General features: G+C 51.0%; 53 protein-coding genes (1 of these 53 running past the window's edge). 18 read left to right on the top strand and 35 right to left on the bottom strand.

Annotated features, from left to right (window positions below; genetic code table 11):
• Both glyA and SU32_RS06660 read right to left on the bottom strand, forming a co-directional pair.
• Positions 1-1,009: the 5' portion of a serine hydroxymethyltransferase gene (gene glyA / locus SU32_RS06665; protein ID WP_053998579.1), read on the bottom strand. Its footprint begins 308 nt before the window's first position; the window shows 1,009 of its 1,317 coding nt (coding positions 1-1,009); its start codon is at positions 1,007-1,009; its stop codon lies off the left edge, out of view.
• A 158-nt stretch (positions 1,010-1,167) separates the two neighbouring features.
• Positions 1,168-2,442, bottom strand: a complete 1,275-nt coding sequence (locus tag SU32_RS06660; protein ID WP_053998578.1) for a L,D-transpeptidase family protein — start codon at positions 2,440-2,442, stop codon at positions 1,168-1,170.
• A 130-nt stretch (positions 2,443-2,572) separates the two neighbouring features.
• Here SU32_RS06660 and SU32_RS06655 point away from each other — a divergent pair, with 130 nt between their 5' ends.
• Entirely contained in the window at positions 2,573-3,361 is a 789-nt protein-coding gene (locus SU32_RS06655; RefSeq protein WP_082376513.1) for a DUF1295 domain-containing protein, read from the top strand.
• 62 nt (positions 3,362-3,423) lie between these two features.
• Here the strand turns inward: SU32_RS06655 and ldtR are convergent, their stop codons facing one another.
• Positions 3,424-3,936, bottom strand: coding sequence for a transcriptional regulator LdtR (ldtR, locus tag SU32_RS06650; protein WP_053998576.1), 513 nt, complete (start codon positions 3,934-3,936; stop codon positions 3,424-3,426).
• A 136-nt stretch (positions 3,937-4,072) separates the two neighbouring features.
• Complete coding sequence (locus SU32_RS06645) at positions 4,073-4,540, bottom strand: DUF6163 family protein (protein ID WP_053998575.1); 468 nt, start codon at positions 4,538-4,540, stop codon at positions 4,073-4,075.
• Between the two features lie 98 nt (positions 4,541-4,638).
• On the opposite strand from SU32_RS06645, the gene hemB reads away from it, so the two are divergent.
• The 4 genes from hemB to SU32_RS06625 all read left to right on the top strand — a co-directional run bounded on the left by hemB (position 4,639) and on the right by SU32_RS06625 (position 7,892).
• Positions 4,639-5,640: a porphobilinogen synthase gene (hemB, locus tag SU32_RS06640; RefSeq protein ID WP_053998574.1), complete on the top strand. Its 1,002-nt coding sequence runs from the start codon at positions 4,639-4,641 to the stop codon at positions 5,638-5,640.
• A 57-nt stretch (positions 5,641-5,697) separates the two neighbouring features.
• Entirely contained in the window at positions 5,698-6,141 is a 444-nt protein-coding gene (locus tag SU32_RS06635; protein WP_053998573.1) for an RDD family protein, read from the top strand.
• Positions 6,142-6,209: 68 nt separating this feature from the next.
• Positions 6,210-6,962, top strand: a complete 753-nt coding sequence (locus tag SU32_RS06630) for an arginyltransferase (protein ID WP_053998619.1) — start codon at positions 6,210-6,212, stop codon at positions 6,960-6,962.
• 21 nt (positions 6,963-6,983) lie between these two features.
• Positions 6,984-7,892 carry a DMT family transporter gene (locus tag SU32_RS06625; protein ID WP_053998572.1) on the top strand — a complete coding sequence of 303 codons (909 nt, stop codon included), beginning with the start codon at positions 6,984-6,986 and terminating at the stop codon, positions 7,890-7,892.
• Here SU32_RS06625 and SU32_RS06620 read toward each other — a convergent pair.
• From SU32_RS06620 to SU32_RS06610, 3 genes are read right to left on the bottom strand one after another with little or no spacing between them, the layout of a single operon-like run.
• Complete coding sequence (locus SU32_RS06620; protein ID WP_053998571.1) at positions 7,854-8,354, bottom strand: flavin reductase family protein; 501 nt, start codon at positions 8,352-8,354, stop codon at positions 7,854-7,856. The genes SU32_RS06625 and SU32_RS06620 overlap by 39 nt on opposite strands.
• Positions 8,355-8,368: 14 nt before the next feature.
• A complete protein-coding gene (locus SU32_RS06615) occupies positions 8,369-9,274 on the bottom strand; it encodes an aldo/keto reductase (protein ID WP_053998570.1) in 906 nt (301 codons plus the stop codon).
• Positions 9,275-9,298: 24 nt separating this feature from the next.
• Positions 9,299-10,456, bottom strand: coding sequence for an LLM class flavin-dependent oxidoreductase (locus tag SU32_RS06610; protein ID WP_053998569.1), 1,158 nt, complete (start codon positions 10,454-10,456; stop codon positions 9,299-9,301).
• Between the two features lie 145 nt (positions 10,457-10,601).
• Here SU32_RS06610 and SU32_RS06605 point away from each other — a divergent pair, with 145 nt between their 5' ends.
• Complete coding sequence (locus SU32_RS06605) at positions 10,602-11,321, top strand: GntR family transcriptional regulator (protein WP_245625499.1); 720 nt, start codon at positions 10,602-10,604, stop codon at positions 11,319-11,321.
• On the opposite strand, the gene SU32_RS06600 is transcribed toward SU32_RS06605, so the two are convergent.
• The 8 genes from SU32_RS06600 to mscL all read right to left on the bottom strand — a co-directional run bounded on the left by SU32_RS06600 (position 11,300) and on the right by mscL (position 20,006).
• A complete protein-coding gene (locus SU32_RS06600) occupies positions 11,300-12,046 on the bottom strand; it encodes a glutamine amidotransferase-related protein (RefSeq protein ID WP_053998568.1) in 747 nt (248 codons plus the stop codon). The two genes, SU32_RS06605 and SU32_RS06600, sit on opposite strands and share 22 nt — an antisense overlap.
• On the bottom strand, positions 12,019-13,023 hold the full coding sequence (locus SU32_RS06595) for a glycoside hydrolase family 25 protein (RefSeq protein ID WP_053998567.1): 1,005 nt from the start codon (positions 13,021-13,023) through the stop codon (positions 12,019-12,021). The genes SU32_RS06600 and SU32_RS06595 overlap by 28 nt, the downstream gene beginning before the upstream one ends.
• 152 nt (positions 13,024-13,175) lie before the next feature.
• Positions 13,176-13,709 (bottom strand): cytochrome b, encoded by a 534-nt coding sequence (locus SU32_RS06590; protein WP_053998566.1) that lies wholly within the window; start codon positions 13,707-13,709, stop codon positions 13,176-13,178.
• 78 nt (positions 13,710-13,787) lie between these two features.
• Positions 13,788-13,997, bottom strand: coding sequence for a hypothetical protein (locus tag SU32_RS06585; protein WP_144421055.1), 210 nt, complete (start codon positions 13,995-13,997; stop codon positions 13,788-13,790).
• A gap of 11 nt (positions 13,998-14,008) precedes the next feature.
• Complete coding sequence (gene parC, locus SU32_RS06580) at positions 14,009-16,267, bottom strand: DNA topoisomerase IV subunit A (protein ID WP_053998564.1); 2,259 nt, start codon at positions 16,265-16,267, stop codon at positions 14,009-14,011.
• 71 nt (positions 16,268-16,338) lie between these two features.
• Positions 16,339-17,667 (bottom strand): HlyD family type I secretion periplasmic adaptor subunit, encoded by a 1,329-nt coding sequence (locus SU32_RS06575; protein WP_053998563.1) that lies wholly within the window; start codon positions 17,665-17,667, stop codon positions 16,339-16,341.
• Positions 17,664-19,445: a type I secretion system permease/ATPase gene (locus tag SU32_RS06570; RefSeq protein WP_053998562.1), complete on the bottom strand. Its 1,782-nt coding sequence runs from the start codon at positions 19,443-19,445 to the stop codon at positions 17,664-17,666. Before SU32_RS06570 ends, SU32_RS06575 begins: the two co-directional genes overlap by 4 nt.
• A gap of 147 nt (positions 19,446-19,592) precedes the next feature.
• A complete protein-coding gene (gene mscL, locus SU32_RS06565; protein WP_053998617.1) occupies positions 19,593-20,006 on the bottom strand; it encodes a large conductance mechanosensitive channel protein MscL in 414 nt (137 codons plus the stop codon).
• Between the two features lie 199 nt (positions 20,007-20,205).
• Here mscL and SU32_RS06560 point away from each other — a divergent pair, with 199 nt between their 5' ends.
• Positions 20,206-23,709, top strand: coding sequence for a hybrid sensor histidine kinase/response regulator (locus tag SU32_RS06560; protein WP_053998561.1), 3,504 nt, complete (start codon positions 20,206-20,208; stop codon positions 23,707-23,709).
• Positions 23,710-23,712: 3 nt separating this feature from the next.
• On the opposite strand, the gene SU32_RS06555 is transcribed toward SU32_RS06560, so the two are convergent.
• The 6 genes from SU32_RS06555 to SU32_RS06530 form a co-directional block, all read right to left on the bottom strand.
• Entirely contained in the window at positions 23,713-24,402 is a 690-nt protein-coding gene (locus tag SU32_RS06555) for a response regulator transcription factor (protein ID WP_053998560.1), read from the bottom strand.
• Between the two features lie 96 nt (positions 24,403-24,498).
• The gene (locus SU32_RS06550) at positions 24,499-24,801 is read right to left on the bottom strand and encodes a hypothetical protein (RefSeq protein ID WP_053998559.1); all 303 of its coding nucleotides are present in this window, start codon (positions 24,799-24,801) and stop codon (positions 24,499-24,501) included.
• Positions 24,802-24,867: 66 nt separating this feature from the next.
• On the bottom strand, positions 24,868-25,359 hold the full coding sequence (locus SU32_RS06545; protein WP_053998558.1) for a transglycosylase SLT domain-containing protein: 492 nt from the start codon (positions 25,357-25,359) through the stop codon (positions 24,868-24,870).
• 148 nt (positions 25,360-25,507) lie between these two features.
• Complete coding sequence (locus SU32_RS06540) at positions 25,508-26,266, bottom strand: N-acetylmuramoyl-L-alanine amidase (protein ID WP_053998557.1); 759 nt, start codon at positions 26,264-26,266, stop codon at positions 25,508-25,510.
• Complete coding sequence (locus tag SU32_RS06535; protein WP_053998556.1) at positions 26,263-26,976, bottom strand: J domain-containing protein; 714 nt, start codon at positions 26,974-26,976, stop codon at positions 26,263-26,265. Before SU32_RS06535 ends, SU32_RS06540 begins: the two co-directional genes overlap by 4 nt.
• Before the next feature lie 133 nt (positions 26,977-27,109).
• A complete protein-coding gene (locus SU32_RS06530) occupies positions 27,110-27,652 on the bottom strand; it encodes an Rv0909 family putative TA system antitoxin (RefSeq protein WP_144421053.1) in 543 nt (180 codons plus the stop codon).
• Between the two features lie 162 nt (positions 27,653-27,814).
• Here SU32_RS06530 and SU32_RS06525 point away from each other — a divergent pair, with 162 nt between their 5' ends.
• Complete coding sequence (locus tag SU32_RS06525) at positions 27,815-31,462, top strand: hydantoinase B/oxoprolinase family protein (RefSeq protein WP_053998554.1); 3,648 nt, start codon at positions 27,815-27,817, stop codon at positions 31,460-31,462.
• 56 nt (positions 31,463-31,518) lie between these two features.
• Complete coding sequence (locus SU32_RS06520) at positions 31,519-31,977, top strand: lytic transglycosylase domain-containing protein (protein ID WP_053998553.1); 459 nt, start codon at positions 31,519-31,521, stop codon at positions 31,975-31,977.
• Here SU32_RS06520 and SU32_RS06515 read toward each other — a convergent pair.
• Genes SU32_RS06515 through SU32_RS06505 form a run of 3 tightly spaced genes read right to left on the bottom strand, consistent with a single transcriptional unit; the run spans position 31,974 to position 34,345 of the window.
• A complete protein-coding gene (locus SU32_RS06515) occupies positions 31,974-32,522 on the bottom strand; it encodes a thioredoxin family protein (protein WP_053998552.1) in 549 nt (182 codons plus the stop codon). The genes SU32_RS06520 and SU32_RS06515 overlap by 4 nt on opposite strands.
• Positions 32,522-32,962: a VOC family protein gene (locus SU32_RS06510; protein WP_053998551.1), complete on the bottom strand. Its 441-nt coding sequence runs from the start codon at positions 32,960-32,962 to the stop codon at positions 32,522-32,524. The genes SU32_RS06515 and SU32_RS06510 overlap by 1 nt, the downstream gene beginning before the upstream one ends.
• A 9-nt stretch (positions 32,963-32,971) precedes the next feature.
• Positions 32,972-34,345, bottom strand: a complete 1,374-nt coding sequence (locus SU32_RS06505) for a serine hydrolase domain-containing protein (protein WP_053998550.1) — start codon at positions 34,343-34,345, stop codon at positions 32,972-32,974.
• A 220-nt stretch (positions 34,346-34,565) separates the two neighbouring features.
• On the opposite strand from SU32_RS06505, the gene SU32_RS06500 reads away from it, so the two are divergent.
• Both SU32_RS06500 and SU32_RS06495 read left to right on the top strand, forming a co-directional pair.
• On the top strand, positions 34,566-35,327 hold the full coding sequence (locus tag SU32_RS06500; RefSeq protein WP_425394263.1) for a glycoside hydrolase family 25 protein: 762 nt from the start codon (positions 34,566-34,568) through the stop codon (positions 35,325-35,327).
• A gap of 30 nt (positions 35,328-35,357) precedes the next feature.
• Positions 35,358-36,533 carry a lytic murein transglycosylase gene (locus SU32_RS06495; RefSeq protein WP_053998548.1) on the top strand — a complete coding sequence of 392 codons (1,176 nt, stop codon included), beginning with the start codon at positions 35,358-35,360 and terminating at the stop codon, positions 36,531-36,533.
• A 36-nt stretch (positions 36,534-36,569) separates the two neighbouring features.
• Here SU32_RS06495 and SU32_RS06490 read toward each other — a convergent pair whose 3' ends face one another.
• From SU32_RS06490 to SU32_RS06470, 5 genes are all read right to left on the bottom strand, one after another.
• Entirely contained in the window at positions 36,570-37,148 is a 579-nt protein-coding gene (locus SU32_RS06490) for a glyoxalase superfamily protein (protein ID WP_053998547.1), read from the bottom strand.
• A gap of 200 nt (positions 37,149-37,348) precedes the next feature.
• A complete protein-coding gene (locus SU32_RS06485) occupies positions 37,349-38,569 on the bottom strand; it encodes an alanine racemase (protein ID WP_053998546.1) in 1,221 nt (406 codons plus the stop codon).
• 192 nt (positions 38,570-38,761) lie between these two features.
• Positions 38,762-39,349, bottom strand: a complete 588-nt coding sequence (locus SU32_RS06480; protein WP_053998545.1) for an FMN-dependent NADH-azoreductase — start codon at positions 39,347-39,349, stop codon at positions 38,762-38,764.
• A gap of 93 nt (positions 39,350-39,442) precedes the next feature.
• Positions 39,443-40,357 carry a methylenetetrahydrofolate reductase [NAD(P)H] gene (gene metF / locus SU32_RS06475; RefSeq protein ID WP_053998544.1) on the bottom strand — a complete coding sequence of 305 codons (915 nt, stop codon included), beginning with the start codon at positions 40,355-40,357 and terminating at the stop codon, positions 39,443-39,445.
• A complete protein-coding gene (locus tag SU32_RS06470; protein WP_053998543.1) occupies positions 40,357-41,352 on the bottom strand; it encodes an ArsR/SmtB family transcription factor in 996 nt (331 codons plus the stop codon). Before SU32_RS06470 ends, metF begins: the two co-directional genes overlap by 1 nt.
• 92 nt (positions 41,353-41,444) lie before the next feature.
• Between SU32_RS06470 and SU32_RS06465 the strand changes: the two genes are divergently transcribed.
• Complete coding sequence (locus tag SU32_RS06465) at positions 41,445-41,831, top strand: DUF2293 domain-containing protein (RefSeq protein WP_211097699.1); 387 nt, start codon at positions 41,445-41,447, stop codon at positions 41,829-41,831.
• Positions 41,832-41,834: 3 nt separating this feature from the next.
• On the opposite strand, the gene SU32_RS06460 is transcribed toward SU32_RS06465, so the two are convergent.
• Entirely contained in the window at positions 41,835-42,515 is a 681-nt protein-coding gene (locus SU32_RS06460) for an SDR family oxidoreductase (protein ID WP_053998542.1), read from the bottom strand.
• Positions 42,516-42,574: 59 nt separating this feature from the next.
• Positions 42,575-43,447, bottom strand: coding sequence for an alpha/beta hydrolase (locus tag SU32_RS06455; RefSeq protein ID WP_053998541.1), 873 nt, complete (start codon positions 43,445-43,447; stop codon positions 42,575-42,577).
• A gap of 123 nt (positions 43,448-43,570) precedes the next feature.
• Here SU32_RS06455 and SU32_RS06450 point away from each other — a divergent pair, with 123 nt between their 5' ends.
• Positions 43,571-44,236, top strand: a complete 666-nt coding sequence (locus SU32_RS06450) for an RluA family pseudouridine synthase (protein WP_245625498.1) — start codon at positions 43,571-43,573, stop codon at positions 44,234-44,236.
• 127 nt (positions 44,237-44,363) lie between these two features.
• On the top strand, positions 44,364-45,536 hold the full coding sequence (locus tag SU32_RS06445; RefSeq protein WP_053998540.1) for a hypothetical protein: 1,173 nt from the start codon (positions 44,364-44,366) through the stop codon (positions 45,534-45,536).
• A 235-nt stretch (positions 45,537-45,771) separates the two neighbouring features.
• On the opposite strand, the gene aspS is transcribed toward SU32_RS06445, so the two are convergent.
• Positions 45,772-47,571 carry an aspartate--tRNA ligase gene (gene aspS / locus SU32_RS06440; RefSeq protein ID WP_053998539.1) on the bottom strand — a complete coding sequence of 600 codons (1,800 nt, stop codon included), beginning with the start codon at positions 47,569-47,571 and terminating at the stop codon, positions 45,772-45,774.
• Positions 47,572-48,088: 517 nt separating this feature from the next.
• On the opposite strand from aspS, the gene SU32_RS06435 reads away from it, so the two are divergent.
• The 4 genes from SU32_RS06435 to rnd all read left to right on the top strand — a co-directional run bounded on the left by SU32_RS06435 (position 48,089) and on the right by rnd (position 53,052).
• The gene (locus SU32_RS06435) at positions 48,089-48,376 is read left to right on the top strand and encodes a GIY-YIG nuclease family protein (RefSeq protein ID WP_053998538.1); all 288 of its coding nucleotides are present in this window, start codon (positions 48,089-48,091) and stop codon (positions 48,374-48,376) included.
• A 503-nt stretch (positions 48,377-48,879) separates the two neighbouring features.
• Positions 48,880-49,737 carry a hypothetical protein gene (locus SU32_RS06430; RefSeq protein WP_053998537.1) on the top strand — a complete coding sequence of 286 codons (858 nt, stop codon included), beginning with the start codon at positions 48,880-48,882 and terminating at the stop codon, positions 49,735-49,737.
• 892 nt (positions 49,738-50,629) lie between these two features.
• Positions 50,630-51,886: an MFS transporter gene (locus SU32_RS06420; RefSeq protein WP_053998535.1), complete on the top strand. Its 1,257-nt coding sequence runs from the start codon at positions 50,630-50,632 to the stop codon at positions 51,884-51,886.
• A 5-nt stretch (positions 51,887-51,891) separates the two neighbouring features.
• A complete protein-coding gene (gene rnd, locus SU32_RS06415) occupies positions 51,892-53,052 on the top strand; it encodes a ribonuclease D (RefSeq protein WP_053998534.1) in 1,161 nt (386 codons plus the stop codon).
• On the opposite strand, the gene ppx is transcribed toward rnd, so the two are convergent.
• The 3 genes from ppx to SU32_RS06400 form a co-directional block, all read right to left on the bottom strand.
• Complete coding sequence (ppx, locus tag SU32_RS06410) at positions 53,053-54,573, bottom strand: exopolyphosphatase (RefSeq protein ID WP_053998533.1); 1,521 nt, start codon at positions 54,571-54,573, stop codon at positions 53,053-53,055.
• A gap of 18 nt (positions 54,574-54,591) precedes the next feature.
• Positions 54,592-56,802: an RNA degradosome polyphosphate kinase gene (locus SU32_RS06405; protein WP_053998532.1), complete on the bottom strand. Its 2,211-nt coding sequence runs from the start codon at positions 56,800-56,802 to the stop codon at positions 54,592-54,594.
• A 103-nt stretch (positions 56,803-56,905) separates the two neighbouring features.
• Complete coding sequence (locus SU32_RS06400; protein WP_053998531.1) at positions 56,906-57,586, bottom strand: HdaA/DnaA family protein; 681 nt, start codon at positions 57,584-57,586, stop codon at positions 56,906-56,908.
• Positions 57,587-57,671 lie beyond the last annotated feature (85 nt).

Below are 57,671 nucleotides of genomic sequence, written 5' to 3'. Positions count from 1 at the left end.
TCGGGCGCAAATCAACCAGCATCAAATGGGTGTCCGTACCGCCGGAAACAATGTCCATGCCGCCTTCAACAAGGGTTTGTGCCAGTATTTTCGCATTCTCGGCAACAGCGCTCATATAGGTTTTAAATTCCGGACGAAGCGCTTCACCAAATGCAACAGCCTTACCGGCGATCACATGCATCAAAGGACCGCCCTGAATACCGGGGAAGACAGCGGAATTGATTTTCTTGGCGATTGCCTCGTCATTGGTCAGCACAAGGCCGCCGCGCGGGCCGCGCAGGGTTTTATGTGTTGTCGATGTGGCAACATGGGCATGCGGGAACGGGCTCGGGTGAAGACCGGCAGCAACAAGTCCAGCGATATGGGCCATATCAACCCATAAAATTGCGTCAACAGAATCAGCGATTTCGCGGAAACGCTTGAAGTCGATCACGCGTGAATAGGCTGAACCACCGGCCACGATGATCTGCGGTTTGTGTTCTTTTGCCATTGCCTCGACCTGATCATAATCAATCAGACCAGTTGAGATATCCAGACCATATTGAACAGCGTTGAACCACTTGCCGGACTGGTTTGGCCGTGCGCCGTGCGTGAGGTGACCGCCGGCATCAAGGCTCATACCCAGCAATGTGTCGCCCGGTTTTGCCAACGCCATAAAGACAGCTTGGTTTGCCTGACTGCCGGAATTGGGCTGAACATTGGCAAACTCACAGCCGAACAATTCGCACACACGTTCGATTGCAAGGTTCTCGGCAATATCGACATATTGGCAACCGCCATAATAGCGGCGGCCTGAATAGCCTTCCGCGTATTTGTTGGTCATGATTGAGCCCTGTGCTTCGATCACTGCGCGCGAGGCAATGTTTTCAGAAGCAATCAACTCGATTTCATGGCGCTGACGTCCCAACTCCTTGCGGATAGCGCCAAAGACAGCCGGATCGCGGTCGCTCAAGGTTTCATTGAAGAAATCGTTGGAAAACTGTGTCAGAGTAGCACTATCAGTCGACATAAACGGTCACCTTTCATGATTTAGAAGATGAAGCTCTTCCCATGCGGTCGCTCTAACAGATGATTGCCACTATGTCATCGCTATAATCGACGTCAAAACGGCGCATCCAAAACATTGAATACGCCGTCAGGAATTTCTTGCAGATTTGGGTTTGAAACTTAAAGCGCCGTAGCGGCAGTTTCCAACTCGCCTACACCATCACGGTTATAAATATCGTCACGGAAATGAACCACACGGTCACCGGTCGACCATGCGCTGATATAGACGAAATAGACCGGCACAGGCGTTGTCATTTGAATTGGTGTGCTTTCGCCGGACTTGATAATCTGCTCGATCTGTCCGCGCGTATAGCCGGAGTCAGATGACAACAGCCAGGTAGACAGCTCACGAATATCCTGTATTCGCACGCAGCCGGACGATTCAAAACGCAAGAACTTGCCGAACAGGCTTTGCTGCGGCGTGTCGTGCATATAGACGGCATGCGGATTATGGAAGTTGATCTTGGTGGATGACATCGCGTTGATTTTGCCCGGATCCTGACGGAAACGCAGCGCAACGGCTTCATCAGTAGACCAGTTCACAGTTTCAGGTGCCACTTCCTGACCGCTGCCGTCAAACAGACGGATTTTGTTGCGTGTCAGATAAGTCGGGTCTTTTCGCATTAAAGGAATGATGTCTTTGCGGATAATCGACTTTGGTGCTGTCCAATACGGGTTCAGAATAACTTCATGAATCTTGGACGAGAGAACCGGTGTTTCGCGGTCAACACGGCCAACGATTGTTTTATGGCGGCGTTCTACGCGGCCATTGCGCACTGCTTCCAGTTCAGTGCCGGGAATATTGACCATGACAAAGCGATCGCCAAGGAATCCGGACATTGAACGCAAACGCACAAGGTTTGTTTCCAACTGACCAAGGCGGGTGCGTGCATCAATATTGAGCGCAGCCAGCGTGTAATTGCCCATAACGCCATCAGCAACCATGCCGTGGCGCGCCTGAAAGCGCTTCAGCCCTGCATCAAGGAATGAATCAAATGTGGTGCTTTCGCCGGAATTGCGGGCCATATCGCCGGAAATGATAAGGCGCTGGCGCAATTGCCGCACAGAATTATCACGAACACCTACCTTTAAACGCTGGGTAGCATTGACGAGCGGCCATCCACCATTCGAAACGATACCGCGATAATTGTCGATCGCAGCTTCCACATAAGAAACTGTCGGTGGACTCAAGATCGGCAGGCGGCTGTCTACAGCGGCCCTGTTACTGGAACCGGCGGAATCAAACTGATCATCCCAATTGCCCCGCTGTGGCGATTGTAAAATGTCACCAATTGACGACTGCGCCTTTGCCATAGATGGCAAAAATGCCGCCGTGCCTAACGCTGCTGCAGATTTTAAAACGTTGCGGCGATTGCTTTTAATAAATCCGGTCATTGGTTTCCCGCGTAGTGGATACAAATAAGATTGCGAAACTATAATATGTAGTGCTTCGTAACATCGTCAACTTAACAAAGCGCAAACCATAATAACAATCGCGCGACCACCAGAAGGTAATCCCGGATTTATGTACATCGCTCTCGCATTGACGTTTATGGTCACGTTAACTTGTTTCACCGGAATATGGCTAATCAATGTCATGACACAAGATGCAGGGGTTATTGACTATTATTGGGGGCCAGGTTTTGCGGTTATTGGCGGGATCAACCTTTACCTGCTTGGAACAGGCTCGTTTTACGAATGGGTTTTGTTTGGGGCCGTTATATTATGGGCGCTGAGATTGGCCGGTTATCTGGTAAACCGTCACCACGGCACTCTTGAAGAGGATGGACGCTATCAGATGATGCGCAAAAACGGTGGCCGCGGCTTCTGGTGGAAAAGCCTGTTTACTGTTTTTCTTTTGCAAACCGTTCTGCTCTGGCTAATTGCAGCCCCTCTTCATGTCGCATTCGGGACCGATTTTGCGACGATGCCTGTATTGTTCTGGTTAGGCATAGTGATATTTCTGGCCGGCTTTATATATGAATGGGTGTCGGATTTTCAGTTGATCACGGGCAAAGCAAACGCGGGTCACAGCGCAAAATCTCTTGCACTGGTCAAAAACGGCCTATGGAAGCTTTCGCGGCATCCGAACTATTTTGGCGAAATCGTTCTGTGGTGGGGCATATCGCTTGCAGCTTTTGCACTTTCCGGCTCATTCATCAGCTTCGCCGGCCCTGCTCTTTTGACGTTCGTTATGATTACAGTATCGATACCGCTTACAGAAAAACATCTGGAGCGCAGCCGACCTGCCTATTCAGCCTATAAAAAGACGACGCCAATGCTTTTGCCGTTTAATAAACAAGGCAAGAAATAACATTCCAAACAAAAAAAGCGCCGCATGAATATGCGACGCTCTATCTGACCTCTTACAAAAACTTAGAGGCGGTACATGACTGTGTCGTTCCAGAAACGGTCCAAACGCTGCATTGTGCGGTTCATCGCCTCAAATTCGGCATCCCCGATACCGCCGACGGTTTCAATTGATGCAACATGGCGATCATAAAGCGCTGAAACAGATTTTGCGACTGCAATGCCCGCATCTGTCAGGCTGATGCGCACTGAACGGCGGTCTGAACGTGAACGCTCGTGATTGATAAAGCCAAGTTCAACCAGTTTCTTGATGTTATAAGAAACGTTCGAACCCAGATAATATCCGCGCGAACGCAGTTCACCGGCCGTGAGTTCACCATCACCAATGTTAAACAAAAGAATTGCCTGAACAGCGTTGATATCATTGCGGCCCTGACGGTCAAATTCGTCTTTCACAACCTCCTGAAGGCGGTGATGCAGACGCTCGACCAACTGCAATGATTCAAGATAGAGTTTACTGGTGGATGATTGATTTGTTGACGAGTGGGATTCCCCCACTGTTTTAACTTCGTTTAACATTGTAGCCTCACTGTATATTTGCCGATGTTTTCTCGGCTTGTGAGTTCAACCTATCGAAGACGTATAAAATTCGAATTAAAAGCCAGCGTTAACAAGCTCTTACACTGTCCCAATCTATTTTTTGCTTAACAAGCTCTTACAGGTGTTCAATTCCGATACGCTGCATACGGCGTCTTTCAGTAAACAAACCAATAGATAAAACCAGCAGGAAAGCGATCGCGATGCTGTGGGTAATCAGTGTCATCGGCCGTGGCTCGAACAGATCTGTCCACACGCCATAGGCCATCAGCTCCAGCCCCATAGAGAACAGCCACAACACAACACCCCATGATTGTGTCATCCAGAGACCAAGCCCGGCTGCGGGCAAAATCACCGCCAAAACAGTCTTGAGCATGCGCCAATGGGTATCCAGATTATCGAACCGCAATTCGCCGTTCTGTGTAATCCCTGTAAGCTGCGCCCAGTTGAGCAGTGCGGCGGCAAGGCACAGCGCTGCCATGACGCGCAGAAACCATATATATAATGACGCAATAAATGTGCGCTGCGTACCATTGCTATGTATCGTGTCGAGCATCGCGTCAAACCAGAGATCAAGAGGCATCATTACCCCTCTTTATAATTTGCTATCCCAGCTCTTGGCTAAATGCAAAGTCCCGTGATACGTCCAGCACGAGTTATTCATAGGCAAAATGGAATAAATTGATGCGCAATATTGATGACATTGTTCAAGGGCGCCGGTTACGACGCATGCGCAAAGCCGAATGGTCACGCAATCTCGTGCGCGAAAACCAGATCACTGTGAATGATTTGATCTGGCCTATTTTCCTTGTTGAAGGTGAAAACCAGGCGCAGCCGATCGATGCGATGCCGGGCGTTTCGCGCCTGAGTGTGGATATGGCTGTCGAGGCGGCCAAAAAGGCGCATGACCTTGGCATTACGCTGATTGCGCCTTTTGCCAATATACCGCTCGAGAAAAAAGATATTACCGGCTCGCATATTCTTGATGAAGACAATGTCATCATGCGCGCAATCACAGCCATCAAGAGCGCCGTTCCGCAAATCGGCTTGATGACCGACAGCGCCCTTGACCCGTTTACCAACCATGGACATGACGGTGTTCTACGCGACGGCGTCATTATCAATGATGAAACTGTCGACATTATCGCCCGCGCCTCTGTTTTGCAGGCGCAGGCGGGTGCAGACATTATTGCGCCATCAGATATGATGGACGGAAGGATCGGCGCCATTCGTGATGCGCTTGATTCGGCCAATCAATCCGACGTTGCGATCATGTCCTATGCCACCAAATTTGCTTCTGCCTATTACGGCCCATACCGCGAAGCGATTGGCACATCCGGCCTATTAAAGGGCGACAAGAAGACCTACTATATAGATCCGGCCAACTCAGACGAAGCCATCCGCGAAACCGAACAGGATATTGCAGAGGGTGCCGACATGATCATGGTCAAGCCCGGCATGCCCTATCTGGATATATGCCGGCGTCTGAAAGACACATTTCAAATGCCGACATTTGCCTATCAGGTATCAGGCGAATATTCGATGATTGAAGCTGCCGCCGCAAATGGCTGGATCGACGGCGAGCGCGTTATGATGGAAAGCCTGCTGGCCTTCAAACGTGCCGGCTGCGATGGCGTATTGACATATTTCGCACCAAGAATAGCCGAGAATCTGGCAAGGAATTGAAATTCCTCCGCTTTGTCCCCATGTGCATCCTATACACAAATCGAGGATGAATATTTTATGAGCACCGATATTGAAAAGCAGAACTGGCTCCTTTTGGACGGTGTGCGCACACGGCGGATATTTGCCTTTGTTATCGATTATGCGATGATTTTGATCCTGATCGCTGTGGCTGTTCCTCTTATTGCCGTTCTTGGTGTTGCGACTTTGGGTGCCGCATGGCTGCTCTATCCTATTTTGGGCATGTTGGTCGCCGGTATCTACATCGCGTGGACCGTTGGCGGTGAGAAACAGGCAACATGGGGCATGCAGATGATGAGCATCAAGCTGTCGCGCTATGACGGCCAGCGGATCGATTCAATGACGGCCATTGTTCATGCGGTGCTTTTCTGGGCAACAACGGCTATTTTTATGCCGCTCTTGCTGGCGCCATTGCTGCTGGAAGACAAACGCACTTTGCACGACCTTGCGCTGGGAACACGGGTCATTCGCTCGGACAGATAGCAAAAAGTGACACCTTGACGTTTTTCGATTTGTGACCAATTTTACCCTGACAAGCTTTCCGGGTGATGATGACACAGCACGATACAAAGACACCGCAGTTTTTCTTAACATCGCCGTCCCGCTGCCCTTACCTTGAGGACCAGATGGAGCGGAAGGTTTTCACGCATCTTGTCGGTGAAAAAGCATCGGAAATGAACGAGCTTTTAACCCAGGGCGGTTTCCGGCGCAGTCAGAATATAGCCTATCGTCCGGCATGTGAATCCTGCCGCAGCTGTATCTCCATCCGCATCATGGCTGACGAATTCAAGCCGACAAAAAGTATGCGGCGCATTATCAACGCCAATCAGGATCTTATCGGTGTCGAGCACAATGCAGAGCCGACATCCGAGCAATTCTCGCTCTTTCGCGCCTATTTGGATTCACGGCATCGTGACGGTGGCATGTCGGACATGACAGCGCTGGACTATGCGATGATGGTGGAAGATACGCATGTGAACACCAAAGTCATCGAATACCGTCGGCGCGGTCCCGACAGTTTTATAACCGGCCAAGGTGAAGGTCCGCTCGTGGGCGTTTCCTTATGTGACCGGATGAGCGACGGTTATTCCATGGTCTATTCATTCTTTGATCCTGACTCGGAATTTAAGTCTCTGGGCACATGGATAATTCTGGATCATATCAGCCGCGCCAATGCCCAAGGTCTGCCATTTGTTTATCTTGGTTATTGGGTCGCCGACTCACCAAAAATGGAATACAAGTCGCGCTTTAAGCCGCAACAGCACTTGACCCCGAATGGATGGGAGCTTTACCGCGGTAAATAAACCAAGTGGATAAAGCGCATTATGACACCCTATCAAAAAGGTCTGCTGATTACCGGCTTCGGCGGTATGGTGTTGACCATCGACATTCCCCTTATCAGGCTCGGCGGCGGCGATGAGTGGTCGGCGCAGTTCACCCGCTCCGGGCTGGGTCTGGCAGTCGCGCTGCTGTGTTGGATTTTCTTAAGTCTTCGCAAAGGAAAAAGCGTTTCGCTTCTGCCGGGACGCGCAGGAATAATCGTAGCAGGCTGTTATGGTTTGAGCGCGATTGCTTTTGTCGCCGCCGTGTTCAATACGACCACCGCCAATCTCGTCTTTATTCTGACATCAACCACCATATTCTCGGCCTTGCTTGGTTGGGTGCTTTTGCGCGAAAGACCCAAACCGGCAACGCTGATTACCATGGCGATTATGGTTTTCGCGGTGTTTCTGATCGTTTCGGAAAGCATTCAAAGCGGCAATTATTTTGGTGATTTGTGCGCTGTTGCCGCCTCATTCGGCCTGTCTTTGGGCATCGTATTTGCGCGCATGAGCGGCAAGGATATGGGTTTTGCGCCGATGATCGGCGGTATATTACCGACTATTCTGGCTGCTGGTATCCTGCTGTCAAAAGGCGGTGTTTCGGCATTTCATCTTGACGCCCCGTGGTGGACAATCGCCAATGGCGTGATCATTATTCCCATTGCCTTCTGGTGCCTTGCCACAGGACCGAAATATCTTTCAGGTCCGGAAGTTGCGATGTTCTATCTTTTGGAAACTGTTCTGGCACCCATCTGGGTGTGGATGATCTTTTTGGAAGTGCCGACTCGAAACACGCTCATCGGCGGAACAATTTTGATCTGCGCGCTGATCGGTCACTCGCTCTGGCAATTACGCAGCGAGAGAAAAAAGCGTTTAGCCCAGCGTAACGAACTTGCCGCCGATGTAAGTTAGCGGCATTTTTTCACCTGATGCAAAGGCGCGCACGCGTCCGATAAGAATGTCATGGTCCCCTGCACTCACAATCTGGTTGATATCGCAGTCAAACCACGCGCTTGCTTCAGGTAAAATCAAGCGCCCGCTTTCAAGACGGCGCACTTCCACCTCTGCAAAACGATCAGCATGGGCACCTTTAGTGAAACGCATTGCGGCATCGGCCTGCTCTGCTGCCAGAATATTGACCGTATAACCTTTTGCATTTGCAAACGCATCATGGCTGGATGATGCTTTGCGTATCGACCAGAGCACCATTGCCGGATCAAGCGATACCGTGTTGAAGGAATTGCAGGTCATGCCGTAGTCCTGACCCTCAAAATGGGTCGTCACAACGGTTACGCCGGTCGCAAAACAGCCCATCGCTTTTTTAAGCTGATTGGCGTTGAGCGCATCGAGATTTATATTGGCATCGGCATTCATTAGAGAAATCTCCTTCACGGCACTTCATGGCCTTCGGCCAGTGTCCACAGTTCAAACCATGTTTCCCGGTCGATTTTTACGTTCATCGCATCAGATATTTTCGCGATACGGTCGATATTATTGGTGCCCATGACCGGCATTATTTGTGCTGGATGCGCAAGCAGCCATGCAACCGCCACCGCATCGGCAGCGACATTTTGCTCAGCGGCAATTTCTTTCAGGCGTGGCAGGACGCGCTTTGCCGCTTCATCGGACGCATCGAACAGTCGTCCGCCAGCCAGAGACGACCATGCCATAATTGGCATAGCAGCCTGCTGTGCTTTGGCAATCTGGCCATTAGTAAATGGCGCATGTTCCAGAATGTTGATTTCGATTTGGTTGGTCAAAATCGGGTGTTTCATTGCTGATTGCAGAAGATCGATATCCCACGGCATGAAGTTGGATACGCCGATACCGCGCACCCTGCCGGCATCCACCAGAGCGTCCAGCGCTGCGCCCGTTTCATGATGGTCCATCATCGGATCAGGGCGATGGATCAGAACCATGTCAATAACATCGACACCAATGCGCTTAAGAGAATTTTCGACAGAAGCATTAATGTGGGCAGCAGACGTATCGTAATATTTTACGCGGCGCTCCGGATAGGGTTTTCCGGTGAGCATGATGTCGCATTTGGTTATGATCTGCATTTTTTTCTTTAGATCATCACGCCCGTTCAGCGCATCACCAAAGAGCTTTTCACAGACATAACCGCCATAAATATCAGCATGGTCAAATGTTGTAATGCCTTGGTCCAGACAAGTCTCAACCTTACGGACAATATGAGCCGGTGAGGTATCGGCATCATCTGCCAGACGCCACACACCGTAGATAAGGCGGCTCATTTCAAGCGCATCGTTTTTAAAACTGATCATTTGCATGCTGGAAAGTCCATTACCCTTCAATTATTTACGTGTGCCATTGCCAAGCGGCGTTGATGGCGTTTCGTCCGGCACACGTCCATATAGATGAGGCATTGAACATGTTTTCAAGTGCGGCAACACCTTAGTGCCAAATATTTCGCATTCATCCAAATGAGGATAGCCCGAAAAGATGAATGATCGGATACCCATTTTCTGGTATGCCTCGATCTTGCTCATCACCTGATCAACCGATCCGACAAGTGCCGCGCCGCAGCCTGAACGCGCACGGCCCACCCCTGCCCAGAGATGCGGTTCGATAAAGCCGAATTCATCCGCGCGGTCGCGGTTGGCCGCCTGTAACGCAACACCGTAATTTTTGGCATCCAGCGCACGCTCGCGGATTTCCTTACCCTTTTCATCGTCAAGCTTGCTTACAAGCTCGTCCGCATATTCATATGCCTCCTGCTCTGTATCACGCACAATCATATGTACCCGCAAACCATAATCGATGGTGCGGCCATGCGCCGTGGCCCGCGCTGCAACGTTTTGTATACGCTCCGCGATAAGTTCTTCAGGCTCCGGCCACATCAGATATACATCGCAATGTTTCGCACAAAGCTCGACAGCGTCCGGTGAATAGCCACCGAAATACAATAAAGGTCCGCCGTTTTGCTGGTACGGACGAACCGGATCTGTCGTCAGCCCTTTGAGGTTATAGATCTCGCCCTCATAATTGATTTCGTCCTGCGTCCAGCACTGGCGCAGAATTTCAACAACTTCGGTCGAGCGCTGGTAACGGTATTCACTTGACGCCTGCTCACCGGGAAATGGCGAGGAAATAACATTCAGCGTCAAGCGTCCTTTCATCATATGGTCAAGGGTTGCAACGGCGCGCCCAAGCATGACCGGATGCACCTCACCGCAACGAATAGCCGCCAAAAGATTGATATTCTGAGTTATAGGCGCCAGTCCGGAAGCAAATGTCCACGTGTCCATGCCAACCTGATAAGAGGAAGGACAAAGACAATTTCTGAAACCAAGTTCGTCTGCGCGCTGGACAATTTTACTGGTATTTTCCCATGATGAGCGAAGATCACCATCCGGAACACCTAAATGACGGTAGTCATCTGAACATATCGGCGCGAACCAGGAAACTTCCGCCGCATCGACATCTGCTGATTTTACCGGAACAATCGTCATTTAACCTTCTCCTGCGCGTTCGTATAAATATTGTTCTACCACTTGATTGCATATGTATCAATAGTGAATGAATTTTGATGCTATAATTTATGGTGACATCGCAAAGTGCCCCTTTTAATATCGGCCCGAATTCGGGGGGAAAACTTTGTCGGATACGAAACAACGCGGCGGTGCCTTACCGCTTTACATGCAGATATCAGAGCTACTCTCACGTGAAATTGCGGCGGGCATCTGGCCTGACGGCACACGCCTTCCGACCGAAGCAAATCTTGCCTCCCACCTTGGTGTTGCGGTTGGCACATTGCGCAAATCGCTGGCTGATCTGGAAGACAAAAAGCTGCTGGAGCGTATTCAAGGTTCAGGAACCTATGTACGTAAACGCGCCAAGACAGGCTCGATCTACGAGTTTCTGCACTTGGAACTTAAATCTGGTGCCGGTCTGCCCACAGCGCAAATCCTTTCCCTTGATAAGCTCGCCAATCCGAACTTTCTACCGCGCTTTGGCGATGGTTCCTCCGAGCAGGCATGGCGCGTGCGCCGCTTGCGCTATCTGGGTAAAACGCCTGCCGCACTTGAAGAAATCTGGTTTGACGCACGCCATGCCGAAAGCATCGATATCGAATCGATGCCCGAAGCCATGCATCTGTTTTACAGGCAAGATTTAAATTTCTGGATTTCGCGCGTCGAGGATTCAGTCAGCGCAGCGCCCTGCCCCGACTTTGCGCCAAGCGACAGCCCGTTTAGCGAAGGCATGCCCCTTGGCTATGTCGAACGCATATCATGGGGAAATGCCGATACAGTCGAGGAGTTCAGCCGTAACTGGTTTGACCCGCAGACCGTTGCCTATGTGGCGAGATGGGCGTGATTGACGAACCATTTATCCAGTGTGCGGCGATACCAGTCCTTTAGCTTTGCATCATAGGTTTCAAAACCGCTGTCTTGCTGCTCTTTCGTTTGCGTGCCCGGGCGGCCGATATAGGCACCGAACTCAGTTTGCCACTGCGTCAAGATCGGGCGTGTCACTTCCGGATGGAACTGCAACGCCAATGTCTTTCCAACACTAAACGCTTGATTACTATGGGGATTATCGTCATGTGCGGTCGCAAGAAGTTCTGCTCCTGATGGCAACTCCCATGTCTGGCTGTTGCCATTCAACACCATCATATTATCGTTCAAACCAAGAGCCTTGCCCGCCGGTTTTGCATCTATCCCGTAAAAGCCCATCGCCATCGCGCCGTCATCGCGATAGGAGACTTTTGCGTTCATCGCCGCTGCGATCATTTGACTACCAAGGCAAACACCGACAAGCGGAATGTCTTTGCCCATTGCACCTTCGATGAAACGCAGCTCATCAAGCAGGAATGGATGATTGTCTTTGGTCGCCTCGGTGATCATTTGAGGACCGCCCATAATCATGACGCCGGCTTCCTCGCCGGATAATTCCGGCAAGGTCTCACCCTTCCAAGGCTCAATGACGCGCACATCATAGCCTTGAGATATTAAATGCTGACGTCCGGCATCCGGCTCGGCAATCTGCCAATGTTCAATTACGTAAAGCGGCCTTACTTCGCCACGCGCCCCTGCAACCATCGATGCCAACTCTCTTCTGTACCGTTGAATACGTTGAGATCGATCTTTGTCGACACGCCTTTTGAAAGTCCAGTGCCTGAATACTGCCAAAAGGCGAAATCCTGATTTGGATAACGCATTTTCGGGTGCTCAGCGACCGAGCGGAGCCAGAATGAGTGGTCCTTGAACTGACCTTTCAAATTATCGTCATAAAAATCCGGTGCCGTATAGATGATCGGCTTTTGCCCATAATGGCGCTCGATCATACGTGACCAGACTTCCATTTTCGCCAGAACACGTTTTTTCGAGATTTTGCCCGGGCAGGTTTTGCGGTTGCCGTGCCATTCCACATCAAGCACCGGCGGCAAAGCGCCCTTTTCTTTTGGCACGTGGCGAATAAACCAGTTCGCCTGCTCCTCGGCATTACGGCACCAATACATGAAGTGATATGCGCCGCGCGGAATACCGGCTTTTTTGGCTTCATCCCAATTGTGCTTGAACAGGCGGTCCACATGCTTGCCGCCTTCTGTTGCCTTGATGAAAGCGAAGTTCGCGCCCTGTGTGCGCAGTGTTTTCCAGTCAATCTTTGATTGCCAATGCGACACATCTACGCCGTGTACTTCAAACTTTGACGGATGCCGCGCCGGATGAAACTTGATCGGGTGTGCGTCACGGAAACTTTCAGAATAAATCTTTGAGCGCTTGTGCGTTGCCTGCGGCGCAATCTGCCTTGCCGGATTTTCAGGGCGCAATGCGGCCATTTCAACCGGCTTTTGTGTTTGGGCCTGCTGCTGTTCGGCCATGGGTGCCGGATACGGGTTTTGCTCTTCCAAGGAAAGCGGTTCCAACATGTCTTCCTGATCATTTTGAGACACATTGATCGAGCTGACCACCTCTGCGGACGGTCTCAATTCAAGCACATCGCTCGTTGAACCGGACGTACAAGCCGTCAAGGCGGTTGCGGCCAAAGCCAAACTGGCAAAAATTGCCAAACGCATGTCATACCCACTCACATTAAGATTTTATTTTGCGCAATTGCACGATTTTCGTAACCTTAACGGACAATGAATAAAGAATCGGCAAATTGATCTGGTTAGCAAAAAGTTAATCTATCCGGTTTTGGGGCCGGCGACTCAGCGCTCTCTGCCAGCTAAAGAAAGCGGTGGAAGCGCTTGGGCATCATAATACGCAGCGCATTGTCCTTTAATCTAACATGACGCCAGATATGAAACGCGGCATGTCCGATGGCAAAAATGCCCAATGCATAAAACTCTATCGTGTGGAAGAAACCGATCCAATCATTGGCCAGAGGCCAGTTAAGCGGCGGCGCAATGGGCAAAAATCCACCGGCAAACAAGAGCCGCGAAGAAGTCAGGCCGAGCAGAAAGCCGGTCAGCGCAACCAGAAACATTCCCCAAATGAGGGTTTTGTGCATGATTTGATGGGTTTTGCGTGCCCAAGGCGGCAATTTGGGTCCGGGCTTGCTGGCGAGTCCCCGTATGAGAAAATCCGCCGTCCAGACCAGAGCCAGCACGACAAAGATCAAACCCAGGATCGAATGAAACTGAAAATAGGCCGGACCGAGCGGCACAACATCTTTAGGTTGCACAACCATGAACCACACGAACAATGGTGCCATTGTCCAGTGTATCCATTTGAGCATTGTGCGTCGCTTAAGCGTCATTGATCATATAGCCTCGCCGTCTTATTGCTAACAGAAACGTGACCAAGGCTTATAATAGTTTCAAAAACGGCACTGATATCAATCGCAATAACGGCACTTTGCGTTGCGCTGAATAAATCGAAGGCGCGTCTCGCCGCCGTGCTTGGCAATCAGTTCGGGTATATCAAAGTCATATTCAGCACCGCATTTGCGGCATTTGAATTTTGCGCCAAGGCGCAATTTAATCAACTCGTTCAAGGTCAAATGGTAGTTATGCTCATCAGCGTAAAACTCTTTGACCATAACCACCCACCTGTTTCCTAGCTGAATTTACCCGATCGCGGGAAGCCTTTCGGCACCATACGGCCTGCGCCTGCCCTTGCGCCCATATATTCAATCAGCTCTTCTTTTGAGCGATTGTGCGCGCGCGCGGAACTATCAAGCCATGTTAAGCCGTCTTCCAGCTTAAACAGCGTGATATCCTTGATGCCGCCATCCTTGTATTTTTGAATACGGACGCCCTTGCCGCGTGTCATTTCCGGCACCTGATCCAGCGCAAAAAGCAGCATTTTGCGGTTTTCGCCAACGCTGGCGACATAGTCTGCGCCTTCCGGCACCGGATAGCAGATCAAAGCCTCATCAGGCAGTTTGACATTCATCACTTGCTTGCCCTTGCGGGTGTTAGCGATGACATCACTTTCACCGACGACAAAGCCGTTGCCGACACTAGACGCCAGGAACAGCTTGCGCCCTGCCTTGTAAACAAAAGCCGTTACAATATCGCTGTCATTGTCCATATCGACAATCAGACGGATCGGTTCGCCATGCCCGCGCCCGCCCGGCAATCGGTCTGCGCCAATCGTGTAGAATTTACCGGCTGTGGTAAAGACGATAATCTTATCCGTCGTCTGTGCATGAAATGCGGTTTTAAGCTTATCGCCCTCCTTAAACGAGAATGAGGAAAAGTCGGCCACATGCCCCTTCATGGCGCGCATCCAGCCTTTGTCGGAAACGACAATCGTTACCGGCTCTTTCTCGATCATTGCTTCCTGAACAGCCTCAAGATCGATTTCTTTTGCCTCGGCAAAATCCGTGCGGCGCTTGCCGATCTCGGTATCCTTGCCAAATTTCTTTTTCACATCCTTGATTTCAAAGGCGATCACGTCCCACTGCTTGTCTTCAGAAGCCAGCAACGCCTCAATCTGGTTTTTCTCTTCCGTTAAAGCATCAAACTCTTTCTTGATCTCGACTTCTTCGAGCTTGTTCAATGCCCGCAAACGCAGGTTAAGGATCGCGTCAGCCTGATTTTCGGTCAGTTCAAACGCCTTGATCAATTCCGCTTTGGGATGGTCCTCAAAACGAACAATACGGATGACCTCATCAATATTGAGATAGGCGATAAGGAAACCGCTTAGGATTTCCAAACGGCGCTCGATAATGCCGAGACGATTACGCGATCTGCGTATCAGCACCTCACGGCGATGCTCCAGCCATTCACGCAATATTTCGCGCAAATTCATCACCTTCGGCGTGATGCCTTTTGACAGCACATTCATGTTGAGCGAAATACGTGTTTCAAGCTCGGTAAGCTTGAACAGGGATTCCATCAAAATCTCAGGGTCGACAGAGCGTGATTTCGGCTCCAGCACGATCCGCACATCTTCCGCGCTTTCGTCGCGGATATCTTCCAGAAGCGGTATCTTTTTAGCGATCAGCAGTTCCGCGATTTTCTCGATCAGGCGTGATTTTTGAACCTGATACGGAATTTCGGTTACAACTATAACATAACCGCCGCGACCCGTTTCTTCCTTGTGCCAGCGCGCGCGGGTTCTAAAACCGCCACGCCCCGTCTTATAAGCTTCAAGAATGCTGGCGCGCGGCTCGACAATCGTACCGCCTGTCGGCAGGTCCGGCCCTTCGACATATTCAACCAGCTTTTCAATACCGGCATTGGGAAATTTGATCAGGTGCAGCGCAGCATCGCAAAGCTCGGCCGCATTGTGCGGCGGAATATTGGTCGCCATGCCAACAGCAATGCCCGCAGAACCATTGGCCAGAAGATTTGGAAAAGCGCCCGGTAAAACAACCGGCTCTTTATCTTCTTCATTGTAGTTATCGCGAAAATCGACCGCATCTTCATTGAGGCCTTCAAGAAGCAGCGTGCCGACCTCTGTCATGCGCGCTTCGGTATAACGATAAGCCGCAGCATTATCGCCGTCGATATTACCGAAATTACCCTGCCCGTCGATCAACGGATAACGCACAGAAAAATCCTGCGACAGGCGCACAAGTGCATCGTAAATCGCCTGGTCGCCATGCGGATGGAAATTACCCATCACGTCACCGACGATCTTCGCACATTTCTTGTAAGCGCTGTTCGGATTGAGCTTGAGCTGGTGCATTGCATAAAGGATGCGCCGGTGCACAGGTTTCATACCATCGCGTGCATCGGGCAAAGCGCGGTGCATGATTGTCGATAGCGCATAGGCCAGATAACGCTCTTCAAGCGCAGCTTTGAGATCTACCGGTTCAATTGCCTTGCCCGGCTCATCAGATGGTGGCGGTGTATTCTTTGACATGAACTTGCGTTAGCGCTTTGCCTGATTCGCGGCAAGATTGAAGCGCGTCAACTCACAGATCGTAAACAGCTTCAACCCTCCCTGAACGCCAAGGACATGGAATCCACTATTGGCCGCAGCAAATAATCCGCGAATGTGCGTTCTTCTGTCGAAATCAACGCATCAACGGGCATTCCGGGGTAAATCTGGTTCGGATCAACCTCCTTGGGCAATTCCACAATACGGAGCCTCGCCTCATAATAGGGTTCCTGTGTCGCCCTATCGACCAAACGGTCAGGCGAAACAAAGATCACCTCTCCATCAACCTCAGGCGTTCGGCGTAAATTAAGGGCCGACAGACGCAATTGTGCCGACTGCCCCGGCCGCACGCTGTCAATGTCAATAATATTCAACCGCGCTGATACGAGTAGTTCTTTCGACGTGGGCAGAATTGTCGCCAGATCCTCACCCGGACGGACAACGCTGCCAACTGCATTTTTCGCCAAATCAATAATCAAACCGTCTGTCGGCGCACGCACGATGGTTCGGTCCAAAATATCACGGTTGGAATTGATGCGCTCTTCAATATCGCCAAGCTCGACACGAATGTCGTTGATTTCTTTGATCGCAGTTTCGACGGTGGTGGTGCGCTGGCGCTCGATCTGTTCCTGCGATTCAATAATTTGATTTTTCGACCGTGCAATTTCCGCTGTGATTGAGCCAAAACGTCCGATCAAGTCGGCCTGCGCACGTAAAAGCTGCGTATATTCGGACCGGTTGGTCAACCCCTGATCGAGCAGCTTCAATTTGCGGTCAACTTCCTCACTTACAACATTGATCTGTTCGTCCAGTGCTGACTTTTGGGCATTAAAGCCTTCAAGGGCATCGCGCTGCGCGGCAATGCGCTGGTTTAAAATGCGCGTTTCGGATTCCTGACGCGATACCCGTGTCTGGAACTCTTTGCGCTGCTCATCCAGAACATCCTCCATGCCTAAATCTTCAGCGCGCGCCAACAGATCATAATCGTACTCAAACTGCTCAGCCAGATCACGCTCGGCACTCAGCCTTGCCAGACGTGCCTCCAGCGCAACTTTTTGCCGGCCAAGGCGCTGCATGGTGGATTTTGCCTGTGTTGCATCCAACGTGATGATCGGCGCGCCGGCATCAATCCTCTCGCCTTCACGAATATGGATTTGAGAAATGATCCCTCCTTCAAGGTGCTGGATTTTCTGGTTGTCACCGGCAGCAGCGATCCGGCCTGTCGCGATCGCAGCACCGGCAATAGGCGCTGTTGCAGCCCAGTAACCGAAACCCAAGAAGAAGATTGCGATGGCGGCATAACCGATCAGATTGATTGACCGCGTGGCAGCCAAGCGATCAGTCTTTTTATCCGCATTTGCTTTGTCGGTGATCTCTTTCATTTGCTGTCACCTTCTTTGCGCGTAGAATCATAGCCGGAAGGTGCGGTTTGCACGATTTTGAACGGTGATGGAGCAGCGCTTGTCGCAGCAACTGGCGGGCGATCCTGCGACTTACCGAAAAGACGGGGCAAGACCTCGTCACGCGCACCAAAATCAACGCGGCTTCCATCGCGGATTGCAAGAACCAGATCGCTGTATTCGAGCAATTCGTCGCGCTGCGTTATCATAATAATCGTTTTGCCGAGCTGCCGCGCACCGGCAATTGCCTGCCCGAACTTTTTACGCGCTTCCGGGTCGAGGCTCGCATTGGGCTCATCAAGCAGCAATATTTTCGGATTGCCATAAAATGCGCGCGCCAGCCCTATTTGCTGCATTTCCCCGCCCGACAACGAGCGGCCCGTTGCTCCAACCCGCGTCTGATAAGCGTCCGGCATCGCCTCAATAGTGCGGTCAACATTGGCAGCCTTTGCTGCGGCTATAATATCTTCATCGCGTGCATGGGCATCAAACCGCGCAATATTTTCGGCAATGGTTCCCGGCAGCAAGTCGACGCGCTGCTCAACATATCCGATGTGACGGCCAAGGCTCTCCGGATTCCAGTTTTTGATGTCATTATTATCAATGCGTACTTCGCCGTTTGACGGACGGATTGCACCGGCCAGAATACGCAACAAAGTCGATTTACCCGCACCGCTTTTGCCAAGTATCGCCAGTGTTTTTCCTGCCGGAACGCCAAAACTCAGCCCTTTTAAAATCGCAATGCGACCCTGATCGGCGCGGGAGTGAAAATAGATATTTTGGGCATTTATCTGGCCTGAAGGCGCATCAAACTCGGTAAAGACATGCGGTTCGCTGCTGACCTTCACAGCACGTGTAATTGTACGCCAGGCTGCAAGACCTTCTAAAATTTGACGCCAAGAGCCGATCACCTGGTCAATCGGCTGCAAGCCTTTACCTGATATGATGCTGGCGGCAAATATCATGCCTGCTGTCATCTGGCGGTCCAGTACCAGCCAGGCACCAACACCCAATATGGCTATTTGCAAAGAAAAACGGATTGTTCTGGAAAGCCCCGTCATAAAGGAGGAAACACGGCTACGTGCATCGCCGCTTTCCAATCCCGTTAATTGCTGGCTTTGCCAGCGGTCCAGTGCGTTTTGCGTCATGCCCATGGCGCGCAATGTTTCAGCATTGGCCAAAAGCGCTTGCGCGGTAATCTGGCCGCCAGCATCGGCGCGAATTGCGGCATTTCCCGCACGCGAGGTCGCCCATTGATTGAGCAGAGCAATCAGAACAAGCAGCACGGCCCCGCCGAGCGTCATCCAGAATAAGACCGGATGAATGAAATATAACAGGCCGATAAATAGAGGGACAAAAGGCAGATCAAAGACAAGGAACGCCAGACGGGAGTTGAGAAAATTGCGAACCTGCGACAAGGCCTGCGCAATGCGCGCCCCGCCCACCCGATTATCGTTTTCCGCCATAGCCCGAAGCATCGCAGGCCGGCCGTAATTTAATTCAAAACGGTTGGCGATCCGCGTTGCGTAAATCACCCGAACACCTTCCAATACGCCCAATATGATAAGGGCAAAACCTGCAATCAAGCTGAGGAATATCAGTGTATCGATGCTGGCAGATGATAAAACGCGGTCATAAACCTGCAGCATATATAGCGGCATGACCAACATCAGAATGTTCACGCCAAGCGAGAAAACACCGACATCCAAAAACACTCTGCGCATTGAATAGCGTGGTTTATTGGCAGCGTTGTCAAGCATGGTTGGTCGACCTGTGTTTAATACGAACTGATGCGGCTAACCGGCCACAGATTTGGCCGCAACATGAGAGGCAAGCAAAGCATCTTGTCTTCTTATAATAAAATCCCGACTGAAAAGCCGGGATTTTTAGATCAAATATTTGATCGCTTACTTTTTGAGTAAATCACGGATTTCTTCAAGCAGTTTAATATCTGCAGGCGGTGCTGCCGGCACTTCCGGTGCAGGCTCTTCTTTGCGCATCATGTTGTTAACTGCCTTGACCATCATAAAGATGATAAAGGCAAGAATGAGAAAGTTGATAACGGCAGTGATGAAACTACCATAGGCTAGAACGGCGCCCTGCTCTTTGGCGGCCTCCAATGTCGTGGCGGTCACTTCCGGCGATAATCCGGCAAAATAATTGTTGAAATCCAGCCCGCCGAAAATGGCGCCGACAATCGGCATAATGATATCATCGGTCAGCGATTTAACGATTGTGCCGAAAGCACCGCCGATAATAACCCCTACAGCCAAATCCATGACATTGCCTTTGGCAATAAACTCTTTGAATTCACCGATCATTCCCATTCCATAGTCCTTCCGATTAAAGTCATTGCTAAAACTTTGATTTAAAACCAGCATTAATGCAATGGTTCACGCGTTGCAAAACATTTAACAAATTCCTAAGCGATCGCTATACGACCATAGCCACGGTTTTAAATTGCAGTAAATTCGCCCATACTCGCCACAAGTAAAACGTTCGGCAATGCGGGGGAGTGAAATGCAGGGCTGGCTTATTGCGTTGGCAGCATTCATCTATTTGGCAATATTATTTGCTGTCGCTTCCTATGGCGATCGGCAAACGTCAATCAAAAGGTCGAAGCCGCGCCCGTTTGTCTATGCGTTTTCGCTGGCGGTTTATTGTACGTCATGGACTTTCTTCGGCTCGGTTGGCGTGGCAGCAGACCGCGGTTTTGAATATTTTGGCATTTATGTCGGGCCGATCCTGCTGTTTACGGTCGGATTACCGCTGGTACGGCGTATCGTCAGGCTCAGTAAATCAGAGCGCATTACATCAATCGCCGATTTTCTTGCTGCCCGATATGGCAAGAATGCGCGGGTTGCCGCACTTGCCGCCATTATCGCGATTATCGGTACCGTGCCTTATATCGCGCTACAGCTTAAAGCCATATCCGATACCGTGACGCTTATGGTCACCCACTACAATGTGTCGGCAGACAGTGCGGTCTTAAATTTCGATGTCGCATTTATCGTGGCGATAACACTGATTATCTTTGCCATATTGTTTGGCACACGCCATGCCGATGCGACAGAGCACCAGGACGGGTTGATGCTAGCGGTTGCGCTGGAATCGATCATCAAAATCGTCGCATTTATCTTCGTTGCTCTGGCCGTCACTTTCTTTCTGTTTGACGGCTCAACGGCCATTGTGGAAGCATTCCAATCAAATGCCGAAACACAGCGCGCGATTGCCAAAGGCAGTTCCTTAAGCACATGGCTGGTGCTGACAGTATTGAGTGCGGCTGCGGTTATCGTGCTGCCGCGCCAGTTTCACGTCATTGTTGTTGAAAACAGATCGGAAGGCGAATTGAACCATGCCTCATGGATTTTCCCGATTTATCTGATTGCGATCAATGCATTGGTCATGCCTGTGGCTATTGCAGGAATGCTCTATGTAAGGGACGGCACACCGGCAGATCTTTATCTGTTGGCATTGCCTTTACAGGCAGGTCACGACTGGCTTGCCATGGTTGCCTTCATCGGCGGCCTTTCAGCGGCAACAGCCATGGTGATTGTCGCGACCGTGGCGTTATCGATCATGATTTCCAATAATATCATGATCCCCTTTTTGCTATGGCGCTTTGGCGGAGTTTTACAAACCTCCGGCAACAATTGGTCGAATGTTATCCTCAACATGCGCCGCATTTCTATTGCCGTGGTGATCTTTGTTGCTTTTGCTTATTACCAGCAGACCACCCAGAGCGCGCCGCTGGCTGCAATCGGCCTTTTGTCTTTTGCCGCCATGGCGCAGTTTGTCCCCTCAATGCTCTTCGGGCTTTTCTGGCGTCAGGCCAATGCGCGCGGCGCATTTGCAGGCATGTTGGGAGGCACAATGGTCTGGGCCTACACGCTGCTCATACCGGCGCTTTCCCCACCTACACTTGGCTGGATACAAACCGGCCCCTTCGGCATTCAGGCGCTGCAACCACAGGCACTGTTCGGCCTTCAGCTAGAACCGCTCACCCATGGTGTATTGTGGAGTATTGGCGTTAATATTCTTCTGGTTGTCATCGGCTCGCTATCGCGTGTGGCAACCCCGCTGGAACGGGTACAGGCAGTGACATTTGTGCCCCGCAGCCCTCAGGTCAGCAGCGAATTGCGGCGGTTCACAACCACGATAACCGTCGACGAAGTCAAAGAAACGGTTGCGCGCTATGTCGGTACAGAACGAATGGAACGCGCCTTTGCAACCTATGAGGTTCAAGAAAGCCGGAAGCTGATCGGCCACAACATTACCGATGTCAATTTGGTGCGTTATGCCGAACAGATTCTGGCAAGTGCCGTTGGCTCGTCTTCTGCCCGTCTTGTCCTTGGCCTTTTGCTTGAAAAAGACGGTATTTCGCCGGATGAAAAGATCCGCCTGCTTGATGATGCGTCCGAGGCACTGCAACAAAACCGTGACCTTTTGCAGATTGCGCTCGACCAGATGGATCAGGGGATCACTGTTTTTGACAAGGATTATAAACTGAAAAACTGGAACCGTCAGTTCCGTCTTTTGCTTAATCTACCGGTCAAATATGGTCATTTCGGCATGCCGCTCAAAGACATAGCGGAGGCTCTTTTTGAGCACAGAGAAGTCAATGCCGAGCTACGCGACGACTTTGTCAGCAATATCAGTCAGGCAAGAGCAGCGTGGCAGCTACCACTTTCCAAAAGCGGCAGAATATTGGAACTTCGTTCAAATCCGATGCCCGATGGCGGTCTTGTTGTCACATATACCGATATTACAGGTCGTGTGGAGGCGAACAAAGCACTGGAAAAATCAAAGGAAAGCCTTGAACAGCGTGTTCTGCACCGCACGTCGGAACTAACGTCCGTGAACAAAGCGCTTGCCAAAGCGCGGCAAGAAGCTGAAACGGCCAATATCGGCAAAACACGCTTTCTGGCAGCCGCAGGACATGACATCAGCCAACCGCTCAACGCGGCAAGGCTTTACACAGCCTCTCTGGTTGAAAGAACGGTCGATATTGAACACAAGCACCATGACATTGCTTTGAAAATTGACGCTGCGCTTAGCTCCGTTGAAACAATCATCGGCGCTGTTCTGGATATTTCGCGGCTAGACGCCGGCGCACTCAAAGCGACGCGCAACGCCTTTGAAATGAACCCGTTTCTTGATCAACTACGCAATGACTTTCTGCCGCTCGCAAAAGAAAAGAACTTGGAACTGATCGTCATGCCTTCCAGCACAATCGTCGAAAGCGACCGTGCCTTGCTCATGCGGGTTGGACAAAACCTCATTTCCAATGCTTTGAAATATACGCGGGAAGGTAAAGTTCTTGTTGGCGTGCGCCGGTCGGGTAAAGCACTGAAATTATGCGTTTACGACACCGGTATCGGTATTCCGGAGAACAAGGTTGAATCCGTTTTCAATGAGTTTGAAAGGCTAAATGAAGGTGCCTTGATCGCCCGTGGTCTGGGACTGGGTCTATCAATCGTAGACAGAATATCGCGCGTTATCGGATCTGAAGTCGAAATTCGCTCAGTGCCGGGCGCAGGAACCGCTTTTAGCGTTTCCTTATCACCCGCCAGCGCCGCGGCTCTGCCCAAAAACAAAAAGCAGTCAAAACAAACCGCGCGGCCCAATTTGCTCAACGGTCTCAATATTGCCTGTATCGACAATGAACCCTCTATCGTTGAAGGCATGTCCGTGCTGCTTGATGGATGGGGTGCCAGCACAATATGCGCGACGAGTATTGCAGAGCTGAGAAAGAAACTCGACAAAGCAAAACTGCGCCCCAATGCGATTATCGCAGATTACCATCTGGATAATGATAACGGGCTCAACGCTATTGCCACCATCCGCGAGATCTACGGCCCCGAACTCATGGCCATATTGATTACTGCCGACCGGTCCAATGATATTAAATCACGATGCGCGGAGAACAATATATCGCTGTTAAACAAGCCGCTTAAACCTGCGGCATTGCGGGCTTTGCTAAACACCATACCGCGTGATCAAACGCATGAGGCGGCAGAGTAGCGCTTAGGAAAGCGCCTCATCGCTGCGATCATTGCTGTCGCGCAAAATATCCGCACCAATTTTGGACAGGCGTATAACGGCTTGTGTCCGGCTATCAACATCAAGTTTCTGTAAAACCGCCGACACATGCGCCTTGATCGTTGCTTCCGAAACGCCAAGCTCATAAGCGATCTGCTTGTTTAATAGCCCTTCGGCCAACATGCCCAGAACTCTGGCCTGTTGCGGCGTCAGCGTTTTGATGCGTGCGATAAGGTCAGCAACTTCTTCATCTTCTTCGCCCGCCGGCGGCAAGTCATTCGGCAAAGCGATATCGCCTGCCAACACACTGTTGACGGCCTGTCTGATTTGTTCTGTCGAGGCTGATTTGGAAATAAAGCCGGAAGCACCAAGCTCTATGGCACGGTGTACAGTCAAATGATCATCGGATGCGGAAACGATAACCACCGGCACAGATGGGTAAGACGCGCGCACCGAAACTAGCGCAGAAAGACCCGATGTACCGGGCATATTGAGATCGAGAAGCAGAAGGTCGACTTCATCATGATCTTTGAGCGCCGCCATAGCGCTAGAAAAATCATGTGCTTCAATCATTTGGTTGGCAGCGACGCCATCGCCAATATGATCGCAGATGGCAGATTTTATCGCATCACGGAATAAAGGATGATCATCTGCAATAAGAACGGTTGTTGACACAAATACACCTTGAATCGTGAATATTGGCGTTCTTATGCGGTCTGCGGCCTACTAACGTCAAGTGAGGTGCAAACAAGGTAGGTACAAAGCTAGGTGTTATCCACGCAATGCACGCGCGATGCGCGGCAGCCTTAGCACAAACCAGACAACAACCCAGACATTTCCCAGAAAAGGGATCGGCGCGATCCAAAGCACAGCCTTAAAGCTGCGCTCGAACAGAAAAATGATCACCGAGAACATCAGGAACCCGAAATAAAGATCGGCAAGAGTGACGATACCCCAAGGATCAGAGGTTAGCCATTGACCGGCCCCGGAAAAATTGCCCTTTACCATCGCCCAGACAATCAAAGCCGCAAAACCGACGCCCAAGAACGCCAAAGCCACTCTTAGAAGATTCATATCACCACTCCCTGCTCAAGCTGTGAAATAGAATGCACTCACAGCTTGTCCAGTGCGGCAACTAAATTAGCGCAAGAGGCGCTCCACCTTATTGCAGTAATTTTGTGAAATCGGGTTCATGCGCTTGGCACCATGTCCGGCGTTGTAGCGCAAAATAGTCCCGCAGGTACTACCACTTGCAAGCTGGCGTGCTTTTCCAAGATATTTCATACCGTATTTGATGTTTGTTTCCGGATCATAAAGCGCTTTTGCCGATCCGCGGTAGCCAACCAAACGGGCTGTCGGCAAGCGTAGCTGCATCAGGCCGATCTCACCGGCTGCCCCGCGCGCATGGGCTTTATAGCTGCTCTCTGAAAACACGACAGCATGGGCAAGGTTAACCGGAATATTATTTGCTTTGGCGTGCCGCGAAATAATCGCGTGATAAGGTTTTCCCTTACTGGAAAATTTAGCACTGACGTCTGCTGTTGCCGCGACTTTTGGCTCTTCTTTAGTTGTTGCACACGCAGAAAGGCTCACCGCCATAAGAAGTGGAAAGACAAGCTTATAAATTTTCAAACTAAAACCCTCGATTAACGCATTTTGCAATCAAGGGGGCGGATTAACGCTTGGGGAAGCAAATAGTCCACTCAAATACCGAATCACTTTGTAACAATTCGATAGCCATAATTTTATTTAATTCAAAGGCTTACAGCTTGTTCCTTAACTAAGTAACCGCACTTAGCAAGCGATGTAAAGTGTCAATTGTCGACATATCCGCAACGCCATCAACACGCTGTGGACGAAAATGGCGCTGGAATGCTTCGACGACACCTTTGGTTTGCGCATCAAAAACGCCGTCAACCTCTATGCGGTAGCCGTACAGCCTGAACATGGCCTGCAAAGCCTCTATGGGCTGGCCTGTGTCACCTTCGCTAAAATAGCGCCCGCCTGATATGGCGGTCGGTTCTGTCCAGTGGCCGACACCGGCCTGCGCGAGCAGTTTCCAGTCAAAGTTCTCGCCCGGATCCAGTTTGCGCACCGGTGCCACATCGGAATGAGCAAGCACATGCGCCGCCGGAATTGAATGGCGCGATAAAATGGATTGGCATAGCCGAACAACAGCAGCCATCTGGCTTTCCGGATAATCCGGTAGGCTTGCCGGATGGCCGCCATTGACGATCTCCACCCCGATTGAGCGTGAGTTGGTGTCCTCTTCGCCTTTCCAGAAACTGTTACCTGCATGCCAGGCACGGTCAGTCTCGCGCACCATCTGCACGACACGCCCGTCCTCATGAACGATATAATGCGACGATACCTGACTTTCCTCATTGCAAAGCCAGTCCTGCGCGCCCTCACCGCTATCCATGCCGGTATAATGCAGCAGCAGCATATCAATTGCCCGATCATCTTTGCGCGGACCAAAATTAGGAGATGGACATATTTCAGCGCCTTCGAAATCGGGCGCGAACTTTTCTAAACTCATTGGCGTTTCAAATCTGCTTCGACGGACTGCCAGGCATCATTGATTGCCGCCATACGGTCCGTTGATATTTTCATGAATTCCATCGGCAATCCGCGCGCAAGGAAATTATCTGGATGATGTTCACGCACCAATTCCATATAGGCAGCGCGCGCATCGCTATAGGCGACACCCGGCGTTAAGCCCAAAATACGGTAAGGATCACTCGCTCCTTTATCGACATGGCGCGACAAGATACGGTCAAACTCGGCCTCCGAAATCTGGAAGATTGTCGCAACTTCGCGCAAAAAGGCCAGTTCGTTGCCGTGAATAAAGTTATCCGCCTTTGCGATATGAAAGAGCCCGTCAATTATATCGCGCAAGATCGGGCAGTTTTCCCCTTCTTGCGATCCGCATAAATTGGCAAGCTGCGTGGCATAGGAATCAAAGCCGGCCACATCCTGCTTGGCCAGATTGTACAGCATTGATACCTGCTCGGCGTGTTCGTCCGGTATATCGAATATCTCTTTGAAGGCATCGACTTCGGATTGCAGAACGACACCGTCTGCCTTGGCCATCTTGGCGGAGAGCGCGATCATCGCGACTGAAAACGCAACGCGCCGTCTGGTTTCAGGATCGCCCTCGAATAATGTCCGCACTGCCTCAATGACCGCGCTAAAAGCAGGAATGGCTGTAGCGGATACAAAATCAGTAATGCGAATCCAGATAGACATCGGTGGCGCTTTCTTTGAATCGCGTCACTCATAATGCAAATGCGCGCAGAATTTAAGCAAAACTTGCCATGCGTTTCCTAAAAAGCATCGCTTATGTGAAATCGCCGCGCTCAATGGCGCGGCGATAAAATTATTATTGGGCTGTTGATGACTCTTCGGTGACTGGCTCCACCTCGTCAGCAGCTTCCTCGGCCGCATCTTCTGTCGCCTGTTTCATCTCGTCCGCGGCTTCTCCAGCCTCTTCAACCGTTGTGTCCGCTACTTCTTTCACAGCATCCATCATGTCGCTGGCTTTTTCTTTGGCAGAATCAACGGCTTCGCTGGCCTGCTTCATTGCCTCGTCTGCCATTTCGCCTGCTTTTGTGACGGCATCATCCGCCATGGTTTCTGCCTCTTCCGCCAACTCACCGGCTTTGGCCGCTGCGTCGTCCGCAGCTTCTTTCACTGTTTCAACGGCTTCCTTAGCCATAGTTTCTGCGTCATTAGCCAGTTCACCGGCTTTGTCAGCAGCATCATCGGTTGCTTTTTCCATGCTTTGAGCAGCATCGTCTGCTTTTTCAGTCGCAGTTTGCGCGGCGTCTTCAACATTCTTTTTCGCTTCTTCAGCCTCATTGCTGCAAGCGCCAACGGCCAGCAAAGCGAGAAGGGAAACAGAGGCAATCAATAATCTTTTCAATTTAGGTCTCTTTCTTTGGCGCCATCACGGCGCTGTTAACATTAACGGGCTGCATATGAGCCTTTACTGTTTTGTTTTCAACAATATCATCGGTTTGCATGTTGAAATCGTTGGCTATACCAGATGTATTTGAACGTCATGCATTCGAATATGGAGCATTTTATGTCGGCAAACCGATGGGACTTTTGGATTGATCGCGGCGGCACATTTACAGATGTCATCGGCGTAGCGCCCGACGGCACGCTCAACAGCCACAAGCTGCTTTCTGAAAATCCGGAAAGCTATCCCGATGCTGCCGTGCAAGGTATCCGTGACTTGCTGGGCGTGAAAGCCAGTGAGGTAATGCCATCTGAGCGCATCGGCACGGTGCGCATGGGCACAACGGTTGCTACAAATGCTCTACTGGAACGCAAAGGCGATAAAACATTGCTGCTGATCACGAAAGGTTTTCGTGATGCGCTACGTATCGCCTATCAGGCGCGACCGGATATTTTCGCAAAAGAAATCCTTCTGCCCGAACAAGTATATGAGCGGGTGATTGAAGTCGATGAACGCGTGCTGGCCGATGGCACGATAGAGAAACCGTTTGAAAGTGATACACTCAAACAACAGCTTGAGGACGCCAAAGCCGACGGGATCGACAGTGTCGCCATTGTGTTTATGCATTCCTGGGCTTTTCCGGATCATGAAAAACAAGCCGCTGATCTGGTCAAACAGAACGGCTTTTCACAAATTTCCGTCAGCCATGAAGTCTCTCCGCTCGTCAAGCTTGTCGGGCGCGGCGATACAACGGTCGTCGATGCTTATCTGTCACCGATCCTAAGACGTTATGTCGATCAGGTTGCCGGTGCTTTGGGCATTACCGATGAGGCAAGCACGCCGCGCCTGCAATTTATGATGTCGTCAGGCGGTTTGACAGCCGCTGAGCGCTTTCAGGGCAAGGATGCGATCCTTTCCGGACCGGCGGGCGGTGTGGTTGGCATGGTTGAAACCTGCGCCATGGAAAACTTCGACCACGTTATCGGGTTCGATATGGGCGGCACCTCAACCGATGTCGCGCATTATGCCGGTGAATACGAACGCGCTTTTGATACCGAGGTCGCAGGCGTCCGCATCCGTGCGCCCATGATGCGCATTCACACGGTTGCCGCCGGTGGTGGCTCAATACTGAAATATGAAGACGGACGTTTTCAGGTCGGACCGGATTCTGCTGGCGCAAACCCCGGCCCTGCTTGCTACAGGCGCGGCGGTCCACTGACTGTTACCGACGCGAATGTGATACTTGGCAAGCTTGATCCTGAATTCTTTCCGCCGATTTTTGGTCCGGACCGCGATCAGCCGCTCAATGCGGAAATCGTGCGCGAAAAATTTGAAGAACTGGCAAGTCAGATCGGTGATGGAAAATCCGCAACAGAAGTCGCGGAAGGTTTCTTGACAATTGCCATTGAGAATATGGCGAACGCGATCAAGAAAATATCGGTTCAGCGTGGCTATGACGTCACGCATTATGTGCTGAACTGTTTTGGTGGTGCCGGTGGTCAACATGCCTGTCTTGTTGCCGATGCGCTTGGCATGACCTCGGTGCTTATTCACCCGCTTTCCGGCCTGCTTTCAGCCTACGGCATTGGCCTGTCAAAAACCTATGCCGCGCGCCAACATGCGCTCGTTCAACCATTACATGAAGATGTTCATGGTGAAATGACGAGTCTTTTGAATCGCTTGAGCGACGATGTTCGAGCAGAACTTACAGAGCAAGGCGTAGAAAAAGAACACATCAAAGTGCAGAATACGCTTCATATTCGCTATGACGGAACCGACAATACGATTGAGGTTGCGTTTGACGGCACTGATCTTGGCGCCGCAAAAGCTGAATTTGAAAAAGCGCATAAAGCGCAATTCGGGTTTATTTCACCAAACCGGAAACTGATCATTGAAGCGGTCGGTATTGAGGGTGTCGATGCGGCACAAAAACAGTCTGATGAAAAGCATGGTGCGGCGTCCGACTATGATGCGTCACCTGCCCAGACAACGCGCATATTTGCCGACAATGAATGGCATGAGGCCAATGTGTTTATGCGCCAAGAGCAGACACCGGACGATCAACGCCTCAAGGCCGGCGCGACCCTCAAAGGACCTGCGCTCATTATTGAAAACAACCAGACAATTGTCGTTGAAGCCGGATGGCAAGCGCGGCTAACAGAAAATGACATTATCGTTCTGACCCGTGTTGAAGAAAAATCACGCGCCGCCGCAATTGGCACCAAGGCCGACCCTGTCATGCTGGAAGTGTTCAATAATCTCTTCATGTCGATTGCCGAACAGATGGGCGTAACGCTGCAAAACACGGCCTCATCGGTTAACATCAAAGAGCGACTGGACTTTTCCTGCGCGGTCTTTTCAGCTGACGGTGCGCTTGTTGCCAATGCGCCGCATATGCCGGTTCATCTGGGATCGATGGACCGTTCGGTTGAAAGTATCATACGGCAAAACCCCGATATGAAACCGGGCGATGTTTACGCGCTTAATGCGCCGTATAATGGCGGCACGCACCTGCCTGATATTACCGTCGTTACGCCGGTATTTTCTGACGATGAGAGCGAAATCCTGTTCTTTACGGCTGCGCGCGGACACCACGCAGATGTGGGCGGCAAGGCGCCCGGCTCCATGACGCCGCGCGCGACCCATGTCGATCAGGAAGGCGTTTTGATTGACAATTTCAAACTGGTTTCTGAAGGCACGTTAAACGACGAAGCCTTTCTGGAGATGATGACCAATCATCCCTATCCGGCGCGCAATCCGCAGCAGAATCTGGCAGACATCACCGCGCAAATTGCAGCCAATGAAAAAGGCGCTGCAGAGCTTCGGCGCATGGTTTCGCAATTCACCCTGCCCGTCGTGCAAGCCTATATGCTGCACGTTCAGGACAATGCAGAGGAAAGCGTTCGCGGTGTCATTGACCGCCTAAGCGATTGTGAAGCGGTCTACCCGACCGATAATGACCAGCAGATTGCGGTCAAGATTACGGTCGACAAAGAGCGCCGCGAAGCCACCGTTGATTTTACCGGCACATCCGCCATGAACGGTAATAATTTCAACGCGCCTGAACCTGTGACCCGCGCGGCGGTGCTTTATGTCTTCCGCATTATGGTGGAAAGCGGCATCCCGATGAATGCAGGTTGCCTGAAGCCGATCAACATCATTATTCCAGATGATTGTATGCTCAAACCGGTTTACCCTGCGGCCGTCGTGGCGGGTAATACGGAGACATCGCAGAATGTCACCAATTGCCTGCTGCAAGCGCTGGGCGCGATGGCCAATGCCCAAGGCACGATGAACAATCTGACTTACGGCAATGCGGAATATCAGAACTATGAAACCATATGTTCCGGCTCACCGGCGGGCGTCATGAACAATGGCCGCGGCTTTAACGGGGCATCGGGCGTTCACACCCATATGACCAATACCCGCATGACCGATCCGGAAATATTGGAAATGCGTTTTCCGATTGTTGTCGAGGACTTTTCCATTCGAAAAGATTCCGGCGGCAAGGGCAAGTTCAATGGCGGAGACGGTACGCGCCGCGCTTTGCGCTTTACCAAAGATATGGACTGCGCGATCCTGTCATCACACCGCTATCATGCGCCCAAAGGCATTAATGGCGGCGGTGACGGCCAGCTCGGCAAGACCGAAGTGCGCCGGCTTGATGGTACAGTTGATGTTCTGAAAAACGCGGACCAGACATTTGTCAAAGCCGGTGAAGTCGTGGTTGTCACAACACCAACGGCCGGCGGCTATGGCAAAAAAGACTGATCATTGTTTTTCCTTATTCCCGCGTCATAGCTGCGCGGGAATAAGGATATTTGATTATGCGTTGCCGCCATTTTTTGTTTGCACTTTTGCTTTTGCCAGCCGCCTGCGTGAGTGCGCCTGAACCGCCAATCGTACAGCAAAAACCCGAACAGGCAGAGCCATCGACGCTTAACGGTTATATTGCGCATTTCGCAGCCTTTTATGATGTGCCAGAAAGCTTGGTGCACCGTGTGGTCAAGCGCGAAAGCACCTATAATCCGAAAGCGCGTAACGGGCCTTATTACGGCCTGATGCAAATCCTGCCTCAAACGGCGCGCACGATGGGGTTTCGCGGCGAGCCAAGCGAATTGCTGGATGCCAAGACGAATCTTCGATATGGCGTGAAATATCTGCGCGGTGCTTGGCTTTTATCGGATGGCAGCCATGATCAGGCGGTCAAATGGTATAGCCGCGGCTATTATTACGAAGCCAAACGGCGCGGCTTGTTGGTCGAAACCGGATTGAGGCCCGGCTAAGCCCATTTAATGGAGCAGCCCATGCTCGGCGTTTGATCAATTGGCCCCTCGCCTGTTTGTGCAATCTGGCGCATCGCATTGACCATTTCCGGCACACGGTTTGCCGCATCGCCCATACCGGCTGAATCGATCCGTCCGCGATATTGCAACTCCCCGCTGGCGTTAAGACCGAAAAAGTCCGGCGTGCATACCGCACCATATGCTTTGCCAACGGACTGGTCTTCATCCACCAAATAGGGAAAATTAAACCCGTATTGCTGCGCAAATTTCAGCATGTTTTCAGGGCTGTCGGCTTCGTAATCGCGGTAATCATTGGACATGACCGCCACCACGCCAATGCCTTCACCCATCAGCAAATCCGCATCTTCAGACAAGCGCTCGGCAATTGCTTTTACATAAGGGCAATGATTGCAGATAAAGGCGACAAGCAGCCCTTTTGCGCCTAAATTCTCACGCATGTTAAAGCTGTTACCGTTCGGATCCTTCAGCGTGAAATCCGGTGCCTGCCAGCCAAAATCACAAATCGGCGTGTCTAAAAGTGCCATTACCAGTCTTTCCCGTCTTCATATTCAGCCGGACCTTTGATCTCCAGCGTATTGCCAAAAGGGTCTTTAATATAAACCGAATGGCCCATACCCCGCGCTCCGCCATGAAACGCCTCACGAATGATTTTCACATTGTGCGCTTTTAAGTGATCGCGCATTTCCTCGTGATCGAATGTTGTGGTGGCGATACATAGATGATCGACATTGCGGCCACCCTTCACATCCGGTGCAGCATAAGCCGCACCGGGATTTGTAATATCCTGTAGGACAATAAGAGCCGAGCCGCACCAGAGCTGCTCCATGCCCAGTGTCGGATAGGAATAACCGATCTTCGCGCCCAGCACTTTCTGATAAAATGCCAAAGCCTTCGCCATATCATCAACGATGAAGACCACATGATCCAAACCAACCAGCGAAAATGGCGGTGTCGTCTGTTCCATATCTATTTCCTATTTCGTGGCCTGAATAACGGCTTCCGCCAGTTTGCCGGGCATGTAGCCTAGCTCAGACGGGGTCAGCCCCAAACGCACGATGACAATATCTTCTTGCGGTATGATCGCAATGGACTGGCCGTCATGACCGGCGGCCCAGAATGTGCCCTCCGGCAAATCACTGACCTGTGTTTCGCGTTCACGTGGCGGCAAAAGCCATAGATGCCCGCGGCCATATTTATCGCCTGATGCTGGATGAACCTCTGTCATCCAATCCACATAACCGGCAGGAAGCAGAGAAACGCCATTCCACGCGCCGCGCTGCAATAGTAACTGCCCGAACCGCGCCCAATCGCGTGCGGTGGCATACATATAGGAGCCGCCGACGAAATTACCGGCCGCATCCTGCTCGAGGACAGCACTGGCCATGCCAAGCGGTTCGAAGAGCGCTTTGGATGGAAATGCCTTTGGGTTCATTTCGTCTGCAACGGCATCCTGCCAATATTTGGAAAGAATGACGCTGCTGCCGGACGAGTATTCAAATATATCGCCTGTCGGCTCCGGCGATTCATTATCGATTGTTTTGCCGGACGCAAAGGAGGCCATATCCTCTTCCAGATAGAGCATCCGCGTAACATCGGAAACAGACCCGTATCCCTCGTTCCACGACAGATCACTGACCATTGCCATAAGATCACGCACACGGATTACATCGCGGTTGTCCGTGCTCCAATCAGCGATACCAACCTTGTCATCTATGCTCAAATATCCGCGCTTTTGGGCAACACCTATGAGTGCCGCAGTGACCGTTTTTGTCATTGACCAACCAAGCAGCGGCGTTTCCTCATCAAAACCGTCTCCATAACGCTCGGCAATGATGCGGCCGTCTTTTACGATGACGATCGCTCTCATTCCCTCGCCGACAAGGGCCGGATCATTAAGAACAGCTTCCAGTTCCTGATTGTTTTCAACGTTTACCGTACTGCCTTGCGGCCACTCCTCCCCGCTCAATTCAACCTCAGGCGCGATAAAAGCATCACGCGCACCGACAATGCCCAATTGCCGCGCATCGGGAACAGTCGTACAGCCGCGTTCTTTTGTCCCGAAAGCCAGACCCTTACCGATGAACCCGAACAAACCTGTTCTGACAACGGTTGTGCCTGATCGCTCGTCAATCGAATAGCGCATCAGTTTGAGTAGTGGATGGCCGGGTGCCTGCACATCGATTTTCAGCACATCGTCAGGGTCGCGCCCTGTCAACACGACATTGGAGCAGATGATTTTTGCTGTGTAATTGGCCCCGACGCGGATCAAATCCGGCGGTGCCACGGTGAGCCAGCCAAGACCCAGCACAATCAATAAAACCAAGACGCCCAAGATTTTTCGTAACATGTATTCCGCCAGTTCATTATGGTTAGCAGACGATTAACGGAACACTGCTATAGGTCAAGGAAGTTCAAAAATAGTCGACAGACAAAATAGCAATACGCTTCTCGTGCCACTGGTTTGCCAATATTTATAACCATAAGGTGTCACCGGGCTAGATGATGGGCACAATATGATTTTTGATTCGCTACGCAAGCACCTTGGATTCGGTGCTGTCATTTTCAGCATGATTTCATTGAGTGCATGCACATCCGTGGATTACGCCGGGCTGTCGCCAAGCGTAACAACAGTTTCGGCTAAGCCGCGCTATGGTGACAGCGATCCGATCACGGCATGGCAAGGCGGCGCGCCTTTCGGATTTCCGGTTCATGGTGTGGACATTGCCAAATATCAGGGCGATCTGGACTGGAAGACGCTCAAGCAGCAAGGCGTTGAGTTTGCTTTTATCAAGGCAACAGAGGGCGGCGATCTTTTAGACCCGATGTATGCCAAACATACCAGCGGCGCACGCCAAGCAGGTATCGCAAACAGCGCCTATCATTTTTACTATTTTTGCACCCCGGCTAGAAAACAAGCCGAATGGTTTATCCGTAATGTGCCGCGCATAAGAGGCTCCCTGCCCCATGTTCTGGATATGGAGTGGAATCCGCATTCGCCGACCTGCAAACTTCGTCCTCCGGCGGCAGTTGTGCGCCGTGAAATGGAAATCTTTATGCGCATGATCGAGCGTCATTATGGAAAACGCCCGATTATTTACACAACGGTCGATTTTCACGAAGAAAACCTCGCCGGTCATTTTAAGAACGATTCTTTCTGGCTTCGCTCTGTTAAAGCACATCCAAAGGTCACCTATCCCGGTCGGCCATTCACCTTTTGGCAATATACCGGCACAGGGCGCGTTAAAGGCGCTACCGGTGATATTGATCTGAATGTTTTTCACGGCTCGCGCGACCAATGGCGCGAGTGGGTCAAACGCTCGACGCGTTAAATCAAACCTTTTCATTATAGGAACTGTACAATGAACCTGTTCAAATCTGTTTTATGCGCCGGAACCGCGACAATCCTGATGACTGCCAGTGTTTACGCTCAAAGCTGCGGCGGGGATTTCTCCGCTTGGCGCGCCCAAATGGTAGAACAGGCACAATCCGAAGGCGTGAACGGCGCAGGGCTTGAAGCCTTGAAAAACGCGCGGATTGATCAGTCCATTTTACAGAAGGACCGCGCCCAAGGTGTTTTCACGCTTGATTTTATCGAATTTTCCCGCCGCCTTATCAGCCAGAACCGTATTGATAACGGCCGCAAAAACCTCAACAAATATGCGTCTATTTTTGAGCGTGCCCGTCAGGAATATGGGGTTGCGCCTGAAATCATTACTTCTTTTTGGGCTTTTGAAACCGATTACGGCGCTATTCAGGGCGACGACCTAACTGTCAATGCCGTGACAACGCTGGCCCATGATTGCAGACGGCCGGAACTGTTTCGCCCGCAATTGATTGCACTTGCCAAATTGATTGACCAGGGCATCGTTCCTGCTGATGTGACCGGCGCTTGGGCTGGTGAAATCGGACAAATTCAGGTTTTGCCCGCCGACTATCTGACCAAAGGCCGTGATGGTGACGGCGATGGAAGAGTTGAGCTTAAAACATCTGCGCCCGATGCGATCATGACAGCGGCAAACTTTTTGTCGAAGCTTGGCTGGCAGGCAAACCAGCCATGGTTGCAGGAAGTCTCCGTGCCCGATGAAATGGAATGGTACGACGCCGGTCTTCACAAGCGTCTTCCAGTTTCAGAATGGAAAGCACGCGGCGTTAATGCGCGTGAAGGCTCTTTGCCGGAAAACCTTGAAGCGAGCTTAGTCTTGCCGATGGGCCGTAAGGGACCGGCGTTTCTGGCCTATCCGAATTTTACGATTTTGCTTGAGTGGAACCAGTCGCTGACCTATGTGCTCACAGCAGCTTATTTCGGCAACCGTCTTGGCGGCGCGGAAATTTACAATGCAGGCTCCAATCATGACGGTCTGTCTGCCGATCAGGTCAAATCCCTTCAAAGCAAGCTGAGTGCGGCAGGCTATGATGTCGGCAAAATCGACGGCATTATTGGCGCCGGAACACGCGCTGCCGTACGTGAAATACAACAGAAAAATGGCCTGCCCGCCGATGCGTGGCCGACCGAAATTTTGTTCAACTATTTATAATTAGAGTTATGACCGGCAGGCAGTTTCCGCTGCCTGTCAGGAAAATTTCCAAAACGGTGTGTCGTCAAGCTCTAAATCCGCAGACTTTTTCATCTCGCAAAACCGGATACGGTTGCCGAACGGATCGTGGACTTCCAATTGCCTGCCCCAAGGAGCGTCTTCAATTCCCGGCCTATTGTAGGAATAGCGCTTTTCTGACAGTTCGCGGTGATAGGCCGCGATACTTGTCATCTCCACAAATATAGTTGAGCCGGGACTGGCATCGCCATAGTGCTCGGAAAGATGCAAAGTAAGCCCCGCGCGTTCTATACCCATATAGAGCGGCAAACTTTCTTCAAAACGGTGCTGGAACGTTTCTTTGAACCCAAGAAAATCAAAGTAAAACTCTCTTGCTTTAGCTTCGTCAAATATACGCAAAATCGGAATACAGCGGTCAAAGCTGATTGAATTTGGACCGTTGCCTGCCATCAAAGCCGATGCAGTATTCCAATCCTTGTGGCCTAAAACTTTTGAAATCATTTCAAGCGACTTGGAGTGGGAAATATCCACGCCGTCCACAGACAGTGATGCACGAAGATTTGCGGCCATAGATTTGGCCTGATTTAAAGTAGTCATAACGACCTCCTTGCCAACATATTGCCTGTGGTGCCCGCGTTGCCGACCGGATGTTGGGCGGAGGTTGTCTGTAATGTTGAGATGCTTTCACCATCCCATAAGGGTGCGAGCGGCAGGTAGCATTAACCTTGCGCTAAATGCACATAGTCCGGTTAAACCGTCAAGCGTGTTTGTTAAGTACCCGCACAATCAGAGGCAGATTAATCGGCCATTGTTTCCACGCTGGCGCGGCCCGTCGGCGCATCGCCGGTTTCAAAGGCATTCTCAACCTCAACAAATGTATCAGGATAAAAACCGTTGAAATGAGAACGCAAGGAGAGCGAATAAGCGCCAATATTGCCGATTTCGATCCAGTCGCCTGTGTCGATGGTCTCAGGCAGGTAAAACGGCCGTGTCAGAATATCGACGGAATCGCAGGTTGCGCCGCAAACTTTAAACGGAACGATCTTTTCCGGATCACCATTGCGACGTCTGATCGTCGGATCAGGGATAAAACGCGCCGGCATCGTCATCTTGCCGGTCCAACTGTCAGACAGTGACGCCCAGATGCCATCATTGATATAAAGACGCTTACCTTTGCGCAGCAGAACACGCACAATAAGCGAAAAAGCGCGGGCACAAATCACCCTGCCCGGTTCGGCAACAAGTGGGATATCATCGAAATCATATTCTTTGACAGCGCCGTCAATGCTTTGCATGAGCGCATCCAGCCCAAGCGTAAATTTGTTTGATTTTTTGGGATCGCGGCCATAATCGGCCGGAAAACCGCCCCCGACATCAAGCCCTACCAGCGGCACATTGGCGCGTGTGCGCACCCAATAAGCCGACGCAATTGCTTTTTCATACGTGTCGGCGTCTTCAATCTGGCTGCCCACATGGAAGCAAATACCGGTTTTAAAACCGATGCGGTGCAAACGCTTTAAAAGTTCGACGGCATGGTTTGGCGCCGCGCCAAACTTCTTGGAAAGTTCATAGGCCGCATGGCCTTTGGTTTGCAGACGCACAAAAACGGTGACCTGCGTGTGGTCAATATCAATGGCGCGGCATACGCGCAGAACTTTGACAATCTCATCCTCATGATCGACGACGAGTGTGCGGATTTTATATTCTTCAAGCGCGAGACGAATGTCGGATTGCGCTTTAACCGGATGCATATAGAGCATCTCGGCATCCGGCGAATATTTGCGCACAATCTCGAACTCTGCCGGCGATGCGACATCAAACGCGGTAACGCCCGCCTCAACAAGCGTTTTGATGACCATCGGTTCGCCATTAGTTTTTACCGCATAGGCGGTCTGGCCCGGGAAAAGCGACTGGAACCGTTTTGCATCTTCCGCCAGAACATGCGGACGAAAGCAATATACCGGCTGGTCCGGCCGTAAAGCCAGCGCTGCCTCAGTGCCATCCAAATACCGATCCATATTTCGCTCCCGCAAATCACAACTGATGTGGAGAACCTAATGGAGGGTTTGCGCTTGCGCTACCCATAGCAACATGTCTCGCAAGAACATTAACCGCTTAATTCGCGTCATGCGGAAATTCTTTGCTTTGCACATTGACATAGATTGCCGCGAATACGGTTTCGCGCATTCGCAGCAATTCAATCTGATAGATTATGCGGCCAGACGTTCGATTTCCGCATTGGCCTTTGCCAGTGACGCAGCTTCATTTGCCACAAGGCCGTCAGCAGCAATAATTTCAACATCGGTAATGCCGATAAAGCCGAGAACCTGACGCAGATAAGGTGTTGCATAGTCATAAGCACTATCAACAGGAACACCGCCGGAAGCTATCACAATATAGGCTTTCTTGCCTTTAAGTAGTCCTTCAGGACCGTTTTCAGTGTAGCGGAAGGTGTCGCCTGCGCGGCACACCATATCGATCCATGCCTTTAGCGCTGCTGGAACGGAAAAGTTATAGATCGGCGCTCCGAAAACCAGAACATCGGCCGCTTTGAGCTGCTCGATGAGCGTGTCTGAAAGCGCTAGATGCGCTTTTTGTTCGTCATTGCGGTCGTCTTTGGGTGTCCAATTTGCACCCAGCCATTTCTCGCTGATATGCGGAATGGTTTCGGCCAAGTCACGCTCCTTCACATCAAATTCGCCTTGCTTGTTGAGCTTGGCAATCAGCTCCTTGCTCAAATCGCGGCTATGGGAGTTCTCATGACGTGCAGAAGATTGGATAGAAAGTAGTGTAGGCATTTACGTCTCCATGAAATTAATTCTGGAGGCCATATAAGTGCCACGACTGTTCACACTAGACAGCGTTTTGGCGACAGACTGTTCAGCGTTTGACTAAGCAGCCCATGCCGGATTGTCATTTCCCTTGATGCCCAAGAGCTTGCAAAGCGCAAAAACAAGGTCGGGCCGGTTCATCGTGTAGAAGTGAAAATCGGTAACGCCGCGGTCGACAAGGTCCACCACCTGATCTGCGGCAATCGCCGTTGCGATCATCGCATGGGTCTGTGCGTCATCTTCAAGGCCCGCAAACCGGTCCGCCAGCCAGGCCGGCACATTGGTTTGGCATCTTTGGGCAAAATTGGACATTGCCTTGAAATTGTGGATCGGCAGGATACCCGGCACGATCGGTATGTTGATACCGGCAGCGCGCACACGCTCGACATAGCGCTCATAAAGATCATTATCAAAGAAGAACTGCGTGATCGCGCGGTCGGCGCCGTTATCCACCTTGCGTTTCAGCATATCGATATCGGCATCAAAGTCTGCGCTTTCTGGATGTTTTTCCGGATAGGCTGCCACGGAAACATCGAAATCCGAATGGGATTTTAGTGCAGCGACCAAAGCAGCGGCATTTTCATACCCGCCCTCTGTCGGCACATATTGCGTGCCCATGCCGGTTTCAGGATCACCGCGCAAAGCAACAAACCGGCTGATACCCATGGATGCAAAATCACGAATGACTTCGTCGACTTCTTCTTTTTTCGAGCCGACACATGTCAAATGGGCAGCGGCCGGAATGCCTGCCTGCTCCAGCACTTTGGCAAGCGTGCGTTTTGACGGGTCGCGCGTTGATCCGCCCGCGCCGTAAGTCACTGAAATGAAATCAGGTGAGAGCGGCGCCAGCTTCGTAATTGTATCGGCGAGCGTTTTTTCCATCGCATCATTTTTCGGTGGGAAAAACTCAAAGGAAATACGTAAATTCCGCTCGCTGGCAGCGTCATGCGTCCGCGATAATACTGATCCGCCCATTACGCTATATTCTCCACATTTGCAGTGTCTGCAATTTCAATTCGCTTATCTTCGCCTGCCCAGATCATCACCGTCAGCGGACTGCCATCGCCCCCGCCCGATGATTTGATTGCCTTGGCAGCAATCGTCTGAAGGCCTGCCTCTTTAAACCAGCCTTCCACGGTATTGGTTTCAAAACCCAGGCGCTGGTGTTGATGTTCCTGACGCAGGAATTCCATTTCGTGCGGCGCAAAATCCACGACCACCAAGCGGCCGGATGGCGAAAGGCTCCGCATCGCCTCACGCATGGCGGCAGCCGGATCGTCCAAATAGTGTAACACCTGATGGATGACAATCAAATCATAGGCATTACGCTCGACAGGCATATTATATATATCGCCCAGCCGCACCTCGACATTGGAAAGTTCCGCCGCTTCAAGGTTTGAGCGCGCAACGCCAAGCATTTCACGGCTGGCATCAATACCGACAGCAGAGCGGTAATAAGGCGCAAAAAGTTCAAGCATTCGTCCGGTACCGGTACCGATATCGAGCATATTGTTGAACGGCCCCTTGCCGGTAATTTCAAGCAAGGCCTTTTCAACATCGCCGTCGGCTGCATGTAACATACGCAGCTTGTCCCAGCTTTCAGCATTCTTGGCAAAATATTCAGCAGCCGCAGCACGGCGCTTCTGCTTTACAGCTTCCAGACGCTCAAGGTCGCGCTGAACAACCGGATCAGCCGGATCAATCGCACGCAATAATGATTGTACGAGATCAGCTTTGGCCCCGCTTGAAACCAGTCTGAAAAGAGCCCACGACCCTTCCTGCCAGCGATTGATCAATTGCGCGTCAATGAGTAGTTTCAAGTGACGTGACACACGCGGCTGGGACTGCCCCAGAATTGCGGTAAGATCCGAAACCGTTAGGTCGCCATCAGCAAGCAAGCGCAAAATGCGCAAACGGCTTGGTTCCGCAATGGATTTGAGGCAATCAACATAAGGGTCGATTTGAAACATAGCACTCTCGGTTAAATGACATAAACATATCTTTATATCACAAATCAGAGTACCACAAGCGGATATTGAAGATTAACAATAATAAGTGAATTATGAGCACACGATTTCAAGTTGAAATGTCAAAAGCCTTGCAGGCGCTGATACCAAGTGCGCCGCTCAGTGATGTTCTTGTTATCAAAGACATCGCCCGCAAGCGTCATTTGAGGCACCTGCCTGCCGAGATCGGTGCGTGGCTGGCGGTGACAACCCATGTGCGCCACAACCACACAGATTATGATATTTTGCTGGATGAAGGCTATGACAGCGACAGCGCACGGCATTTCGTGCTGGACGATATGAACGATGTTCTGCGTTCCTGGCGCTCAACCCGCCTGCTGGACGGCGACGAAGAAGACGAAGTAAGTGTTATCCGCCGCCATAAACCCGACATTGCGCACATTCACGATGATGATGACGCGTTTGACGACGAACCGGAATAGTCCTCACCAGTCCATAGGCGAGCCGTCATAGGCAACAAAGGTACCGCTTTTTGCGATATTGATGTTTTCAACCAAATCCGCAATGCCGCTGGCACTTTCCTCAACCGATATGTCGGCGCCCTGCCCGCCCATATCAGTGCGCACCCAGCCCGGATGGACCAGTTGAACCGGAATACCGGAAGCCAGCAAATCGGTTGCAAGGCCCTGCATCACCTTATTGACCGCTGATTTTGATGCGCGGTAAGCAATCCGGTCAGAAACCTGATAGGCCATTTTACCCATCTGGGATGAGATCGTCAGAATGCCGGGATTGGTACTTTTTCTCAAATGCGGTAGAAAAGCCTGACATACCATCAAGGGCGCAAGCGTGTTGATTTGCAGGGTTTTTGCAAAACCGTCGAAATCCATATCCAGCGTCGATTGTTTTTCCGGCCCGATAATGCCGGCATTGTTGACGAGAATATCGATACTTCCTTCAAGCCGGTTTGCCGCTTCCAAAATGGCTTTTTGATCGGTGACGTCGAATGTCAAAACATGAATATTGTCGCCGAACTTAGTCTTCATCGCTTCCGCATCAGCATCGCTTCTGACAGTGCCGACAATCTCATGCCCGCGTTTGACCAGCTCGTCCGCCAAAGCCAAGCCGATACCGCGTGCGACGCCCGTTATTAAAACTCTTGCCATAATCTGCCCTAATATTATTTGCCGATAAAGCGTCAGAAAAACGCTCTATTTTTCTGATTTTAGCGCGTTACTTTTTTCAGAAAGCGTTCGATTGCAGCACTTGCCGCATCACCGGGACGTCCTAGACGCGCCGCAATGGCACCATGACGATAGGCTGTGCCGTGAAAAATCTCGGTTTGGGTACCAAGCCCTTTGATCAAATTCGCATAGCCGATTGAAATCGAACGGCGGCGCTCACCCTGACTGCTCGAATAAAGGATCAGATGCGGCGGCATGCGTTTGGTCTGGCGGGCATAGGTCGCAGGCGACCAGCGCATCCAGTTTTTCGGCTCATCAGTAAATGCCAGCCCGAACATGGAACCGATGGAACCGCGCTTCGTGGCATAGGCCAACAAATCATAAGCCTGAACATCATTGGGAATAATGCCGCGCAATCCTTTTGCTTTTCCCTGAGCGGCAATCAATGCAGACAGATGCGCGCCGGCAGAATGTCCCATCAAAACCATACGGTTCGGATCGCCGCCATATTTACGGATATTTTTGCGCGCCCAGCTTACCGCTTCGGTCACATCGCGCACCTGCCCGTCAATCGAGGTTGACGGCACTTTGCGGTAATCCATCGCAACAAAGACATATCCCTTAGAGGTCAGCCATTGCGGCATTTTGTAAACACGCTTGCGATCACCTTTTGCCCAACCGCCGCCGTGGATGTAAATCACAACCGGCTTTTTGCGTGCAAACAGGCCGCGCCCGCCCTCCGGCTCGTAAACATCAAGCTTCAAATTGCCGGAATATCGAATACCGTCATGCAACTTGGCGGCGTTTGCCTGCACAGCCACCATGAAAAACATTGTCCCGACCGCGACCAGCGAAACAAATATGCGTTTTAAAACAGTATAATTTTGCGCGCGAAAATAAGCTGCAGCACCCATGGATCATCCATATTTCTGATCGAATTGCCCTCGTATGTGTCGATATAACCGATTTGAGGCAAAATTGTATGGGTTATCCGATATTTTTTGTTAAACAGCCGAAAAATCAATTTGGACATGAACGTGATTCCGCAACGCCCCCGCCCTGATTACAATCCGCCCATGGAGCCGCTCAGCATCGTCTTTGAAGACGAATATCTGCTGGTGCTGGACAAGCCAACCGGCTTGCTCACCGTCTCCGGCACAAGCCCGGGTACAGATGACTGCCTTGAATCGCGCGCAATGGCCTATAATCCCGAAGCGCGTCTGGTACACCGGCTCGATTGGGATACATCGGGGCTCATCATATTTGGTTTAACGGCTAAAGCGCGCGTACATTTGGGGCGTCAATTCGAAGACCGCGTTGTTAAAAAGCAATATATTGCGCGGGTTTGGGGTCATCCCGATCAATCGTCCGGTATTGTGAACCAGCCGCTGCGCTGTGACTGGCCCAACCGCCCCCGCCAGATGATTGATCATGAAAAAGGACGCGAGGCGATTACCGAATGGGAAGTCATCACACAAACCGAAACGACGACCGATCTTCTCATGAAGCCGCAAACCGGGCGTTCACACCAATTGCGCGTTCATTGCCAATATCTGGGCCATCCGATTATCGGTGACCGTATGTATGCGCCTGATGAAGCCTATCATGCCCATAAACGCATGTGTCTGCATGCTTCGCAGGTGGAGTTTTACCATCCCGTCACACGCGAATGGCTTAAATTCACCAGCGCCTGTCCTTTTTAGAGACAGAAATTACGCGGATTCACGCAAACTTGGCCTTGCGTCATTTTTATCACATAATTGCCTTGCAGCTTCAGCCAAGCGTCTTATCCTTGGCGTAGATTTCACAATTTTAAAGGCAGGCCCAATTATGTTGCCCATGATTTTCAAGACAACGGTCGCAACGGCGATTATTTCAACATTTGCGACGTCAGCATTTGCGGCAATTGACGGACAAACTGTCCTTGATCGATTGGCTGCCCAACTGGAACTGCAAGGCGTCACACTTGATGCAGGCAGCGTTGCAGTTGAAGGCGGCGACGATGTCGTTCTCAATGACGTCACTTTGAAGATTACTGAAACCGACCCGATCAAGATTGATTCATTCATTTTGCAGGATGTCGTGGAAGCACCCAATGACGGTTATATTGTCGGCCGTATGGGCGTTCCAAACTTCGAAACTGTCACGGATGATGTGAAGTTTTCTTTTGGCGGTGTGGTTGTCGAAGGCTATTTTATCGCCGGCCCGAATGAGACCGACCCGATTTTGAAAGGGTCTTATTACCGCCGTGCTGTCAGCGGCCCGATGACGGTAACGCGCAATGGTCAAACTCTTTTCTCTTCCGGCGAAGGCATTGCGACTATTTCCGACTATCAGCCTGGCGGAAAGGTTGAAACCGATTTGGCTGTTGAAGATCTGTTTATTGATTTTACAGCAACCGGTGACGCCAAAACCACCGAAGCGGTCAAAGCTCTCGGCTATGAGCAAGTCGAAGGCAAGCTCGAAGCGAAAGGCGTTTGGGACCTTGGCAATGGCGATCTCATTCTTGATCCGATGACCATTTCTGCCGACGATGCCGCCGACCTTACATTCCGCTTTGAAATTGGCGGCTACACACCGGAACTGGCGGCAGCGGTTCAGGAAGTGCAAAAAGAAAACAAAGACAATGAGCAGCAGATGGGCATCGCCATGCTTGGCATGATGCAGCAGCTGGATATCAATTCAGCGTCCATCACCATCGAGGACAAATCGCTGACCGGCCGTCTGATTGATTATTTCGGCGCGCAGCAAGGCATGAACCGCGAAAGCACAATCGCCTTTGCAAAAGGCATGTTGCCGCTTGGCCTTGCACAGCTTGGTGCGCCTGATTTTGCTGCCACAGCAAGCGCCGCGATCGGTCAATATCTTGATAACCCGAAAACCTTGACTATTTCCGCAGCACCGGCCAATCCGGTACCGGTCGCGCAGCTTATCGCGGCGGGCGCGTCAAATCCTGCGGCCTTGATCAGCACACTTGCGCTGAAAGTTGAAGCCAACAAGTAAGTTTGGCTGCACCCCATGAAAAAGACCCGCTGCGAGATTTCACAGCGGGTCTTTTTGTTTGCGGTCCAGAGCGTGTTTGCTTTTCACTGAATCGCATCCACGCTCTAACCCTTTAATTTGCCGCATGTCCGGGCGGAAAACCGGTTCCCACTTTTCCTGACATGCTAACCCTTTAATTTACCGCATGTCCGGGCGGAAAACCGGTTCCCACTTTTCCTGACATGCTCTCGATCAATCAATCTTTGATGATTGGATTGATACGCAAGTTCAGTTCGCGCAGTTGCTCATTGCCCACTTCGCCCGGCGCACCCATCAGCACATCGCGCGCCTGCTGATTCATCGGGAACATGGTGATCTCGCGCAGGTTCTTTGCGCCCACGAGCAACATCACCACGCGGTCAACACCTGCCGCCATGCCGCCATGCGGCGGCGCGCCATATTGGAATGCGCGGTAAAGACCGCCAAAGCGCTCCTCAACCGTTTCCTTGGACAGACCCGCATATTCGAATGCTTTGACCATTGTGTCCGGCAAATGGTTGCGGATACCGCCTGACGCGATTTCGAAGCCGTTACAGACCAGATCGTACTGATACGCTTTAAGCGCGAGCTGCTGCTCTTCGGTCGTTGCCGCGTCCAGCGCTTCTTTGCCTCCTTGCGGCATGGAGAACGGGTTGTGTGCAAACTCGACGCGTTTGTTGTCTTCGTCCCATTCGTAGAACGGGAAATCGACAATCCAGCAAAGCTCGAAACGGTCTTCATCGATAAGACCTGCCTCTTCGCCTGCTTTCTGGCGCGCGGAACCGGCAAAAGCGGCGAACTTTTTCGGATCGCCCGCTGCAAAGAATACAGCATCGCCGATTTCCAGACCAAGCTGCTGGCGCAGCGCTTCGGTGCGTTCCTCACCGATATTTTTGGCAATCGGGCCTGCGGCATCGAACTTGCCTTCCAGCTCGCGCCAGAAGATATAGCCCATGCCCGGCTGGCCCTCGCCCTGCGCCCATGAATTCATGCGGTCACAATGTTTGCGGCTGCCCGCGCCCTTGACCGGTATCGCCCAGACCTGATGCTTCGGGTCCGCATCCAAAATGCCGGCAAAGACGCCGAAACCGGAGCCGCGGAAATGTTCGGACACATCCTGCATCACAATCGGGTTACGCAAATCAGGCTTGTCGGAACCATACATGCGGATCGCATCGTCATAGGCAATGCGGCGGAAGTTCTGCGTCACAGGTTTGCCGCCCGCAAATGCTTCAAACACATTGCGCATGACCGGTTCCATTGTCTCCAGAATCTCGTCCTGTTCGACAAAGCTCATCTCAAGGTCAAGCTGGTAGAATTCGCCCGGCAAGCGATCCGCACGCGGGTCTTCATCGCGGAAGCATGGCGCGATCTGGAAATAGCGGTCAAAGCCGCTCATCATGATCAACTGCTTATATTGCTGCGGCGCCTGCGGCAACGCATAAAACTGGCCCGGATGGATACGGCTCGGCACGAGGAAGTCGCGCGCGCCTTCCGGTGAAGAAGCGGTCAAAATCGGTGTCGAGAATTCGGTGAACTCGATTTTGTTCATCTCTTCGCGCATTTTGGCAATGATGCGTGTGCGCTGCATGATGTTGCTATGCAAAGTCTCACGGCGCAAATCGAGGAAACGGTATTTCAGGCGGATATCTTCGGGATAATCCGGCTCGCCGAAAACAGGCAGCGGCAGTTCGTCGGCTTTCGACAGAACTTCAATATCGCGCGCGTAAACTTCAATTTCACCGGTCGGCAAATTGGCGTTGATTGTTTCGGCGCTGCGCGGCTTTACATCACCGTCAATACGCAGAACCCACTCGCCGCGCGCCATTTCCGCGATATTAAAGCAAGGCGAATCCGGATCGGCGACAACTTGCGTGATGCCATAATGGTCGCGAAGGTCGATAAACAGAACGCCGCCATGGTCACGCACACGGTGAACCCAGCCGGAAAGCCGGACAATATTGCCAGCGTCAGATTTACGTAAGGCGCCACATGTGTGGCTGCGATAACGGTGCATGATAAATGCCTTTAGTGATTTTGATACTATTTCAGAGCACCGCTTAATTCAGGTGGCCTGAGAAAGCAATGTAGGATGCACGGTTGGTGCCGTGTTTGTGTGTGCTGGAGGTAATTGTATTTGATCTGCCGTGTCTGTCCAAGCCCCCTCTCTTATGAATTCTAAGGTTTGCTTCGCAATTCCAAGAATTCATTTTCTCTCCCACAAGGGGAGAGATAAAGCGCGGTGCCCGTCTCTCCCCTTGTGGGAGAGAAAGCATATTCAGCGTCTTAGATAAGCAACGCGAAATCTAAGTGCTAGAATATGCAAGAGAGGGGGTACTAAATTGCTCCACACTTGTAAACTTCACGGAATGGATCCCTCGACGTCGCTACGCTTGTCTTTGCTCGGAGGCCGAGGATGACGGTGCGTCGGGGACAATACGCACCTAGCATTTCAAAAACTAGCCACCGCAACTAATCTTACTTTCCGTCATCCTAGGGCTTGACCCTAAGATCCATTCCGTGAAGCTTAAATCATGAGTGGATATGTCTACATGACTGCGAGCAAAAAAGGTGGCACGATCTATATTGGCGTCACCGCCGACCTGTCGCAGCGCATCTACGATCATAAACAGATGGATACGAAAAGCTTCACCGCAAAATACGGTGTCACGCGGCTTGTCTGGTACGAAGAACATGACGACATTCGCGATGCTATTCAGCGTGAGAAGTCGCTCAAACGCTGGCGGCGGCAATGGAAGATTGATCTGATCGAAAGTATCAACCCTGAATGGCACGAGCTATACAAAGGAATGGGCTGGTAGCAATTCTGCAAAAATTTTACTGTTCCAGCCTCACGGAATGGATCCTCGGCTCGGCGGCCGAGGATGACGACCTCTTTTTGTTACCGCTGCCTCATGGCAAGCACTGTACAAGAAGATAAGCTACCAAAGCTAAACCCAATTTCGTCATCCTAGGGCTTGACCCTAGGATCCATTCCATGATGCTGGCTTATGGGTGGATATGTCTACATTACTGCGAGCAAGAGGCGTCACATTTAGTGCTGAGCTTGTTTTTACTTAAATGCAGAATAGTCACATTCAACGCTTTGTACTAGATTGGTGAAATTCCGTTTTGAGCTCGAACTTACCAAGATGTTATAGCTCAGCTAATGATGGATTCGGATATTAGGGCGCAGTGCAAATAAAAAGGGCTTCTGTGTCATAGCACTCTCTCATCGATTGTTCACTGGACACAGTTCTTTGATAACCTCTATAAGAAGTGGCAGCGTGACCAACATAGCCAAAGACAAAAAGGTTTTCTAGACATGGCGAAACCAAAGCCGTTTGCCTTTGTACTTATGCCCTTCGGTAAAGAATTCGATGACATTTATCGATTGGGAATTCAGGAGACGGCAAAAGAACAAGGCGTTGTGGCCGAGCGGGTCGACGAGCAGATTTATACAGAGAGTATTTTAGAGAGAATTTATCGGCAAATTGATGCCGCAGATTTCATCATCGCGGATATGACGAACAAAAACCCGAACGTTTTCTATGAAGTGGGATATGCACATGCAAAGGATAAGATTTGTACACTTATTACTCAAAGGGCTGAGGACATTCCCTTTGACCTGAAACACCACAGGCATCTTGTCTACGATGGTTCGATTACGAACCTCAAGAACATGCTGAGTACCGACATAAGCTGGGTGAAGTCGGAACTTGAGCGCCAACGAACAGTCACGTTCGAAGTTAGTGCAAGAGCACAAAACGAACTATTGACCGTGAACGTATACTCGCGGACTGGGACATTTGAATTAGTCATTGATATCCATAACAGAACTGAAAAAAGAAGCCCTGAAATCGATGCTGTGTATCTCTACACAAGTGAACGTTGGGAAATAAAGCAAGATGGTAAGCGTTGTGGCCACACCAAGGCTGAGCGAGAGGATACCAATCGAAGGCACATATTGGCTACAACTGCGCCTCGCTTGGCACAGGGCGCATGGACCCAAATTCGATGCGAGTTAGAGACAAACTTTTGGCGGAGATACCAAGATGACGGCGTTGATCCAAAGGACAGCTACCGAGTCCAAGGTTATCTAGTTGTAGAGATTTCCACTTCTGAAGGAGTGTTCCCGACACGGATCGATTTGGATGTCGTGTTTGACGAGATACCTTTTTAAACTTACAGCTGTACGTAAATCATGATTGCGGATCATCTTCAGAACATCAAGATCACCAAACTGTAAATTAGATGCAAAATCCGGTGAGGGTTTCGGCGCAAGCAAACGTACTTTTTTTTAAAGACCAGCCATCAACATTGGACGCTTAAATGTATACATTACCTGCATAACAGACTCTGGTAATGGCCTGTAACAGACCCTACTTAACGCTTGGTAGTACAATAGCGATCAAATAATTATATTCGGCAAAGCCACACTCCCCCCATCTTATCCAACTACCACCAAACACCCGCACACTGCGGGGATGAACAGTGCATCGAAAAACATTGCCATTGAGAAAAACCGCATCGCGCTTTTGCGTATTGTCCGGTTTTGGCTGGCTATTGCCGCGATGTTTAGTGCAAGCCGTGTCTTGCCGCACCGGATTGGCACGTGGGCCTCGGGCACAATTTTCAAGATAGAAAAAGCCGTCTATTATTTGCAGATTGCCTCCGGCTATGTTGAGCCGGTCCTGCCGGTTGAGCGTGACGGACCGTGCACGATCTGCGATGTGATCCATCAGCTCAAACGGATGAAAAGAGCGCTTATCCGGTTAAAGCCAATTGCTGAAAATCTTTTCCAAACTTATCGGCACGGTGGGCACCCCCGCCCCGGCAACAGCTTGCATAAAAGCGCGCGTTGCAAATTGTACATTCTCCTATGCGCGTGCCATAACAGCCGCGCGCCGCCCGGCGGTCATCAATGCACGCTCCTATTTAAAAATCAGCACGAAACAAATCGCTCTTTCTCAAGTGCGATAACAATGCCTGACAAATTTCAGCCGCTCGCATTGGTCAGGGGAGATAATTGATGTAACGCTTATCAATAAGGTTACATCTGAGTCTTATCGTTTATGGAAATCCGCCCCCTTATTCCGCTTTTGATTGCCGCAGGTATTTTACTGGGCGGCAATGGCGTACAAGGTACGTTGATTGCGCTACGCGGGGCCTATGAGGGTTTCTCGCCAACAGCCATCGGACTGACCGGCACTGCTTATTTCGGCGGCTTTCTTCTATCGTGTCTTGTGATCACGCGCATATTAAATGCGGTCGGGCATATCAGGACTTTTGCCGCGCTTTCGGCCATGGCAGCGGCAAGCACATTGCTGCTTGCGATGATCGTCGAACCGGCCACATGGATTTTACTGCGGTTTATCGCCGGTTTTTGCTTTGCCGGATTGTTTACAACAATCGAAAGCTGGCTCAACTCCGGCGTACGCAATAATAATCGCGGGCGCATGTTGGCGCTTTATAGAATTATCGACATTCTGGCGGTGACGGGCGCGCAGTTTTTCATTCCGCTGTTCAGCGCCACCGGATTTACCATTTTTGCCGTGATCACTTTAATGGTCATGCTGTCGGTTGTGCCGGTTTCGCTTGCCGACCGCTCGGCGCCCAAACCGCCCGAAACAGTGCGGTTTGATCTTAAAACCATTTGGCTTTTATCGCCCCTTGCCTGTATCGGCTGTGTTGCAATCGGCGCGACAAACTCGGCCTTCCGCCTCATCGGCCCGCTCTACGCAGAAGAAATCGGCCTTTCGGTCACAGATGTCGCAACATTTATGAGCGCAGGCATCATTGGCGGCGCTGTGCTTCAATATCCGTTCGGCTATATTTCCGACCGCTATGACCGCCGTATCGTTTTGATGTTTGTAAGCGCGGGCGCGGTTTTTGCCGGTATGTTTATCACCTTTATTGCCGGCACTTCACCGTTCATGAATTATCTGGGCATCTTTGTCTTTGGCGCGTTTGCCTTGCCGCTTTATTCGCTTTCAGCCGCGCACGCCAATGACCACGCCAAACCTGATCAATTCGTTCTGGTGGCCGCCGGTCTGTTCTTCTTTTTTGCCCTCGGCGGCATGATCGGGCCGTTTTTATCATCCGCAATTGTGGAGCTTTACGGCGCCTCGGGCCTGTTTGCTTTTACAAGTGTGGTTCACACATTGCTGATCATTGTCGCCCTTCTCCGGATGCAGGCGCGCGGCCCTGTCCCGGAAGAAGACCGCAAAGGGTTCAGACCGCTTTTGCGTACCTCGGCACAGAACTTCAAACTCTCTCTTGGCGCTCGAACAGAAAACGGTTCGACAACGGACAAACCCTCGGATAAATAGCACGTATGAGCTTAACAACGATAAACGACACCGCCACCCTCGCCGATGTTTGCGCGCGCTTTGCAACCCACCCCTATGTGACCGTCGACACAGAATTTGTACGTGAAACAACATTCTGGCCGGATTTATGTCTGGTACAGGTTGCCTCCGATGATGAAGCGGTTCTGATTGACCCGCTGGCAGAAGGTATTGATCTTACGCCGCTGCATGATCTGATGGCCAATAAGGATGTGATCAAGGTTTTTCATGCCGCGCGTCAGGATGTGGAGATTTTCTATAAACTCTCCGGCAAACTGCCCGAGCCTTTGTTTGATACCCAGGTCGCCGCAATGGTATGCGGCTTTGGCGATTCCATTGCTTATGATCAATTGGTGCGCCGTATTTGCGGTGCGCATATTGATAAATCCTTGCGGTTTACCAACTGGAAGCTGCGTCCGCTTTCCCAGCAGCAGCTTGAATATGCGCTGGCCGATGTGACCCATCTGCGCGATGTTTATAAATTTCTCAAAGACAAGCTTGCGGAAGAAAAACGTACGCATTGGCTGGCCGAAGAAATGGATATTCTCACCACGCCAAAAACCTATGATTTGCCGCCGGCCGAAGCCTGGACGCGGCTCAAACTGCGCATCAAAAAGCCAATCGAATTTGCTATTCTTAAAAATCTGGCTGAATGGCGCGAGACCGAAGCGCGCACACGCAATGTACCGCGCAACCGCATCATAAAAGACGATGCGATTTATGAAATTTCGCAAAGCCAGCCCAAAGATACCAATGCGCTGGCGCGTCTGCGCACCTTGCATAAGGGTTTTGAAAAGTCATCCAATGGCCGCGCCATTTTGGAATGTGTGGCACGGGCTCACGCTTTGGACCGTGACGAATTACCAAAAATTCCGCGCCCGAGCCATTCGCCGGAAGGCACCAGCGCGGCTGTTGATCTGCTCAAAGTTCTGTTGAAATTAACGGCTGAAGAATATGACGTTGCCGTCAAAATTATTGCGTCATCGGACCAGCTTGAGCAAATCGCTATTTTAGGCGAGCAAGCCGATGTGCCGGCCATGAAGGGCTGGCGCAAAGAGCTTTTCGGCGAAAGAGCACTCAAACTGCTCAACGGCAAATCCGGCCTGCGGTTTGAAAACCGCAAGATCGGCGTTGTGGATATTGAGTGATCAGGAGCGGATGCTGAGAGAAATTTTCCAGCCGGTGACTTTTGACAATTGGTTCAGTCTGCCGGACGGGCGCTCGCCTGCCAATGCGCTTAGACTTTGCGGCAGCACGAGCATCATTTCTTTTTCGCCCGTCTGCTCCCATTCCAGATTGTTCATCACGCCCGGCATCGCGGCGGTAAACAGATAGGCAACCCGCATAAAGCCTCCAAGAAGTTTGGAACGCTCCCAAATTCTGTCGGTCGTGATGCTGCGAATTTCGGGCGCAAGCGACTCATTCTTAAGCCCCTCATAGCGAAAATAATTCGACAGCGCGATGAATGCCCGTCCCTGATGATCGACCTGAACGAAACTGCCATAGGCCAAAATCGCCAATGATTGCATCGAGCGATAATCGGCATGCGCGCGCCAGCCAATATCTGCCAAGCGGCAAGCCGCATCACGGTATCGCTTTTCATCAACGCTTTCGTCGATGCCGAATTTTTCAAAACTATAGGCAGTCCATTCCGCCAGTTCACGCGCATGGCGCGGCGACCTTGCGCGAAGGATCGCAAGTTCTTCAGCCGCCTCATACAAGGCATCGGTGCGCTGTGTTTTTTCATCAAGCTGCGCATAAAGATATCCTTCACGCAGGCCGCTGGAAGAAAAGACAATCTTGCCCGGCTCCATCCGCTTGATGATTTCTGTCAGAACAATAGCGCCATAGGGTAGCAATGCGCGGCGCGAATTCGAGACATCGGAAATGCCTTCAAATTTCTCCAGATTGCCTTGTTTGATCTTGTCCAGAAACTTCAGCAGCTCTTCTGCTTCGACCTCATAGGAGTGCGTGACATGCAAAGGGTAATTCGTTGCAGCGATGTGCAATTTGGCGATATTTCGCCATGTGCCGCCAACAGCATAAAATACACGGCCCTTGCCTGTATCAAGAATGTCTGCGGATTTAATATCCTTACGGGCAATTTTTTCGGCTGTTGAAGATGATGATTCCGCGCGTTCGCCAAGGCGAATGACTCCAAGCGGCATGGTTATGCCTGTACCGGCTAAATCGCCATTAATATCAACAAGTTCAAGGCTACCACCACCCAAGTCACCCGCGATACCATCAGGTGCGCGAAAAGCTGAAATAATGCCTTGAGCAGAATAATGTGCTTCTTCAATGCCGGTAAGAATCTGAATCGGTTGTCTCAGAATTTCTTCGGCTCTTTCGACAAAAGCAGGACCATTTTCCGCTTCACGTGCGGCCGCCGTTGCCAAAACATACAGCTTTCCGACCCCCACCTGATCGGCAAGCGCGCGGAAACGGACCAACGCCTCCAACGCTTCTTCAACCGCGCCATCGTCCATGCGGTTGGTCGCGGCAATACCGCGCCCTAAACCACAGGAAACTTTTTCATTGAAAAGCACCGCCGGAGAGCGAACCAGCCCTTCGTAAAGCACCAGACGAACCGAGTTTGATCCGATGTCGATTACACCAACCGGATTTCGGCCTTTCAAGCGGCCTTGCGCGTCTTCAGTTTCAATCACAAAATACTACCGATACTTCTATTCTATCGTCGACGCAGCATCTTGCGCTCTTTTCTTATGTGCAATCAATCCCGGCGCTGAAGATTTCAAAGCTTTTCCCCGCCCGGATAGGCTTGGATTAGTCATAAAATAAGTTTGCGCATTGAACGGCGCTTCATCTGAAAGCGGTACAACGCGTTTTGAGCGGCCGTCTGACAGCAAATCATAGCTTTGTTCGTTGTCCAGCAGATTTGCCAGCATAATCTGATTGACCACCTGCTGGACCACTGTCGCATTTTCAAGCAGTACAAGCGTTTCGACGCGGCGGTCCAAATTGCGCGGCATCAAGTCGGCAGAGCCGATATAAACAATCGGCCTTTTGGACGGTAATCCGCGGCCATTGCCGAAACAAAAAATGCGGCTGTGCTCCAAAAAGCGGCCAACAATGGATTTCACACGGATATTTTCAGACAGGCCCGGAACTTGAGGCCGCAGACAGCAGATACCGCGAATAATCATGTCAACTTCAACGCCCGCAGCGCTTGCCTCATACAGAGCGTCAATGATTTTCGCATCGACGAGCGAGTTCATCTTCATCCAGATCGCGCCTGGACGGCCGGCTTTTACATGCTCAATCTCTTCGTCAATATGACGCAAAATCCGGTCGCGCATATAATAAGGTGAAACGGCAAGTTTCAAATCCTGTCCCGGATCAGAATAGCTTGTGATCAAATTGAATACGCGCTGCACATCATGCGCGATCTGATCATTACAGGTGAAATAAGAAAGGTCTGTGTAAATCTTGGCCGTAATCGGATGGTAGTTACCCGTGCCTAAATGCACATAATTTCGAAGGCCCGATTCTTCCTGTCGAACCACCAGTGACATTTTGGCATGGGTTTTAAGCTCCACAAACCCGAACACCACTTGCACGCCGGCACGCTCCAAATCGCGCGCCCAGCGGATATTGGCCTCTTCATCAAAACGCGCCTTCAGTTCAACCAGAGCTGTGACGGACTTTCCGGCCTCGGCGGCATCCATAAGCGCGCGTACAATCGGGCTGTTGTTTGAAGTACGGTACAATGTCTGTTTGATCGCAAGCACGTTGGGATCAGCCGCCGCCTGACGCAGAAACTGCACCACCACATCAAAACTCTCATAGGGGTGGTGGATAATGATGTCTTTTTCATTGATCGCAGCAAAACAATCGCCTGAGTGCTCGCGTACACGTTCAGGAAAACGTGCTGTATAGGATTCAAACAAAAGATCATCACGCGGAATTTTTACAATTTCAGACACTGTACTCAGTGCCAATAATCCTGCCTGAACACTCACGCGGTTGTCCGGCACTTCAAGTTCATGGCTCACAAAATCGCGCAGATTTTGCGGGATATCGGAATCATATTCAATGCGAATAACCTGCCCGCGGCGACGGCGTTTCAGGGCGCTTTCAAAGTAACGGACCAAATCTTCCGCTTCTTCTTCTACTTCAAGGTCGCTATCGCGAATGACACGGAAAGTCCCTGCACCTTTAACTTCATAGCCGGGATAAAGCTTATCGATATAAAGGCTGACGATAAATTCAAGCGATACAAACCTGAACCCTGCACCTTCAGTCGGTATTTGCACAAAGCGGTTTAGCGCGATCGGCAGGCGGATCAGCGCATTCATAATTTTGCGGTTTTTCAGATTGACCAGTTCCAGCGCTATGGAAAAACCAAGATTGGGAATGAACGGAAACGGGTGCGCGGGGTCAATGGATAATGGCGTAAGAACCGGAAAGATTTTTTGAAGAAAATGATCTTCCAGCCACGCCAAATCTGCCCGCGAGAGTTCCTCCGTTCTAACGATTTCGATATTTTCTTTTTGCAGCTCCTCTAAAAGCACAGACAAAGTTTCTTGTTGTGCAGTTTGAAGTTTGGCAATTTCTTCAATGACCATGTCCAACTGTTCCTGCGCAGAAAGACCATCAATGGAGCGTTGCCCGACTTGTGCCCTCACCTGCCCCGCAAGCCCTGCAACACGCACCATAAAGAATTCATCGAGATTGGCTGCCGAAATTGACAGGAACCGCAAGCGTTCAAGTAGCGGCTGGTTGGTATTCCGCGCTTCCTCCAGAACGCGCCAATTGAACTGAAGCCAGGAAAATTCGCGGTTTACAAACCGCGCAGGATCATTTTCAGCAACCATTTTTACAGGCGATGTGGCATTTGCGGAATTGTCTTCTAGCGCGTCGGTCATGCGATCCATTTCTTTCAATAGTTCTTTCGACTCGCCGTATTTATACCAGCTATATGACAGAAATAAATCGTTCTAAACTAGGCACAATTTGACAATTTCTATGCTGTTCCTGTCAGCGTTCGCACTCAATTGTTTCAAGAACACGGGCAATAAAAGGCTTTGTGATGCGGGCTTTTGAAACAAGTGCCTCATTATCAAGGCGGTCGACGACACGGTTCACACTGTCAAGTGAACGGTCTATGCGCGTTGCCAGATATTCCACAATGTCGGGCCCCACACTGATCTGTCGGTCCGCAAATAATTTGGCAATCACAGCGCGAAGTAGCGCATCATCGGGTGCACCAATTTCGACGGTGGTTGCAGCCTTAAAGCGGGAGCGAAGGTCGGCGGTTTCCAAGTGCCACAAAGACGGCGCGGTTTCTGTTGTAATCAACATTGTTTGTCGGGCATTTCGCACCGCATTCATGAGATGGAACATCCGCGCTTCGTCGAACTTTCCCTCAAAAAGGCCGTCGATTAAAATCGGGCGCCCGTTTTGGGCTTCGCCCAAATCATCATCGGATATTTTCGAAGGCTGAATACGATGCGGCATTGCCGCCTCATACCAGATTTCAGCAAGATGCGATTTGCCGTAGCCTTTCGAGCCGATCAATATTGCCCAAGGCGAAGGCCAATGCGGCCAATTATCAATCAAGGATGCCGCGTTCAAGTTCGCAGCGCTGACAACGAGATCATCGCGCGTGAGCGATGGCGCACCACCAAGGTCCAACAGTAATTGATTAGCTTCAACCATAAATATACTCTAGAGCGTGTCTGCTTTTCACTGTATCGCTTCCACGCTCAAACTCTTTGATTTGCCGCATGTCCGGGCGGAAAAC

The sequence above is a fragment of the Ahrensia marina genome (assembly GCF_001293565.1).
Taxonomy (GTDB): domain Bacteria; phylum Pseudomonadota; class Alphaproteobacteria; order Rhizobiales; family Rhizobiaceae; genus Ahrensia; species Ahrensia marina.
The sequence above is the reverse complement of the archived record's forward strand: the minus strand, read 5'-3'. Positions and strand labels throughout refer to the sequence as shown.

Excerpts from the sequence above, each read along its gene's own strand:
- SU32_RS06615 (WP_053998570.1), bottom strand. The coding sequence starts at position 9,274 with ATGCAAATGATCAGTTTTAAAAACGATGCGCTTGAAATGAGCCGCCTT.
- SU32_RS06600 (WP_053998568.1), bottom strand. The coding sequence starts at position 12,046 with ATGGTTGCAGGGGCGCGTGGCGAAGTAAGGCCGCTTTACGTAATTGAA.
- rnd (WP_053998534.1), top strand. The coding sequence starts at position 51,892 with ATGAGCTTAACAACGATAAACGACACCGCCACCCTCGCCGATGTTTGC.
- aspS (WP_053998539.1), bottom strand. The coding sequence starts at position 47,571 with ATGCACCGTTATCGCAGCCACACATGTGGCGCCTTACGTAAATCTGAC.
- SU32_RS06510 (WP_053998551.1), bottom strand. The coding sequence starts at position 32,962 with ATGGAACAGACGACACCGCCATTTTCGCTGGTTGGTTTGGATCATGTG.
- SU32_RS06460 (WP_053998542.1), bottom strand. The coding sequence starts at position 42,515 with ATGGCAAGAGTTTTAATAACGGGCGTCGCACGCGGTATCGGCTTGGCT.
- SU32_RS06610 (WP_053998569.1), bottom strand. The coding sequence starts at position 10,456 with ATGACGATTGTTCCGGTAAAATCAGCAGATGTCGATGCGGCGGAAGTT.
- SU32_RS06505 (WP_053998550.1), bottom strand. The coding sequence starts at position 34,345 with ATGTTACGAAAAATCTTGGGCGTCTTGGTTTTATTGATTGTGCTGGGT.
- SU32_RS06575 (WP_053998563.1), bottom strand. The coding sequence starts at position 17,667 with ATGAAAGAGATCACCGACAAAGCAAATGCGGATAAAAAGACTGATCGC.
- SU32_RS06520 (WP_053998553.1), top strand. The coding sequence starts at position 31,519 with ATGCGTTGCCGCCATTTTTTGTTTGCACTTTTGCTTTTGCCAGCCGCC.
- parC (WP_053998564.1), bottom strand. The coding sequence starts at position 16,267 with ATGTCAAAGAATACACCGCCACCATCTGATGAGCCGGGCAAGGCAATT.
- SU32_RS06435 (WP_053998538.1), top strand. The coding sequence starts at position 48,089 with ATGAGTGGATATGTCTACATGACTGCGAGCAAAAAAGGTGGCACGATC.
- mscL (WP_053998617.1), bottom strand. The coding sequence starts at position 20,006 with ATGATCGGTGAATTCAAAGAGTTTATTGCCAAAGGCAATGTCATGGAT.
- SU32_RS06630 (WP_053998619.1), top strand. The coding sequence starts at position 6,210 with ATGACACAGCACGATACAAAGACACCGCAGTTTTTCTTAACATCGCCG.
- SU32_RS06550 (WP_053998559.1), bottom strand. The coding sequence starts at position 24,801 with ATGAATCTTCTAAGAGTGGCTTTGGCGTTCTTGGGCGTCGGTTTTGCG.
- SU32_RS06540 (WP_053998557.1), bottom strand. The coding sequence starts at position 26,266 with ATGAGTTTAGAAAAGTTCGCGCCCGATTTCGAAGGCGCTGAAATATGT.
- SU32_RS06655 (WP_082376513.1), top strand. The coding sequence starts at position 2,573 with ATGTACATCGCTCTCGCATTGACGTTTATGGTCACGTTAACTTGTTTC.
- hemB (WP_053998574.1), top strand. The coding sequence starts at position 4,639 with ATGCGCAATATTGATGACATTGTTCAAGGGCGCCGGTTACGACGCATG.
- SU32_RS06570 (WP_053998562.1), bottom strand. The coding sequence starts at position 19,445 with ATGCTTGACAACGCTGCCAATAAACCACGCTATTCAATGCGCAGAGTG.
- SU32_RS06500 (WP_425394263.1), top strand. The coding sequence starts at position 34,566 with ATGATTTCATTGAGTGCATGCACATCCGTGGATTACGCCGGGCTGTCG.
- SU32_RS06660 (WP_053998578.1), bottom strand. The coding sequence starts at position 2,442 with ATGACCGGATTTATTAAAAGCAATCGCCGCAACGTTTTAAAATCTGCA.
- SU32_RS06495 (WP_053998548.1), top strand. The coding sequence starts at position 35,358 with ATGAACCTGTTCAAATCTGTTTTATGCGCCGGAACCGCGACAATCCTG.
- SU32_RS06455 (WP_053998541.1), bottom strand. The coding sequence starts at position 43,447 with ATGGGTGCTGCAGCTTATTTTCGCGCGCAAAATTATACTGTTTTAAAA.
- SU32_RS06515 (WP_053998552.1), bottom strand. The coding sequence starts at position 32,522 with ATGGCACTTTTAGACACGCCGATTTGTGATTTTGGCTGGCAGGCACCG.
- SU32_RS06625 (WP_053998572.1), top strand. The coding sequence starts at position 6,984 with ATGACACCCTATCAAAAAGGTCTGCTGATTACCGGCTTCGGCGGTATG.
- SU32_RS06490 (WP_053998547.1), bottom strand. The coding sequence starts at position 37,148 with ATGACTACTTTAAATCAGGCCAAATCTATGGCCGCAAATCTTCGTGCA.
- SU32_RS06405 (WP_053998532.1), bottom strand. The coding sequence starts at position 56,802 with ATGGATCGCATGACCGACGCGCTAGAAGACAATTCCGCAAATGCCACA.
- SU32_RS06400 (WP_053998531.1), bottom strand. The coding sequence starts at position 57,586 with ATGGTTGAAGCTAATCAATTACTGTTGGACCTTGGTGGTGCGCCATCG.
- SU32_RS06465 (WP_211097699.1), top strand. The coding sequence starts at position 41,445 with ATGAGCACACGATTTCAAGTTGAAATGTCAAAAGCCTTGCAGGCGCTG.
- SU32_RS06480 (WP_053998545.1), bottom strand. The coding sequence starts at position 39,349 with ATGCCTACACTACTTTCTATCCAATCTTCTGCACGTCATGAGAACTCC.
- SU32_RS06595 (WP_053998567.1), bottom strand. The coding sequence starts at position 13,023 with ATGCGTTTGGCAATTTTTGCCAGTTTGGCTTTGGCCGCAACCGCCTTG.
- SU32_RS06420 (WP_053998535.1), top strand. The coding sequence starts at position 50,630 with ATGGAAATCCGCCCCCTTATTCCGCTTTTGATTGCCGCAGGTATTTTA.
- ldtR (WP_053998576.1), bottom strand. The coding sequence starts at position 3,936 with ATGTTAAACGAAGTTAAAACAGTGGGGGAATCCCACTCGTCAACAAAT.
- SU32_RS06645 (WP_053998575.1), bottom strand. The coding sequence starts at position 4,540 with ATGATGCCTCTTGATCTCTGGTTTGACGCGATGCTCGACACGATACAT.
- SU32_RS06620 (WP_053998571.1), bottom strand. The coding sequence starts at position 8,354 with ATGAATGCCGATGCCAATATAAATCTCGATGCGCTCAACGCCAATCAG.
- metF (WP_053998544.1), bottom strand. The coding sequence starts at position 40,357 with ATGGGCGGATCAGTATTATCGCGGACGCATGACGCTGCCAGCGAGCGG.
- SU32_RS06535 (WP_053998556.1), bottom strand. The coding sequence starts at position 26,976 with ATGTCTATCTGGATTCGCATTACTGATTTTGTATCCGCTACAGCCATT.
- SU32_RS06445 (WP_053998540.1), top strand. The coding sequence starts at position 44,364 with ATGTTGCCCATGATTTTCAAGACAACGGTCGCAACGGCGATTATTTCA.
- SU32_RS06590 (WP_053998566.1), bottom strand. The coding sequence starts at position 13,709 with ATGACGCTTAAGCGACGCACAATGCTCAAATGGATACACTGGACAATG.
- SU32_RS06635 (WP_053998573.1), top strand. The coding sequence starts at position 5,698 with ATGAGCACCGATATTGAAAAGCAGAACTGGCTCCTTTTGGACGGTGTG.
- SU32_RS06470 (WP_053998543.1), bottom strand. The coding sequence starts at position 41,352 with ATGTTTCAAATCGACCCTTATGTTGATTGCCTCAAATCCATTGCGGAA.
- SU32_RS06485 (WP_053998546.1), bottom strand. The coding sequence starts at position 38,569 with ATGGATCGGTATTTGGATGGCACTGAGGCAGCGCTGGCTTTACGGCCG.
- SU32_RS06525 (WP_053998554.1), top strand. The coding sequence starts at position 27,815 with ATGTCGGCAAACCGATGGGACTTTTGGATTGATCGCGGCGGCACATTT.
- SU32_RS06430 (WP_053998537.1), top strand. The coding sequence starts at position 48,880 with ATGGCGAAACCAAAGCCGTTTGCCTTTGTACTTATGCCCTTCGGTAAA.
- SU32_RS06560 (WP_053998561.1), top strand. The coding sequence starts at position 20,206 with ATGCAGGGCTGGCTTATTGCGTTGGCAGCATTCATCTATTTGGCAATA.